Source organism: Nocardia sp. PLKS1-43 (assembly GCF_059510335.1).
On sequence record NZ_JCAJZQ010000004.1, the window covers coordinates 452,457 to 509,037 of the forward strand.

The window sequence follows — 56,581 nt, forward strand, 5'->3', positions numbered from 1 at the left end:
GTCAGGTGTTGCGGCCGCCGTTGACACCGAGGATCTGGCCGGTGATGTACCCGGCGTCCTCGGAGATCAGGAACGAACAGGCCGCGGCGATGTCGGCGGGTCTGCCGACGCGGCGTACGGGGGTGCGCCCGATGTGCTCGTCGATGGTGCCGCCCAGCAGCCCCTTCTCCTCCGAGCGGCGCAGCATGGGGGTGTCGATGAAGCCCGGCGGGACGGCGTTGACCGTGATCCCGTACGGACCCAGTTCCAGCGCAAGGGATTTGGTCAGGCCGTTGAGGCCCGATTTGGCGGCGACGTAGGCCGACATGAACGGCTGTCCGGAGTGGGTGCTCGAGGAGGAGATGTTCACCACCCGGCCCCAGTTCGCGGACATCATGTCCGGCAGCACGGCCTGCACGGTGTGGAAGACCCCGTGCAGGTTGACGTCGATGATCTTCTTCCATTCCTCGAAGTCGAGGTTCTGGAACCGCCGGTACTTCTCCACGCCTGCCGCGTTCACCAGCACGGTCACCGGGCCCAGTTTCTCCCGGACGTCGGTCAGGGCGGCGCCGATCTGTTCCGGATCGGTGACGTCGGCCTGGTAGGCGAAATCGTCGTCGGCGGCGGGGTTCAGGTCGAGGGTGGCGACGTGCAGGCCGTCGGCGCGCAGGCGCTCGGCGATACCGAGACCGATACCGGACGCGCCGCCGGTGACTACGGCGGTTTTCACGAAAGAATCTCCCTTCCGAATGTTGAGAACGGTACTCTCGCGTTGAACGGGTGCGCAAGGTTTCCGCGGGGACGGAACCGAGTGCCGGCAAGGAGTTCCGGGCTGATGTGTTTGCCGAGTCACCGATTGCTGCTACGGTCCGCTGGAGAAGAATGTATCATTCTCCGTTAAAGAGAATGCAATTTTCATGCGCAGCTAGGAGACGCGATGTCAGGGCAACAGCAGGAGGCGGGTGTCACACGACGTCTGCTCATCGACGGGCGTCTGGTCGAGACCGAGCGCACGCTCGCCTCGCTCAACCCCGCGACCGGGCAGGTGTACGGGTACGCGCCCGAGGCCGGTGTCGCCGAAACCGATGCGGCCGTGGCCGCGGCGCGTCGCGCGTTCGACACCACGACCTGGGCCACCGACGCCGCGTTCCGGGCGCGGTGCCTTGATCAGCTGTACAAGGCGTTGCGGGACAACGTGGAGGAACTGCGTGAGCTGACGATCGCCGAGGTCGGCGCGACCCGGCAGCTCACCCAGGGCAATCAGCTGGAGATTCCGTTCGAGATCGTCCGGTACTACGCGGATCTGCTGCCGAAGTACTCCTTCAGCGAGGATCTCGGCCCCATCGAGTTCCGCGGCCGCCCGCATCGGCGCTGGGTGGAGAAGGAGGCCGCGGGCGTCGTCTCGGCCATCGCGGCCTACAACTATCCGCATCAGCTCGCGCTGGCCAAACTCTCGCCCGCGCTCGCGGCCGGATGCACCGTCGTGCTCAAGGGCGGGCCGGACACTCCGCTGGCCACCCTCGCCCTGGGCGAGATCATCGCGCAGCACACCGATATTCCCGCCGGCGTGGTGAATGTGCTTGCCTCCTCGGATGTTTCGGTGGGCGAGCGGATGACCACCCACCCCGACGTGGATGTGGTCACCTTCACCGGGTCGACGCCCGTCGGGCGCAAGATCATGGCCGCCGCCGCGGGCTCGCTCAAGCGGGTGTTCCTCGAACTCGGCGGCAAATCGGCGATGGTCCTGCTGGACGACGCCGACTACAACACCAGCGCGATGTTCGCGGCGTTCAGCATCGTCAGTCACGCGGGCCAGGGTTGTGCGCTCACCTCGCGGCTGCTGGTGCCGCGCAAGGATCACGACGCGGTCGTGGAGCAGGTGGCCAACTTCCTGGGCATGGTGAAGTACGGCGACCCGTCCGATCCGCAGACCTATATGGGACCGCTGATCAGCGAGCGTCAGCGGGAGAAGGTCGACGGCCTGGTGCAGCGCGCGGTGGCGGCCGGGGCCAAGCTGGTCACCGGCGGGGAGAAGGTCGATCCGGGCTACTTCTACAAGCCCACCCTGCTGGCCGGGGTCGATCCGGACAGCGAGATCGCCCAGGAGGAGGTCTTCGGGCCGGTCCTGGCGGTGATCCCGTACGAGGACGACGACGATGCGGTGCGCATCGCCAACAACTCGATCTACGGCCTGTCCGGCGGCGTATTCAGCGCCGACGAGGACCGGGCGATCGCGGTGGCGCGCCGCATCCGCACCGGAACCATGAGTATCAACGGCGGCAACTACTTCGCCGCCGACGCGCCCTTCGGCGGGTACAAGCAGTCCGGCATCGGCCGTGAGATGGGAGTGGCGGGTATGGAGGAGTTCCTGGAGATCAAGACCTTCGCGGCGGCGTCATGAGCGAGCGAACGATGAACACAGCCGGGCTCCCGCTCGTGACGGCGCCGAGCGTCAGCGAGGTGGCGGCATGAGCGGGCCGCTCGAAGGGATCCGGGTACTCGAGGTCGCGATGTACGGCTTCGTGCCCTCGGCGGGTGCGGTGCTGTCCGACTGGGGCGCGGACGTGATCAAGGTGGAGCACGCGGTCACCGGCGATCCGCAGCGCGGACTGCGGCAGATCGGGACGTTCAAGGTCGAGGGCGATCCGAATCCCAATGTGGAGCATGCCAATCGGGGCAAGCGCAGCATAGGGGTGGACATGTCGGTGCCGGAGGGGCGGGAGCTGATCCACGAACTGGCCAAGACCGCCGATGTGTTCCTGACCAGTTTCCTGCCGCAGCACCGGCGCAAGTTCGGCATCGACGTGGACGATATCCGCGCGGTGAATCCGGATATCGTCTACGCCCGCGGCAGCGGCCTCGGCCCGCGCGGTGCGGAGGCGGACAAGGGCGGCTACGACATGACCGCCTACTGGTGCCGCGGCAGTGTCGCCGCGACCATCACCCCGCCCGATGTGGACGGGCTGATCGGCCCGCCCGGACCGGCGTTCGGGGACACCATCTCCGGCACCAATCTGGCCGGCGGCATCGCCGCGGCGCTGTTCAAGCGCGAGCGCACGGGGGAGACCTCGGTGGTGGACGTCTCGCTGCTCAGCAGCGGTCTGTGGTCGATGGGCCACACCATCGCGCTGTCGTCGTACGTGGGCGAGGCGCTGCAGGCCGGGCCGACCGGCGCGCACGGATCGCCGTCGAACCCGCTCTCGGGGCTGTACGCCACCAAGGACGGCCGGTATCTGTCGCTGGTGATGTTGCAGCCGGGCAAGTTCTGGGCCGATGTGTGCCGCCACATCGACCGGCCCGAACTGGCCGAGGACCCGCGGTTCGCGGACGCGGCCTCGATCGCGGCCAATACCGCTGCGGCGGTGGAGATTCTGCGCGAGGTCATCGCTACCCGGACGCTCGCGGAGTGGACCGAGCGCTTCGGCACGCTGTCCGGCCCGTGGGCTCCGGTGCAGGACGCCTTGCAGGTGCTCGCCGACCCGCAGGTGCGGGCCAACGAGTACATTCGCGAAGCCGGTGAGCTGCAACTGGTTTCGAGTCCGGTGCAATTCGACCTGACCCCGCCGGAGCTGCGGCCCGGCCCGGAGTTCGCCGCGCAGACCGATGAGGTGCTGCAGGATCTGGGCCTGGACTGGGACCGCATCATCGCGCTCAAAGCCGCGGGCGCGGTCACGTAATTCGCTGGAGTACCAATGCCGTTCATCGCATCGCTGGGAACGTACCTGCCGTGCTGGGGCGCCCCGCGGCACCGGGTGCCCGGATCGGACGAGGACGCGGTGACCCTCGCCGTGGAGGCGGGGCGCGCGGCGCTGTACGACGCCGGACCGGTGGAACGGGTCGTGGTGGTCAGCCGGGATCTGCCCCTGGTCGGCAGCAGCAATGCCGCGGTGCTGCTGGCGGGCCTGGGCCTGGATCCGGAACTGGAGGTGATCGAGCGGCTCGGCGGGGCCCCCGCCACCCTCGACGCCCTCAGTTCGGCGCGTTCGCGCACCCTGATCATCGGGGTGGACCTGGATCCGGCCGGTGCGGCGGCGGTGCTGGTCTCCGATCACGGCCTGCAGATCCGCATCGCCGCCCGGGTGGCGCGGAGTCTGCCGGTGCGCACCCGCAACGCGATCGGCACGGTGCACGACTACGGCGATCCGCGGCTGCTGCACGAGCGCGGGCTGGTGGCCTCGCTGGCCGCGGCCTGGCTGGACACCCCCGCGGCGGTGGCCGGCGTCGGCGACAAGCAGGCCGCGGACCTGTGCCGCTCGGTCCCGCCCTCGCTGCCGACCCTGGGGGCGAGCGCGAGCCTGTTCGCGCTGGCGGCCATGGCCGATTGGGGCACAACGGGTTTGCTGGTCGGCGTGGAACAGGCCGGGCTGTCCGGGCTGACGGTCGTCGGCGGGCAGGCGGCGGTGCACCGCCGCGAACCGGCGGCGCGCGATCTGCCGCCCAGCGATCTGGTGCCCGGCTCGGAGATTCCCATCTCGCTGGCGGCCTACGAGCGGGCGTTCGAGGCGAAGGTGCGCTGGGAGGCCGGAAAGCATTCCGGCAGTGACGAACTGGACTTCCCGCCGCGCTACCGGGTCGGCGAGGACGGCACGCTGAGCACCGAGTACACCCTCGTGCCGCTGCCGCGCACCGGGACCGTCTACACCGAATGCACTGTGGCGGTGCCGGTTCCGGGCCTGCCCACGCCCTACACGCTGGTCATCGTGGAACTCGACGACGTCGGCGTGCGGGCGCTGGCCAAGGTCACCGGCACCGATCCGGGGACGGTGGCGATCGGCGATCGAGGGCGGATGGTGCTGCGGCGGGTTGCGGTGCGGTCCGGGGTGCCCGACTACGGCTACGCCTTCGACCCGGAGGGCACGGCATGAGCGGTGGGAGCACCGCCCGCGGCGTGCGCAATCAGCAGACAACCGGGAAGCGCCGCCAGCCGACCCGGCAGCGCGGCGCCGGCGCTCGGTCCACCGGTCGCCGCGGAGAGGAAACGGTATGAGACGGGTGGCCATCGTGGGCGCGGGGATGACCCCGTTCGCCGAGCATTTCGCCCTGGGCATCAAGGATCTGGTGCCGATGGCGTTCGCCGAATGCCTCGGCGGCGTGGACCGGGGGATGGCCAAGGCCGATGTGCAGGCCGCCTGGTTCGGCGCGATGGGCAATACCGACGGCTTCCCCGCGGGCATCCTGGCCGATGCGCTCGGCATGCCCGATCTGCCGGTGACGCGCGTCGAGAACTCTTGTGCCACAGGGAACGACGCCGTGCGCAACGCCCTGTTCGGCATCGCCTCGGGCGCCTGCGACGTGGCCCTGGTGGTCGGAGCGGACAAACTGCGCGAGACCGCCCAGAAGGACATGCTCTGGGAATGGGAGGCGATGGCCCGCGACATGGCGTGGGATTATCCGCTGGGCCTGATCGCGCCCGCCGGATTCGCCCTGCACGTCTCGCGCTATCTGCACGAATCACCGGCCACCCGTGAGCATCTGGCCATGGTGGCGGTGAAGAACCACCGGCATGGCGTGCGTAATCCCAAGGCGCGCTTGCGGTTCGAGATCACCATGCAGCAGGTGCTGGAGGCGCCGACGGTGGCGGGGCCGTTCGGGGTGTACGACTGCGCACCGCAGAGCGACGGCGCTGCCGCGCTGCTGCTGGCCGCCGAGGACGTGGTGGACCGCTACACCTCGCGGCCGGTGTGGATCCGGGGCGTCGGGCTGGGGCTGGATTCGGTGATGCACCAGCACAAGCGCGATATGACCACGTTCCCCGCGACGGTGCGCGCGGCCCGCGCGGCCTTCACCATGGCCGGGCTGTCCCCGCGCGACGTGGACGTCGCCGAGGTACACGACTTCTTCACCGGCATCGAGCTGATCAGTTACGAGGACCTCGGCTTCGCCGAACGTTTCGAGGGGTACAAACTGCTGGAGACCGGCGCGACCAGCGTGGGCGGTGCGCTGCCGGTGAATCCGAGCGGCGGGCTCAAGACCAAGGGGCATCCCCCGGGCGCGACCGGTGTGGCGCAATGCGTCGAATTGTTCGAGCAGTTGCGCGGCGAGGCGGCCAACCAGGTGGACGGCGCGCGAATCGGGTTGGCGCACAACCTCGGCGGGCCGACAGCGGTGTCGGCGGTGACCCTGCTGGAGGGACCCGGAGTCTGAGATGACCACAGCACCGGGGCCCGAGGTGGTCGCCCTGATCTCCGGCAGGCCGTCGGTGCGCCGGATCATTCTCGAATGGGCCGCACGGTACGTCGGGCGCACCGGCACCGTGCACGTGGTCTGCGACGGCATGCCCGACCCGCTGCTGAGCGGTTCGATCGCGATGACCGGTTTCGTGGTGAACGACGCAGGCCGCGAACACGCCGATTTCCACTGCGCCGCAACCACTCTGGCCCCGCACGGGTGCGGCTGGACCTGGCAGTACGTCGCCCTGGGCGCGGCCGGCCAGGCGCTGCGCCGGGCGAAGCTGGCGGGGGTGGTCGCTGTGCTGCCCCGCCGCTCCTGGATGCTGCGCCCGTCCTCGATCCGGGTGGTGCATCCCGAATCACTCTGAGCGGCAGCCTAATCCGCTGCCACTCCGTCCTCGTGTGCCATCCAGTGCACGAAGCGGTGCAGCGGATACATCGCGTCGTGCGGGTTGCCGATCGTGCTCGGCCCGGCCTCGCCCAATCGGACGACGCGCTGCACCCCGGCGCTGGCGAGTCGATCACGATAGCCGGGCATGCGATCGAACGGGTAGCAGCCGACGGTCTGGGTGGCCACCGTGACGTAGCGGATCGCATCGTCGAGTGAATCGACGCGAACCACGTTGGCGGTCTTGCCGATCGGGTGGAAATCCACCGGTTCGTCCGAACGCACCACCACGCCGGTGCCGTCGGGGCGGCCCCACACCCGGTAGTCCTCGTCCAGCAGCGACAGGGTGTCGATCTGCTCGCGCAGCTCGGGCTCGAGCGGGCGTGCGTCGCCCGAGGCCGCGGCCTTGGCGGCGATCCGGGCGTACAGCCGTTCGCAGAAGCGGTCGGCCTCGGCCGTATCCGCCTCCAGATACAGGAAACGGCTTGCCACACAGGCTTCCTGGTTGAGCACCATGACATCCGAGGCGGCCAGTTCGGCGGTCGCGTCGAGGGTGCGCTCGTCGGTGAACGCCTCGCGCCCGATCATCGAGATCGAGGTCTTCGGATCGAAGGAGACCAGCTGGAATCCCGGACCCAGGTATTTGACCACGTTGTCGATCGCCTCGCCGCCGCCCCACGCCACGATCTTGTCGAAGTACTGCGGCCGGTACAGCGCCCCCTCGACGGTCGCGTCCCCGCCGCGCCAGTACACCGCCGACATCGATCGCACCACCGGATGGTCCGGATCGATCTCGGCCATGGTGCGCAGGATCGCCACGGTGGTGAACGGATCGCTGGAGGACATCTTGAACAGGTTCACCGCCTTGACCATCGCGCCCTGGGCGATGGATTTGATCGCGACGCCGGGGGAGTTGCCGGGCAGCACGTGGATCAGGCGTGGCGCGAACGCGCGCACGAAACTCTTGCGACCGGTGAAGTCTCGCTTGGGAATCCACTCGTCCAGCGCCCGGGGATCCGGGAAGTTCTGTTCCACCATCGTCCACAGCAGCCGCTTGTCCAGGTAGGCGGCCGCGCCCGCGACCTGCGCGGCCAGCACCGGGCGTGGCAGTACGTGGGTGGCGGCCATACGGTCGATGCAGTCCTGTACGAACGGATTTCGCTGGTCGCGGATCCGCTCGCCGGTCTCCACCAGGAAATCGATGATCTCCGCGAGCGGGACATTCAGCAGCGGCGGGACCTCGGTGCGTGGATGCACCGTGCGGTCGAGATCGATACGGGGCGTGGTGAATCCGGTGCCGCGATCACGGGATCGATGGATGACCGCGTCGCCCTCGACCACCGCGCCGCGCAGGAAGAACGGTGCGGATACCAGGGTGCTCTCGGATGCGGTGGACTCGGCGGGCAGTGTGGTCACGACAGCCCCCGCACGTACGCGTCGACGGTGCCGGCGCAGCCGATCTTGTCGTCCACGCCGTCGGGACCGGCCAGGTCGGCATAGCGGACGATATCGTCGGCGATGCTCGGACCCGCGCATCCGCAGGTGCACGGATCGAGGTCGAGGGTGATCCGGTCACCGGTGATCACCCCGCCCCAGCGTCCATCCAGGGACAGGTCGAAGAACCCCGCGCGGCCCTGGACCTGGCCGGATTCGTGCGGCAGCAACGTCTCTCCGGCCTCGTCCAGCACGAACGGCACTACCCAGGGCGGTATGTGGTAGCGATTACCCTTGCGGCACTTGGGCATTCCGGAGTTGAGCTCCTGCATGGAGTAGTTCTGGAAGTCGTGTTCCGGTGGGATGCCGAAGGTTTCGTGCACGAACTGCCGATAGTCCGCGGGCAGCTGGGCCCGTTTCAGCCCGCCGCCGACGTACAGGCAGTTGTCGGGATGGAAGTCCTTGCCCGAGTAGCCTCGCTCGCGCACCCGCACGGCCACCTGGTACAGCGCGTTCCACTGGCCCGAGACATACAGCTTGTCGGCGCGATGCTCGATCAGCCGCTCGGCGGCGGTGTCCATCGCCTCGTCCAGTGCTCGCTGCCGTTCGGCGGAGGTGCGTTCGAAGGCCGCGAGTTCCTCGGGCGCGGCGGTGCCGTCGGCGATCTTCTTGCGCAGCACCACCATCGAGGTCAGCGAGCCGATGGTGATCGGCGGGATGGGCAGGGAGAAGCGATCTTTGGCCGGATCGCCGAAGGCCGCGCGCTGGGCCTCGCCGATCACCCGGTTCTTCGGGACCGCGGCGGTGGCCGCGATGCCGAACATGCGGCGGTCCTGCGCCGGTCGCACCCCCGAGCCCCAGGAGAAGACGTTCACCGTGTCGAGGCGCGACCAGTCCATATCCTGTTCGGAGGCCGGCAGCATCGCCGACTTTCCCGTGGTGCCGCTCGAGCAGGACACGTAGTGGCCCACCGCGCCGAGGCGGTCGACCCAGTCGTCGATTCCGGTGATGTCCGAGGTGTCGATCGGCGTGATCGGATACGGCGAGACCGTGCCGAGCCATTTGCCCAGCCGATCCCACTTCTGTTCGCTCAGAAAGCTTTCCGGGTAGCTCTTGTACACCGAATGCGGAAACAGCAGCGGGACGGCGTCGGCCAGGCCGCGGATCTGTTCGACCCCGGCCTCGCGCGCCCGATATCCCAGCAGTTTGATCCGGTCGCGACGATCGGTGAACTGCTCCTGCAGCGCTTCGATCTGAGTGTCGAGCAGATCGGCACGGGAGTGGGCGAAACGGTCGGGCGCGGCGCTCTGGGCGGTCAGTTTTTCGACGGCGGAACTCACGATTGCGGCCTTTCCGTTGTCGCCGCCCGCTGACAATAATGGCGACTCATACGTTTCATTATGGCTCGACGGCAGAATGGCGGCAAGAGGCGAGAGCGAGGAGGACCGGATGAGCGAGGACGCACCCGTGCGCCGCGGGGCGGGCCGGCCCACCCGTGAGCAGGCGGCGGCGCGCCAGCAGGAGCTGCTCGACACGGCGCTGGATCTGTTCCTGGAGAACGGGTTCGAGATGGCCACCGTGGAGATGATCGCGTCCCGGGTGAATATGACCAAGCGCACCATCTATGCCCGCTACCGGGACAAGTCCGCGTTGTTCCTGGCCGCGGTGCGGCGCGCGATCGAGCGCCAGATCGTGCCGAGCGAGACGCTCGAGGGTTTCGACACCGGAGATCTCGCGGGCACGCTGGAATCGGTGGCGCGGCTGCGGATCGCTCAGGTGATGACGCCCAACGGCCTACGGCTGCAACGGATCATCAATACCGAGGGGTACCGGTTCCCGGAGATCTACGCGGCGCACTACGAGCTGAGCGCCCGACCGGTGATCGACTTCGTGGCCGGCGTGCTCGACCGCGCGATCGCGGACGGGACGGTCGCCCCGATCGATACCGACCAGGCCGCCCGCGCCTTCATGAGCATGGTGGTCGGCGGGCAGGTGCGCAGTGTCGTGGCGGGGCGCCCGCCCAGCGCCGCACAGCTCGAGGAGCGGGTGGAGTTCACCGTTCGCCTGCTGCTGGACGGGCTGCGCCCGCGCTGAACCGCTGGGTCAGATCGGTTCCCAGACCGTCATCCTGGTGTGCTCGGGATCGCCCAGGGTGCTCGCCGACATGCGGCCGTCCTTCAATCGCGCGCCGATCTCCTTGCGCACGGTGTCGATATCGCCGTCGATCTCGTAGATCGCGAGGAATTCGACGGGCCCGTCCGCGCCGGTCCGGAGCCGGTGGCGCGAACAGGAACTCACGCCGTCGATGGCGAGCATCTCCGGGACGTGCACCGTGGCGTACCAGGTGTTGTACTCCTCGTCCTTGCCCGCGATCGCGCGCGAGTTCACCAGCATCTTCATCGAGTCCTCCGTTCGTGTGACCGCGCGGTCGCGGGCATGCGCCGACGGTCTTGTCCCTGTGTCGAAACATCATTATCGTATTTAGAGAATTGCATTTCCACCCCGGTTCGCACCGTGCTGCGATCGACGATGCGGGAGGCGCCGTGAACGATCACGCCGAGGCTGCCCGCGATGCCGGGCGGCCGCGGACTCGATGGCCGAGGACATCTCGATCGAGGGCGGGTACGGGGTGTGCCGATGCACGGCGCGCGCCGCGGCCGGGGAATCGGCCGGAGTTGTTGTACCGCAGGTGATCACGAAGAAGGGAGCGGCGCGATGGCACGTCCGCACGGGAGGGTCGACTCGGGGGAGCATCGGCGGGTGGCGCTGGTGACCGGCGCGGCACGGGGGATCGGCGCGGCCACTGTACTGGAACTCGCCGATCGTGGTTGGTCGGTGCTCGCGGTGGACGTCGCGAGCGACGATCCGGCGCTGCGCTACCCGATGGGCAGCAAGAGCGAACTGATCGCGGTGGCGACCGAGGCGAGCAGCCGGGTCAGTCGGGTCGGCGCGGTGCGGCCCTACGTGGCCGACGTGCGCGATCCGGAGGCATTGCGCGCCGCGGTGGCCGAGGCGGTCGAGGCCTGGGGCGGATTGGACGCGGCGATCGCCGTGGCGGGGGTCATCGCGGGCGGAGAACCCTTGTGGGAGATGCCGATCGAGCGGGAGCGCGCCGTCGTGGACACCTGCCTGGGCGGGGTGATGAATCTGGCCCGCGCCGCGATTCCGGCGCTGCTGGCGCGTCCGGAGCCGCGCAGCGGACGTTTCCTGGCCGTCGCCTCGGCCGCGGCCACCAAGGGCGTGCCCCGGCTGGCAGCGTACTGCGCCGCGAAAGCCGGTGTGGCCGGGCTGATCCGGGCGCTGGGCGCGGAACTGGGCGGTACCGGCGTCAGCGCCAACGCGGTGAGCCCGGGGTCCACCGACACCGAGGTGCTGGCCGAGACCGCACGGATCTACGGCCTGCCCGATGCCGCGCGGCTGGGCGGGCAGCAGCCGCTCGGGCGAGTGCTGGATCCGGCCGAGATCGCCTCGGTCCTGGCCTTTCTCGCCGGTCCGGACAGTAGTGCGATGACCGGCGCGGTGGTACCCGTGGACGGTGGTCTGGCCCTGTGAGGAAGGGGAGTTCCGGTGCCTGAGTGGTTCGTTTTCCTGCCGCAGATCCGCCTGGGCATGGCGGATATCGTCGAGCGCGCCCAGGCGGCCGAAGCCGCGGGATTCGACGGTATGGCGTTCATCGATCATCTGCTCGCGCCCGGGGCCGAACATCAGCCGCTGTGGGAGGCGATGACGGTGGCGACCTGGGTGGCCGCGCGGACCCAGCGGTTGCGAGTCGGCCACTTGGTGCTGTGCGATGCCTTCCGGCATCCGGCGGTACTGGCCAAACAGGCGGTCACCCTGCAGGAGGCCTCGGGTGGCCGTTTCGAACTCGGGCTGGGCGCCGGTTCGGTGCCGGCGGAGCTGGCCGGATTCGACATCACCCGGGACCGGGCCGCGGCCCGGCGGCAGCGGCTCGGTCGCACACTCGAACTGCTGCAGCGATATTGGGGTGACTCCGACGGCGAGCCGGTGCAGCCGCCGCGCCCGAGCACGCCGATCCCGATCGTCGTCGGCGGGTCGAGCGCGCCGGTGCTCGAGCTGGCGCGTCGCCACGCCGCGTGGTGGAATCTGCCCGTCTCGCACCTGGATCGGCTGGATGCGCTGAGATCCGAGGTCGGATCGGTGCGGGTGTCCGTGCAGCAGATGGTCGGATTCGTCGGGCGCGAAGGCGACGCCGATCAGGTGCGCGCGCGGAGTGAGCGCCGATTCGGTTATCTCGGTGCGGGTTTGGTCGTCGGCGATGCCGCACGGCTCACCGAGCACTTCGCGGGGCTGTCCGAGCGCGGGGTCGAGCGGTTCTACGTGTGGTTCGCCGATTTCGCCGCGCCGCGGACACTCGCCGAATTCGGCCGGGCGGTCATCGGCGAACTCACCGCAACTGGTCCTTGACCACCTTGCCCGTGGCGTTCATGGGCAGCGAGGTACGGAACTCCAGTGACCGCGGCACCTTGAACCCGGCCATCCGATCCCTGCTCCAGCGCAGCAATTCTTCCTCTGTCACAGGGCTTTTCGGCACGACGAACGCCTTGCCGACCTGGCCGAGCCGCTCATCGGGCACCCCGATCACCGCGACCTGCGCCACGGCCGGATGCTCCAGCAGAAACCCCTCGATCTCGGCCGGATAGGCATTGAAACCGCCGACGATGAACATGTCCTTCTTGCGGCCCACGATGCGCAGCCGCCCGTCCGGATCGAGTTCACCCAGATCGCCGGTGTGCAGCCAGCCGTCGGGGTCGACGGCCGCGGCCGTGGCCTCGGGATCGTCGAGATACCCCTGCATCACCGAATATCCGCGCACCAGCACCTCGCCGTCGTCGCCGATGCCCACCTCGATGCCGTCGCAGGCCGCTCCCGCGGTGGTGGCGATCTGCTCGAAGGTATCGCCCGGCCGCGAGGCGGTGACGGTACCGGCCTCGGTGAGTCCGTAACCGGTCATGATCGAGCGGAACGGCAGTTCCTCGCGGACGCGGCGGACCAGTTCGACCGGGATATCGGCCGCACCGGTGACCGCCGCGCGCAGCGAGGACAGGTCGTGCCCGCCGCCCTGGGCCTGCAGCAGCGAGTGGTACAGGGTGGGCGGGCCGGGCAGCATGCTCACGCGTTCGCGTTCGATGAGGTCCAGCACCGCGGGCATATCGAGCACCCGCACCGGCAGCATGGTCGCGCCGCGGGTCAGCGAGGCGACCAGTCCCGCCTTGTAGCCGAAGGTGTGGAAGAACGGATTGACCATCAGATACCGGTCGCCCTCCCGCAGATCGGCCAGATCGCACCATTCGGCGTACAGGCGCAACGTCTGACGGTGATTCATCATGACGCCCTTGGGCTTTCCGGTCGTACCCGAGGTGTAGATCACATCCGCCACATCGGTGCCCGACATCTGGGCCTCGAAAGGTTTTGCGCCGGAGAGGAATTCCGAGGCCAGATCGATCACCGGTACATCCGCGGCGTACCGCCGGCCCAGAAATCCCTGTTCCGCCAGCACCATTCGGGCCCCGCTGCGCCGAATCACATCGGCGGCCTCGGCGGCGGTGAAGCGGGTGTTCACGGGAACCAGCACCGCACCCGCGGTCAGCACGCCGAAGGCCGCCGCGATCCAGTGCGCCGAATTGGGCGCCCAGATCGCGATGCGCTCACCCTTCGCGATCCCCGCCGCCGCGAAGGCGCCCGCGGCGCGGCGCACCCGGTCGGCGAGTTCCGCGAAACTCCAGCGCAGCGGGCCGTCGACGACCGCTTCGGCCGAACCGAAGCGGTCGCCGGCGCTGAGCACCAGCTCTGCGAGGGTGTCGCAATCATTCGTCATACGCCCGACCGCTCATCCGCTGTGCCGATCATGCGCATGGGCGGGGCCCTGCGTGGTTACGCTCCGCGGCCACCTTCGGGCCCGACCGCTCATACGCCGAGCAGCCGTGCCAGGTTGCCGCCCATGATCTTCGCCTGGTCGGCCTCGGGCAGGTGACCGAGCATATCGGCGAAATGGGTCGGCTCGGCCAGGCCCTCCGGATGCGGGTAGTCCGAGCCGAACAGCACCCGGTCCACGCCGATCAGGTCGATCAGGTCGGTGACGCCCTCCTCGTAGAAGGGGCTCACGTGGATGCTCTTCTTGATCGCGGCGACCGGATCCTGCATGCCGAAGCCCTCGGGGGCCTTCTTGTAGACGTCGGCGAGGGTTTCCAGCAGCGGCTTGAGCCACGCCGAGCCGTTCTCGATGACGGCGATCTTCAGATCGGGGAAGCGGAACAGCGCGCCGTGGCAGACCCAGGAGGCGACGGTGTCCTGCACCGGCCGCCACTCGTTGACCATCCGGAAGGTATTGGTCACGAACGGCAGCATCTCGCTGTTGGTGCCCTCCCATTCGGCGTCGAAGCGGGAGTAGCCGCTGTCCGAGGAGTGCATCGCGACCAGGATGTCGTGCTCCACCACGCGCTGCCAGAACGGGTCGAACTCCGGCAGGGCGAACGAGCGCGGGCCCTCCAGTCCGGGCACCGGCGCGGGACGGACCAGAATCGCCTTGGCGCCGTTGGCGACAACCCAGTCCAGCTCCTCGATCGCCTTGTCCACGAACGGCAGGGTGATCACCGGCGTGGTGAAGATGCGGTCCTCGTAGTTGAACTTCCAGACGTCCAGCAGCCATTCGTTGAGCGCGTGCACGACCGCGACGATCAGCTTCGGGTCGTCGCGCATGCGCTCCTCGACCAGGCTGGCCAGCGTCGGGAACATCAGCGAGCGCTGCACGCCGAGCTCGTCCATCAGCTTCAGGCGGGCCGCGGGCTCCCGGAACGCCGGGATCGACTTCATCGGCTCGCCGAAGATCTCCCGGCGGCTCTTGCCCTCGGGGTTGCCGTTCTTGAAGTACTCCTCCATCGCGCCGGGCCGCGCGACCACCTCGAAGGTGGGGTTGGGGATGTAGTCGCTGATCTGACCGCGTACGGCAATCTTGGTGCGCCCGTTGACATTCACGTACTGGATCGCGTTCTTGTACCGATCGGGCAGGTACTTGGTCAGCGACTCTTCGGTTTCGTAGAGATGGTTGTCGGCGTCGAACAGCGGGTACGGCAAGGTCCGCACTGGCATGAGATCCTCCTTCGCTTGTTAGGAGAATCTTATTCTCACAAGCGATGCATGGCAATCGCTCGGTGCGGACCTGTGTGCGGTGAGCGGCGTTCAGTCGACGCCGACGGTGACCTCCGGTTCGGCGGCCGCGGCGGCCGTGCGCGCTTTGCGGCCGGGAGCCCACGCGCCCAGGAGCACCGCGACCACCACGGTGGCCGTACCCAGCACGGTTGTGGCCTGGTGCAATCCGTGCACGAAGGCCGCCTCGGCCATATCGGCGAGCGGCTGCGCCTGCGGGCCGATCCGGTCGGTGACCTCCAACGCCCCCGCGAGCGAGCCGGAAACCGGCCCGCGGATCGGTTCCGGAATGAGCGGAATCACATTCGCGATGCGGTGGCTGTATCCCGCGGCCAGGATGCTGCCCGCCAGGGCGATCCCGATCGCCGCGCCCACCTCCCGGGCCGCGTCGTTCACCGCCGCGGCGACGCCGTGCTTGTCGGGCGGCGCGTCGTTGACGATGGCGGCCGTGGCCGGGGCCGCCGACAGGCCGAGCCCGGTGCTCATGATCAGCAGCGGCCACAGCAGATCGACGAACGTGCTGTGCACGCCCAGATGTCCGAGCGTGAGCAGGCCGATGCCGACGATCGCCAGGCCGCTGGCGGTGGGCAGTCGCAGCCCGAAGCGCTCGGCGAGCCACGGCGAGATCAACGCCAGCGTGACCATGGGCACGATCATCGGGGCCATCGCCACCGCCGACATCAGCGGCTGGTAACCCAGGATCAGCTGCATGTACTGCACGATCAGCATGAACAGGCCGAACGACACCATGAATTGCATTGCGACCGAAGCGGTTCCGGTGCCGAAACCGCGACGGGCCAGCAGGCGCACGTCCAGCAGCGGATGCGCGACGCGCAGTTCGATCACCACGAATCCCGCGCCCACCACCACCGCGCCGATCGCCGCGCCGATGACGATCGGCGAGGCCCAACCCTGTTGTGGCGCTTCGAGTGCGGCGATCACGGCCAGGGCCACCGTGCCCGCGCCGGACACCGCGCCCCAGGGGTCGAAGGCCGGGCGGGAGGTGTCGCGCGATTCCGGGACGGTGCCGGTGGCGATCGTCAGCACGCCGCCGACGGCGGCCATCGCGATCATGATCGATTCCCACGAGAAGCGCGTCAGCAGCAGACCCGAACCGAGAATGCCCACGATCGCCCCGACGCCCACCGTGCCGGCCCAGATGCCCACCGCGATATTGCGTTGTTCGCGCGGCAGCCCGGAGGTGAGGATCGAGAGCGTGGAGGGCATCACGAACGCGGCCCCGGCTCCGGCCACCGCCCGCGCCGCGATCAGCCAGATCGGCCCGTGCGCGACCAGCGGCACGATCGAGGCGACGGTGAATACCGCCAATCCGCCCAGCAGCATCAGCCGTCGGCCGAAGCGGTCGCCGAGAGCTCCGGCGGGCAGTACCAGACACGCCAGAGCCAGGGTGTACCCGTCGATGATCCAGGTGAGTTGCCCTTGTGTCGCACCGGTTTCGGTGGCGATGTGCGGCAGCGCGGTGTACAGCGCGGCCATCGCCGCGACGACCAGCGCCACGGCCAGACAGGACAGCGACACGACCCATCGCATTCTTGCGGACATCTGCGCCACCGGGTGGTTCATCGTTGCCTCCCAAGAAACGAAACTATGAGTATCGCTACGCAACTAGCAGTATCATAATGCGGCCGACAGCAACAGACGTCCCCGAGGAGCGTTCGTCGTCCATGACCAGGAGCAGCGCCGACGCCCGGCCGGAGCGCGATGACAACGGTGATCCACGCAAGGTGCGGTCGCGCGCCCGCCTGCTCGACGCCGCCACAGCGCTGCTGGAGTCCGGCGGGCTCGAGGCGGTGACCATCGACGGCGTCACCAAGATGTCGCACGTCGCCCGCACCACCCTGTACCGGCACTTCGACAATGTGGTGCAGCTGCGCGCGGCCACCCTCGAACGCATGCTGCCACCGGTGGTGCGGGCTCCGGTCGAGGGCACCCTGCGCGAACGGCTGATCGAACTGGTCGCCCGTCAGGCCGACGCGATCAACGACGCACCCATGTACCTGGCCACCCTGGCCTGGCTGGCCACCGCCGAACGGACCGACGACAGCCCCGGCGCCCGCGTCGGTTCCCTGCGGCACCGCCTGATCGAGCAGTACCGCAAGCCATTCGACGAACTGTTCGAAGCCCCCGAGGCGCGCGCCCTGCTCGCGGGACGCGAATCGGCCACGGTACTGGCCCAGCTCATCGGCCCCATCATCTTCCCCCGCCTCACCGGCATCGGCTACGCCACCCGAGCCGACTGCACCCGCATAGTCGACGACTTCCTCGCCGCCGCAGCGATTTCCAGCGGCGATTCCTCGGCCACGGCCTGAACGGTCGTCGTCGGCTCAGCGGTGCCGGAATGGGACCGTTCGCAGTGGCTTCGGGCGACCGAGTTCTCGGCTATGGTGTGATCGGTCGTCGGAGGCTGAGCGTCGTCGGAATGGGCTTGTGCCGCCGTTGTTTCCGGTGGTGAGTCGTGTGTGATGGCCCGATCGGCCCTTGTCGGCTGAGCGTCGTCGGAATGCTCCTGTGTCGCAGTGGCTTCGGGCGGTGAGTCGTCGGCGATGGTCTGTTCGGCCGTCGTCGGCTCAGCGGCGTCGGGATGGGCCTTTGTCGCGGTGGTTTCCGGTGGGGGTGGGCTCGACCGTTCGTCGCTCGTGTGTGGTGTCGAAAACGACGCGCTGTTACATGATTTCGAACGGTTGCGGCGCTTCGCCGAATCGTTCGCTCGGCAGCGGGCTCGCGAATCAGTCGTCCAGGCGATGATTGGTGGCGCTCAGCTGACGATCGGTCGTGGCGGACAGGCGTTCGACCTGGCCGGTGTCGAGGCGGCCGCAGGGATGGTCCCAGTGCAGTGCGATGTGGTCGCCGATCGCGATATCGCTCACGGATTCCGCTGCCGGGGTGGTCATCTCGATCGTGCGCGGGATCTCCTCGGACAGGAACAGTTGACCGCCGTCCCAGCGCAGGCGGCGGGCGCGGACGGTGAGGGTCGAACCGTTCCGCTCGCAGACCCGCGCCGGGGTGATCCGGCAGTTGTCCAGGATGCGCAGCGGTAGCTCGTCCGGGCCGCGTCCCAGCAACCGGGTCCACGGGTAGATGCCGAAGACGTGGAAGCTGTGGTCGGCGGCGGCCTCGTTCGACAGGTCCGCGGACAGGTGCTGCCAATAGCCTCCGGCGATCGGGCCGATGAGCGTGAGCAGATTCGACAGGAAGGCCGCGGGATCGACATCCGCGCCGACTCCGCCACCGAGCCAATAGGATTCGACCAGCCGAGGATCCAGCGGATCGGCGATGCCGGTCATCCTCGACAGCACTCGCAGATACGGCCACACGCCGGAGAACCGGTGGGCCAGCGCGCGGATCTCGGCATCGGTCCCCCCGACCATGGCCGCCGCGTCCGGGGGACCGCAGTAGCCGAGGGCATTCGGCGCGTAGGCGTAGCGGGCGAACAGTTGCGGCCCGCTCAGCACGGTCACGACGGGGGCCCGGCGATCAGCTCGCCGCGAGGCCGGCCCAGCGCGGTGAACCGCCACAGGGCCAGGGCCAGCAGCCACGTCCCGAGGAACAGCGCCACCAGAACCGCGCCCATCGACCCCAGATCCAGATTGCCGATCCAGGCCAACGGCCCGGAGGTGATGTCGAGCCGGTCGGCCAGGATGGAGATGATCTCCTGCGCGCCGATGAGCAGCGCGACGGTGACCGAGAGTCCGGTCATCACCAGGTTGTAGTAGATCTTGCGGACCGGTTCGGCGAAGGCCCAGCCGTAGGCGTAGTTCATGTACGCGCCGTCGAGTGAGTCGAACAGCGTCATGCCCGCCGAGAACAACAGGGGCAGAACGACGATCGCGTACCAGGGCACGCCGGTGGTGGCCGCGCCACCGGCCAGCACCAGCAGGCTCACCTCGGTGACGGTGTCGAATCCCAGGCCGAACAGCAGTCCGACCGGATACATCTGCCCCGGCGCGCGGACCGCGCGCAACAGCGGCGCGAGCACCCGGTTGACCGCGCTCCGCGATCGCAGCCGACGTTCGAGTTCGCGCTCGTCGTACCGGCCGCGCCGGGCCGTGCCGAACACCCGGCCGATGCCGATCAGCGACACCAGGTTCAGCAGGCCCAGCAGGATCAGGAAGGTGCCCGAGACCCCGGTGCCGACGACGCCGGTCCACCGTTGCAGACCGGAATTCCGGTCCTCGATACCGTGCGCCAGCGCCCGCACGCCGAGTCCGAGCGCGAGCACCATGACGAAGACCACCGTGGAATGCCCGAGCGAGAACCAGAATCCGACCGACAGCGGTTTCCGGTTGTCGGACACCAGTTTCCGGGTGACGTTGTCGATGGCGGCGATATGGTCGGCGTCGAAGGCGTGCCGGATGCCCAGCGTATAAGCGGTGACGCCCAGGCCGATTCCGAAGACCGTCGTACCGGCCGTGTAGTGACCGGGAGCGACGAGGGTGAGCAGCACGCCCCAGCCCGCCAGATGCAGGGCCAGCACGACGCCGGTCATCAGCGTCACGCTACGTCGTTGCGCCCGAGTGGTTTTCGACCACAACCGGGTGAGCGCCGCCGGGATCGCCGACCGCGTCCCCACTGCTGCCTGTCGCATCGCCTCGCCGGTGCTCGCTCAGCAGATCCGCGGTAGCTGTTCACCGGCGGGAAGGTCCACCACGCGCGTCCCGCCCAACGCGGTCCGTGCGACAACCATACCCGGATGGTCCTCGACGCAGACCCCGATAGCCTGTGCCCGCGCGCCGAGCGGATGCGCGCGCATCGCCTCGAGCGCGCGATCCGCGTCCTGCGGCGCGAGGAAGGCGACCAGCTTTCCCTCGTTCGCGACGTACAGCGGATCGAGGCCGAGCAGACCGCAGGCGTCGCGCACCGGAGCGGGAATCGGCAATGCGCGTTCGTCCAGTCGCACACCGACTTTCGCCAGTGCGGCGATCTCGTTGAGCGCCGCTGCCACCCCGCCGCGGGTCGGGTCGCGCATCACGTGCACATCCGCGCCGGTGGCCAGTAGGTCGGCGACCAGACCGTTCAGGGGTGCGGTGTCGCTGCGCACGGTGGTGCCGAATTCCAGACCCTCGCGGCAGCTCATCACCGCGACCCCGTGCACGCCGATATCGCCGCTGATCAGCACGACGTCGCCGGGGCGCGCCCGATGCGGGCCGATGTCCACACCCTCGGGGACCAGGCCGATCCCGGCGGTGTTGACAAATATCCCGTCACCGTGTCCGGCGTCCACGACCTTCGTGTCGCCGGTGACCAGCTTCACCTCGGCCGTGGTGGCCGCCGCGCCGAGAGATTCCGCGACACGGGCGATTTCGGCCAGTTCGGTGCCCTCTTCGAGGATGAATGCGGTGGACAGGACCAGTGGGCGCGCGCCCATCATGGCCAGATCGTTGACGGTGCCGTTGACCGCCAGTTCGCCGATCGTTCCCCCCGGGAACGTCAGCGGTTTGACCACGAACGAATCGGTCGAGAACGCCAGGCGCACATCGCCGACCTCGATCACCGCCGCATCGCCGAGACCGGCGTCGGCGGCCGCGCCGAACGCGGGCAGGAACAGGTGCTCGATCAACTCGCCCGACATCGCGCCACCGCCGCCGTGCGCCATCACGATCGTCGGCGAATCCCGCAGCGGCAGCGGGCAAACCCAGCTTCCGGCGTCGAATTGCGGTGGCGAGGCCGAGATTCCGTTCCGGTCAAGCATGTGCCACCTCCGCGGGCTGATCCAGCCGCCGGTAGAGGTAGTAGGCGGCGCACGCGCCCTCGGAGGACACCATGGTGGCGCCCAGCGGATTACGCGGCGTGCATTTCGTGCCGAAGGCAGCGCAGTCGGTCGGTTTGATCAGACCCTGCAGCACCTCGCCGGACCGGCAGATCGAGGACTCGTCGGTGTGCACGTCGGTGACGCTGAACCGGTGTTCGGCGTCGTAGTCGCGGTACCGCTCGGACAGCCGCCAGCCGCTGCGCGGAATCACGCCGATACCGCGCCAGCCTCGATCGGTGACCTCGAATACGTCTTCGAGCATCGCCTTCGCGGCCGGATTGCCCTGTGCCGGAACCGCGCGCGGGTAGGCGTTCTCCACCTCGTGCCTGCCCTCCTCCAGCTGGATCACCGTGCGGCGGATGCCTTCGAGGATGTCCAGCGGCTCGAATCCGGTGACTACCATGGGAACTCGGTACTTCTGCGCCAGGGGCGGATACTCCGCTGTGCCCATCACCGCGCAGACGTGCCCGGCCGCCAGGAACGCCTGTACCCGGCAGTCGGGTGAATCCATGATGGCGGCGATCGCGGGCGGGACCAGCACGTGCGAGACCAGCAGCGAGAAGTTCTCGATACCCAGGCGCTGGGCCTGATACACCGTCATCGCGTTGGCCGGTGCGGTGGTCTCGAATCCGATGCCGAAGAACACCACCTGCCGGTCGGGATTCTCCTTGGCGATGGTGAGCGCGTCCAGCGGCGAATACACCACGCGCACATCCCCGCCCTCGCTCTTGACCCGGAACAGGTCCTTCGAACTGCCCGGCACGCGCAGCATGTCACCGAAGGAGCAGAAGATCACGTTCGGGCGCGCGGCGATCTCGAGCGCCTTGTCGATGATCTCCAGCGGAGTGACACAGACCGGGCAGCCGGGGCCGTGGATCATCTCGATCTGGTCCGGGAGCAACTGGTCGATGCCGTGCCGGATGATCGAATGCGTCTGCCCGCCACAGACTTCCATGATCGCCCAGCGGCGAGTGGTGGTGGCGCGGATGCTCATCAGCAGGCGTTGGGCCAGCTCGGGATTGCTGAATTCGTCCAGGTATTTCATGGCTTCACCTCGTTGTCGCGGGCGGGCTGGGGCGGTGCGGTCGGGTCGGGCAGGCCGGACTGGCGGGCCGCGTTGGCGAACCCGTCGCCGAATTCCTCCTTCAGCACGCCCAGATGCTGGAATTCGGCCAGGGTCTTCAGGGCCGACTCCTCGTCGAGGCGCTGGATGGCGAATCCGACGTGTACGACGACGTAGTCGCCGACCGACGCGTCCGGGATGTACTGCAGGCAGACGTCCTTGTGGACCCCACCGAAGTCGACCACCGACATCAGGGTTTCGTCGCGCTCGTAGAGTTCGAGCACCTTCCCCGGGACTGCCAGGCACATGATCGGTTCCTACCTTTCGCTCATCGGGCTCCGGCAGCGAGCAACTGCCCGAAGGCCAGGCCGCCGTCGTTGGGTGGCACCCGGTGGTGGGTGATGACGTGAAAGCCGCTCTCCCGCAGGCGATGCCGCGCGAGCGACAACAGCAGCGCGTTCTGGAAGACTCCGCCGGACAGGGCGACCGGGACGCCCGGTTCGCCGAATCGCCGCGCCGCGTCCACGATCAGCTCCGCCACCGCCGCATGGAATCTCGCGCCGATCAGCCCGGCTGCCACACCGGCGAGCGCGTCGGCGACCACGGCGGCCAGGACGGGCGCGGGGGATATGCGGGCGAGCCCGTCGGCGTCGGGTTCGGTGATCTCGAAGCGGTAGGGGTGCTCGGGTGCGATATCGCGGGACAGGCCCTCGAGTTCGATGGCGGCCTGGGCCTCGTAGTCGACGCGGTGCCGCACACCGGCCAGCGAGGACACCGCGTCGAACAGCCGGCCCATACTCGACGTCGGCACGCAGCCCAGTCCGGTTGTCAACTGGTGCAACAGGATCCGGCGTTCGCCCGGCGGGCACGCGGCGACCGACGCAATCGCCTCGGACCAGTCGATCCCGGCGGTATACAGGTGCGCCAATGCCATTCGGTAGGGCCGGTGCACACTGGCGTCACCGCCCGGCAGCGGGACGTAGGCCAGGTGCGCGAGGCGGCGGAAACCCTTGTACCCCGCCGCGAGTATCTCCCCGCCCCAGATCGCCCCGTCCGTGCCGAAACCCGTGCCGTCGAAGGCGATTCCGGTGACCGTCGCGGAATCGGGCAGTCCGTGTTCGCCCATCACCGCCGCGATGTGCGCGTGATGGTGCTGCACCGAATGCACCGGCCGCCCGTTCGCGCGGCGGTGCGCCCACGCACTGGACCGATAGCCGGGATGTGCGTCGGCGGCGAGGTGCCGCGGGCGGACCCCGGTCAGTTCCTCGAGCTGCGCTTCGGCGGCCTCGAACGCGCGCAGGGTGGCCAGATCGTCCATATCGCCGATGTGCTGGCTCAGCCACGCGTACCGCCCGTCGGCGACCGCGCAGGTGTTCTTCACGTCCGCGCCGACCGCGACGGTGGGGGCGAGGGGCATCGGCAGTGCCAGCGGCAGTGGCGCGTATCCGCGCGACCGGCGGATCGGCAATTCCTCGCCGTCGACGAGCCGGACCACCGAATCGTCGCAGGGCACCAGAATGCGCCGGTTGTGCCCGAGGACCGCGTCGGCGAGGTCGGGGAGCCTTTGCGCGGCATCGTCATCGGTGTAGCAGATCGGCTCGCCGCCGAGATTGGCCGAGGTCATCACCAGTACGTCCGGGCCGGGCGGATCACCGGGCAGCCCGAACAGCAGCAGATGCAGCGGCGTGTAGGCCAGCATGACGCCCAGGTCGCGGTTGCCGGGAGCCACCGACGCGGCGACGGGCCGGGTTCCGCGCGGCAGCAACAGAATCGGACGTTGCGGTGCGGTCAGGATCGCGGCGGCGTCGCGGTCGAGGTCGGCTATCGCGCCCGCGCCGCCCGGATCGGCGACCATGACGGCGAATGGCTTGTCGCCGCGGCGTTTGCGGGTCCGTAGCCGGGCCACGGCGTCCTCGTTGCCGGCGTCGCAGGCCAGGTGATACCCGCCGATTCCCTTGACCGCCAGAATGCCGCCCTCCCGCAGCACCTTTCGCGCCGCGACGAGCGGATCACCGCTGCCCGCACCGGAATAGGCGAGGCTGGGCCCGCAGTCCGGGCAGGCGATCGGCTGGGCATGGAAGCGGCGGTCGGCGGGATCGTGATATTCGCGAGCGCACCGCTCGCACATCGCGAAATCGACCATCGAGGTCCGGTCGCGGTCGTACGGCAGGCTCGCGATGATGGTGAACCGCGGGCCGCAATTGGTGCAGTTGATGAACGGGTGCCGGTACCGGCGATCGCCCGGATCGGTCAGCTCCCGCGCGCAGTCCGCGCAGATGGCCACATCGGGGGACGCGAGGGTGCGGCCGCCGCCCCGGGTGGTTCCGGCGATGTGGAAGCCGGTTCCGCCGCGCACCGGTAGTTCGGTGCGCTCGATCGAGTCGATGACCGCCAGCGGCGGCGGCCGGTGCCGCAAGCGTTCGGTGAACTCGCACAGGGCGCTGGGCGCGCCCTCGATATCGATGATCACTCCGGCGCTGTCGTTCGCGACGCTCCCGGTCAACGCGAGTTCCGCGGCCGCACTGTAGACGAACGGCCGGAATCCCACGCCCTGGACGACGCCCCGCACCAGCAACCGGCAGCGGCCGCGCTCGCCGTTCACGGCACCTCACCCCGGCCCATCAGCTCCAGGCCCGCCAGCGCCCGGCGCGCACCCGCCTCGTCGGTCCGCTCGACCGCGAGCCCCATGTGGATGATCACCCACTCTCCGGCTTCTACCGGATCATCCTGGAGCAGGCCGATATTCACCTTCCGCTGCTCGCCGGAGACGTCGACCAGGGCCAGTTGCCGGTTGTAACCCTCGACGATCCGCACGACGCGTCCGGGAATCCCGAGACACATGCTCACACCTCCGCTCGCTGGTCACACAGCTCCGCCACGACCCGCCGCACGGTCTCGACCGCCGAATCCACCGCGGCGGCAACGGGTTCGGACAACCCGATCCCTTCCTCGGTGCAGCGCGCCTGACAGCCGACCACCACCGTGGGCGGCACCGCGCCGCCCAGCGCGCGCACACCGGCGAATACCGCGGCCGGATCCATGCCGTGCGCGTCGAGATCGGCCGGGCGGTCCCGATCGGGTTCGGCGCGGATCACCTCGAGCCGGCCCGGCTCGCCACGGTTCGGCACCGCGTCCACGAGCACCAGCGCATCCCAGCCGTCGAGCAGGTCGTAGGCCAGGTGCACGCCGCGGATGCCGTAATCGACGATCCGCGCGGATTCCCCTGCGGCGGAAGGCATTCGGCGCACCACCTCGGGGCCGAAGCCGTCGTCGCCGAGGAAGATGTTGCCGATCCCGGCAACCAGGACCCGAGTGGTCACATCCGCCGCATCCGCAGGTAACGGCGCATATCCGGGACCGACCGCAGGCCGATCGCCGCGGCCAGGAGGATCGCCACCACGATCATCACCGTCAAGATGATTCCCATGACCTCCATGGGTGCTCCTTTCCTCGTGCCCGCGTCGCGGGCAATCGTCGAGTTCAGTTGTCCGGTCGCTCCAGCGGTTCCAGCTCGTCCGGGTCGAAATACACGTAGCGGCCGTACCATTCGTGCAGGTCGGCACCGGGGTCGTCGAGGATGACCACGCCCACGTGGGTGCGGCCGTCCACGTCGGCGTGCACCGAGGCGACCCGCGCGTCACGGCCGTCGAAGAACATGTCGTGGATGTCCGCGCGGCGCGCGGGATGCAACCGCACCCGGCTGCCCCGCCGCACCAGCACACCCGCGATGGGCACTGCGTCCGACTCCGGCCGGACCGCGCCGTCGGCGGCCGGATCCCACCAGTCCACACCGGGCGGGATCTCCGGGATCGGGCGGACGTCGGCGGCATGCGGGTCACGCAGGACGCCGTGCAGCCCGGCGAGATCCTGCGCGGTCATCGCATCGCAGCGATCCACGATCCGCGCCGCGCGCGGATCGGTCGCCCGCGCGGCGGCCTTCTCCTCGTCGGTCATCGTCATCACGCGCAGCGTCAGGATCTCGTCGATCTCGGTGGCGTCGAACAGCGGTTCCGGGCTCTGCTCGGCGATCTCGGGGTGGTCGTAGAGGATGATCGGTGAGAGCAGCAGCAGGCTGTGGTCGCCGGGCGGTCCGGCCAGCACGGGGAAACAGCGGTGATGCGCGCAGCGGCGCGCGGCCGCTTCGGCCTCCGGCGGCGGTTCGAGCAGCGAAACGAACCGCGCGCCTTCGACTTCGGCGATGACGTGGGCGCCGATCAACGATCGGGTGATGGCGTCGCGCTGATCGGTGGCGGGCTCCGCGACGTTGCGCACCGTCATGGTGAGGCGCAGATATCCGTCGTCCGGTTCGACGGCCAGTTCGAACTGTCCGTCCAGCGCGCACCGGGTGCGCACGACCGAACCCTCCGGATCGCCCGCCGGATCGCCGAGCCGCTCGACGTCGACGCCGCCGGGGATCTCGATCGGCGCGGTGAACGCCACGGGCGCACCGGGTTCCAGGAAGATCTCCCGTTCGACCGCCTCGTCCCAGTCCAGCCAGGTTCGCCCGGCGGCGGTCAGCTCCGCGACCGGCTCGTCGTCGGCGTCGCGGATGCCGCGATGTTGAATTTGCAGGAACCGCACGGTGATTCGCAGCGAGCACGCACCGGCGGCAGCCAGCAGCGCCTGCCCGCTGATTTCGCTGTCCTCGCCGTAGCCGTCCGCGGCCGCCCCGGCCGGGCCCAGCACTCCGAACTGCCACCGGGAGCGGTTCTTTCGCGCGTCGGCCCGATACGGGTACAGCAGGTATCCCTCGTAGAGCACCGCATCGGCGACCGCGCGGGCACGCTCCCAGCCGGACCGCGCTGCGGCCGCCGGCCCCGTTGCCGCGTCCGGCCCTGGCCGGCTCATGCCGTGTTCGCCGGGCATGAGCGGGGGTCCTGCGGGGTGACGCTCGGCTGCCGGCTTCGGCTCTGGCCCGCTCATGCCGACTCCCCGGCCGTGGTGAGCAGTCGCTCGACGGTGTCGTCGAAGCCGAGCAGGCCGTGCTGCGCCTTGAACGCGGCCAGTGCGGTCATGGTGTCCTCGCGCAGGCGGACCCAGCCCGCGTTCGGGAAGTGCGCCGCCATCAGCTCGCGCCAAACCGCGATCGGCATCTCGTATCGGTCCTCGCGGTCCCAGGGGATCTGCTGGACCGCGAAACCCGAACTGCCCCGGATGAACACCGTGCCGCTGAACAGGAACTGCAACGGGACCGTGCCCTCTCGAAGGGCGTGCAGATATTTCGATCCGGCGACCTCGAAGTCGTAGGTGCACGACATCGGCAGGTCCACCTCCGAGCCGCCGCTGAACCCCGGAATCGTTGTCGCGCAGTGCATCCAGAGAAACGACCGCTGCGTCTGCGCCCAGCGTTCGCGGGGTCCGAACAGATCCAGCAGCCCGGCGCTCTCGTCGTCGGAGTAACCGCGCCGGCCCGGCTCGATCCGCACCTGGGCGCGCAGCGCGATGGCGTGCACGGGTTCGTCCCCGACCGAGGCGATGCCGACCCGCGCGGACAGGATCGGGGTCACCGCAAACGGTTCGGGGCGGATGTCCAGCACCGCGAACGTGGTGGAGTAGGCCGGGCTCACGACGCCTCCCCGGATCCGGCCACGTCCGCCGGGCGAGCCTTGGCCGACATCGTGGCGAAGAACTGGTCCACGTAGCGGTGCACCGCGGATCCGCCGTCGAAACCGTGCCACAGCAGGCGGATTCGCCCGACGAACTCGTAGCACGCGTCGATCGGCAACAGCAGGCACCGCGCCGCCGCGGCATCGCGATCGGGCACCCTGATCAACAGCGCCTCCACATCGTCGGCGAGATCGGCGAATTCGGCGTGCCGGTCGACAAGTCGCTGCCAATCACGCAGTGGCAGTTCGGATTCGGTCGCCCCGGCCGGTCCGGGATACAGCGCGACGGTGCGGTCCGCGGCCGAGTTGCGGAAGAAGAAGGCCAGGCCCACCGGGATCTCGAGGGCGTCCCATTCCGGCAGGCTCAAGCTGAAGTCCGGGAACGACAGAACCCGCTGCGGCACGGCCCGGAAGCGCAGCGCCGCGTGGCGGTCGGTGAACAGCAGATAGCAGGCGCGGCATACGCACATCAGTTGCCGCGCTTCGACATCGACGACATGCTGATGTTCCTCGGCGATGGCCTCGGCGCACATCTCGCACCGCTCGCCGGGGGCCGGGGCGGGTGGCCGATCGGCCGCGATCCGGCGCAGGGCCCGTACCGTCGGATTCATCCGCCCACCCCCGCGGGCACCGCGACCGACAGTTCTCCCGAGCGCACCAGCACCGGGAACGGCTCCAGGTGGCCGTCGCCGTCGAGCCGGTTCCCGGCGTGCACGACGTCGAAGTGGGCCCGGCAGCTCGGACAACGCAACACCGGATCACCGGACCCGAGTCCGCGATGCAGCGCCGCGCCGGCCAGCGACCGCCCGCAGACCGCACACGAGTCGCGGTAGGCGTAGACCTCCTCGCCGACGCGGCAGGCCAGCAGCGCGGTGCCGCCCAGTTCGAACCCGCCCACCTCGCCGGACGCCAGCTCGGCCAATTCCGGTGCGGCGAGCCAGTTTCCGCCGGATCGCACATGGGAGAACAATGTGTCCGGCGCGATCACCGCGGCCGCGCCGGACGGTTCGGCCGCGACCACCTCGATCGCGGTGATCTCCGGCGCGGCCGCACGCACCGCATCCTCCACCGCCAGCTCCAATGTCACCGCCGAGGACGGGCAACTGCGACAGCTCCCGGTCAGCTCGAGTTGGACCACGCCCTCGGCGGTGATGTCGAGCAGGCGCACATCGCCGCCGTGCGAACCCAGGTACGGGCGCACACTGTCGAGCCCGGCGGCGACCCGGGTCCGCACGTCGTGCGGATGCAGGCCGTGGACCAGCAGCAGACTCGCCACGAGATCGTCCTGGGCCAGGCGAGCGAGCGTGACGTCGTCGAGTCCCTCGACGATGCGCCGCAGCCCGGCGCCGTACAGGTCCACCACCTCGCCGACGAGCGCCTCGGCTCGTTCGCGGGCCACCGTGCCGTGCGCCGACGCGGCGTCGAGCAGGCTCTCGATCCGATCGCCCACACCGCGCCACCGGTCGTCGCCGACCGCTGCGTCGGGGTCGTTGTCCTCGGAGCGCGTGAGCATCGCCTCCTCCACCGTGGCCCGGCCGGTGCGACCGGGCCGGGCGTTATTCGCCGGTCAGCGTCTGGGTCGGGGAGTGCACGGTGTCCAGTGACTTGCCCTTGCCCAGATACATGTGCACGCCGCAAGGCAGGCAGGGATCGAAACTGCGCACCGTGCGCATGATGTCGATGCCCTTGAAGTGCTCCCGGTCGTTCTCCTCGAAGATCGGCTGCCCCTGCACCGCGTCCTCGTAGGGGCCCGGGGTGCCGAAACTGTCGCGCGGGTTGGCGTTCCACGGCGTCGGCGGATACGGGTGGTAGTTGGCTATCTTGCCGTCCCGGATCACCATGTGGTGCGAGAGCACGCCGCGCACGGCCTCGGTGAACCCGCAGCCGATGCTTTCGTCGGGTACCTCGAACTTCTCCCAGGTCTTGGTGTGGCCCGCGCGGATCTCCGCGAGCGCCTGCTCGGCGAAGTGCAGTGCGCAGGCCGCCGCGTACGCCTGGAAGTAGGTGCGCGCGCGGTCGCGCTCGATGGTGTTGCTCCCGTACGCCGGGATCTTCCACTCGAGTTCCACCGGCCCCTTCAACGCGGTCTTGGGCAGGTTGATCTGCACGCTGTGCCCGGTCGAACGCACATAGCCGATATCGACCAGTCCGGCCAGCGCGGTCGACCACAGCCGCGCCAGCGGACCGCCGCCGGTGTCCAGGGCCAGGTGGTCCTTGCCGTCGAACCAGCGGGGTGACATCACCCAGCTGTACTTGTCGTCCAGATCGCGTTTCTGCGGTTTGGGGTTGGTGTGCTGGTTCCAGGGGTGCCGCCGGTCCACCGGATTGCCCAGCGGATCGGTCTTCACGAACATCTCCTGATCGGTCCAGTCGTCGTAATACGAACTGCCCAAAAGGATCCGGATGCCGAGGTTGATGTCGAGCAGCGACGTGGTGATCAGTTTGCCGTCCACCACGATGCCGGGGGTCACGAACATCTTCCGGCCCCAGTCCTCCATGTCCCGGTAGGCGAAGTTGCAGACCTCCGGATCCTGGAACGAACCCCAGCAGCCCAGCAGCGTGCGTCGCAGCCCGACCTTCTCGTAGCCGGGAATCGCGGTGTAGAAGAAGTCGAACAGGTCGTCGTGCATCGGCACGACCTTCTTCATGAATTCCACGTACCGCATCAGCCGCGACATGTAATCGGTCATCAGCTGGACGGTCGCCACCGTCCCGACGCCGCCGGGATACAGCGTGGAGGGATGCACGTGCCGGCCTTCCATGAGGCAGAACATCTCTCGCGTATAGCGGCTGACCTGTAGCGCCTCCCGGTAGAACTCGCCGGTGAACGGATTGAGCGCTGCCATGATCTCGCCGATGGTGCGGTAGCCGTGCATCGCGGCGTGCGGCGCCTCGGCCTTGCGAGCGGCGTCCAGGACGCCGGGATTGGTCTCGGCCACCATCTTCTCGCAGAAGTCCACCCCGACCAGATTCTCCTGGAAGATGTTGTGGTCGAACATGTATTCCGCGGCTTCGCCGAGATTCACGATCCACTCGCCCAGCGCCGGCGGCTTCACTCCGTAGGCCATGTTCTGGCAGTAGCAGGAACAGGTCGCGTGGTTGTCACCGCAGATGCCGCAGATGCGGCTGGTGATGAAATGCGCGTCGCGGGGATCCTTGCCGCGCATGAATATCGAGTAGCCGCGGAAGATGGACGAGGTGCTGTGACATTCGACCACTTCCCGGTTCTCGAAGTCGATTTTCGTATAGATGCCGAGGCTGCCCACGATGCGGGTGATCGGGTCCCACGCCATTTCGACGAGCGAATCCGGCTCGATCTTCTTGTGTGAAGCCTCCGGGATGATCTGTGTCATCTCCGAAATCCTCCTACCAGGTGCGAGTGGCCCCTGTTTCCAACTTCTGGCCCCGATGCCGCCAGTGCGGCTCCTTGTCGACCGTGCGGCCGGTGATGTGCCGCAGGCTGCGGATCACCGATCCGTACAGCCCCGATGCCGTGGACGAGAGTTTCCCGCCCGGCGGTTCGTCCATGAACGGCATGAACATGTCCGGGAAGCCCGGCATCGTGCAGCCGATGCAGATACCGCCGACATTCGGGCACCCGCCCACGCCGTTGAGCCAACCCCGTTTGGGCACATTGCATTTCACGACCGGCCCCCAGCATCCCAATTTCACGATGCATTTCGGTGAGCCGTACTCGCCGGCGAAATCGCCCTCCTCGTAGTATCCGGCGCGGTCGCAGCCCTCGTGCACCGTGGCGCCGAAGAGCCATTTCGGCCGAAGCGCCTCGTCGAGCGGAATCATCGGGGCCTGACCGGTGGCCATGTAGAGCAGGTAGGTCAGCGTCTCGGACAGATTGTCCGGTTGGATCGGGCAGCCGGGCACGCAGACGATCGGAATTCCGGCCTTGGACTTCCAGTCCCAGCCGAGATAGTCCGGAACGCCCATCGCGCCGGTCGGGTTACCGGCCATCGCGTGAATTCCGCCGTAGGTCGCGCAGGTGCCGGCCGCGACCACGGCAGTGGCTTTCGGCGTCAGGCGATCGAGCCATTCACTGGTCGTCATCGGCTGATTCGTCTCGGGATTGTTCCCGAAGCCGCACCAATAGCCTTCACTCTTGATCTGTTCGTTCGGAATGGATCCCTCGACGACGAGTACGAACGGTTCGAGTTCACCGCGATCGGCCTTGAAGAACCATTCGAGGAAATCGTCGGCTCCGCCGTTCGGACCGCATTCGAAATCGATCAGCGGCCAATGTACGGCGATCTTCGGCAAGCCGGGAAGCGCTCCGAGAGCGATCTCCTCGACGCTGGGCTGGGTGGCGGCAGTCAACGCCACCGAATCGCCGTCGCAACTCAGGCCCGCGTTGATCCACAGCACATGTATCAGCGTTTGCTCGGCCTCGACTGCTTCCTGTGTGGGCATCAGCGCCACCTTCCCGAGCCTGCGGGGGCTGGCCGGTCCGGCTCGAAGCGTCTCGAATCTTCCGTATGTCAACCTGTGATTCAGGTCACGTCAATTTTAAGCTTGCTGGAAAGTAACCTCAATGGGTTGCGTGGGTATGGAACGCCGTCCGGCGTCGAGCCGGTCGTACCATTCGCCGAGTCCTTGGCCCGTCTTCGCCGACAGCGCCAGCACCTCGACGCCCGGATTCGTCGCGCGGGCGTAGTGCGCGCACTCGTCGAGGTCGAAGTCGACGTACGGCAGCAGGTCGATCTTGTTGATCAGCACCAGCCCGGCCGCGGCGAACATGTGCGGATACTTCAGCGGTTTGTCCGTCCCCTCGGTAACCGAGACGATGACGACCTTGGCCTGCTCGCCGAGGTCGAACAGCGCGGGGCACACCAGGTTCCCGACGTTCTCGATGAAGACGACGCCGTGCTCGGGCGGGTTCAGCACGTCCAGTGCCTTGCGGGTCATCGCCGCGTCCAGATGGCAGCCCGCGCCGGTGTTGATCTGCACCACCCGGCAGCCCGTGGACGCGATGCGTCGGGAGTCGAGCACGGTCTCCTGGTCGCCCTCGACGACTCCGATCGGCAGGTGCGGGCATTCGCGGATGGTTCGCTCGAGCAACGTGGTCTTACCCGCGCCGGGCGAACTGGTCAGGTTCAGTGCCAGGATCCCGCGCTCGGCGAACCACTGCCGATTGCGCTGTGCCAGTTCGTCGTTCTTGGCGAGCACCCGCTGTTCCAGGATCACGGTGTCGGTGGCCGGATGATCGTGATCATGGTGGTGTGGATGGTCGTGCTCGTGATCGTGGCCGGACGGTTCGGTGATCACCGCCGTGTCGTCGCGGCCGCATCCGCAGGTAGCGCACATGGATCGCTCACCTCCATCGAACGGATTCGCAGGTCTCTGCCCGCGCTGATAACGACGTCGGCACTTCCGCAGTCGCACAGGGGAATCGGCTCGCGCAGGGTGAAATCACGCCCGCACCGATGGCAGTGTCCCCGGGCGGGAACCTCCTCGATGACCAGCTCGGCGCCCTCGGCGAGGGTGCCCTCGGCCGCCAGCTCGAAACAGAAGTGCAGAGCGTCCGGCACCACCGCGCACAGCGCTCCGACCGCGATCGTCACGCGATGGATTCGCCGGCCCGTCGCATGGTCACAGGCGCCACCGATGATTCCCTGTGCAATTGCCAGCTCATGCATGAGATATCTCGATTCCTCGGATACTCATCGATTTCCGAACGCCGACGCACCGAGCATACTCCGGCGGCATCGACACGGAACAGGCATGAAGATGTCGCCGGTGGTCCGCCGATGCTGGACGGGCGTCATCGGCCGGACCGGGATGCGGTGATTGCTCCGATATTGCGAACTGCGGACAGCGGTTCTCCGCCGACGCGCCGGGAAGCCGCTCTCGGCGTCCGAGTCGGGCCCGGGACCCGAGGACCGTGTATTCGAAGCCGGGCAACACTCGGCGGTACGGGCCCGAAGGCGCACTACCCTCTAGATCCGGTGAGGCCCGAAACCCTCAGCGCGGCCGTATCTTTCGATCGGCCACCTCCGCCGGCGGCGCCCACGCGCCGAATCGCCGTGCGATGCGGCGTGTGTCACGGGTTTCGGCGAACCGGACCGGGCACGCGGGCGACCGGCGAGCCGCTTCTGTTGCTGCCCGCCGGGCCGGAAATATCGCGAGGCCAGAGATATTCGTCATGACCGTCACGAATACCTCTGGCCGGAGCGTGAATCCGCGAACCGATCAGTCGAAGGTGCAGCCGGACAGCGGCTTTCCGGCCAGTCGATCGACCAGGTAGCCGAAGGCGTTGTTGGTGCCGTAGCCGTCGATCAGTTCGGGGCCGAAGTGGTTGGGCAGCACCGCGCCGGGCAGGATCGGCGGCAGGTCGTTGGTGCGGAAGGTGACCGCGGCCCCCTTCGCGCACCAATCGGCGGCGAGTTGGCGGGCCTGGCCGTAGGGCACGGTGTCGTCGTTGCGGCCGCTGGTGATCAGCACCGGGGAACTCGGCCGCAGGGCGCCGATGCGCTGGTCGTCCAGCATCCGCGCTGCCTCGGGAATGGCGCTGAGATTGTCCAGCATCGAGCGATGGTCGACGGTGAGCGCACTGGTGTGCATGAACGGCTGCCGCACGATGACGTCGCCGATGCATTCGGTGGCCAGGGTGTCGAGCACCGCGCGTCCCTGCGGCGTGGCCGTGGTGTCCAGCGCCCGGCGCAACTGTGGGTAGCGCGCGACGAATCCGTTGATCGCGAAGCCGATCACCCCGCTGATCAGCGTGCCGTCGACCTGGCCGAGCACCTTGGCCAGATCGGCGGGCGGCGCGCCCGCCCAGGTGCCCTTCAGATTCAGCTCGGGCGCGTAGCTCGGCTGCGACTCCGCCGCCGCCGCGGTCGCCCCGCCGCCCTGGGAGTAACCCCACAGGACCAGGGGAGTGCTCTCGGGGGCGCCGCCGAGACGGTTCGCCGCCCGTGCGCCGTCCAGGACCGCGTGCGCCTCCTCGACCCGATTCACATAGGTGTGAATTCCGGGTGTGCCGAGGCCGATGTAATCGGTGACCAGGACGCGGGCGCCCATCGAACTCCACGCGGCCGCGGCGATCGCCTCCTGATTCGGCGACATCGACAGCGGGTCGGTGCTGACGACGAACCCGGTGGAGAACGCGATCGAGGGTGCGCACTGGGTGCCCTGCCCGACCGTGCCGGGCGCGATCACCACGGTCGGGCGTGGACCGGGCCCCTGCCACGGCCGCGTCGGCTCGATGTAGGTGCCGCTGACCGCGGTCGCCGTTCCGTCCTGGGTGCGCGAGGTGTACATCACGCGTTGCGCGGCGACCGGCCACTGCCCACCGCCGCCCGGAAGCGTCGCGAAGATCGGCATCGGCTCGGATTTGACGACCGCGCCCGCCTGCCCGGGCAGCTGGGCGGGCGGGGTGTAGAAGGCGGCGATCGGCGCGGCGGCAGCGGTGCCGCCGGCCCCGACGCAGGACCCGGCCGCCACGGCCAGGGCGGTGACTGTGCACGCGGCGAACCGCCGTAGTCGCGAATCGATTTGTCGCACTGGATGTTTCCCCTCTGTTGATGCCCGGAACCGGGCGAGCGCGGATTCGGCTGGTCGCGGAGAAGTCAGATGACGCCGCCCACGTCCTGGCGCACGAGGCGGTCCATGGCGTGTTCGGCGACGGCCGCGATGGTCATCGAGGGGTTGCACGCCCCGCAGTTGCCCGGGATCAGCGCACCGTCGAGCACATAGAGTCCGCGCTGCCCGTGCACCCGGCCGTCGACATCGCACACCGGGCCCATACTCGCCCCGCCGAGCGGATGCCAGGTCGAGGGAAACTCGAGATTGGTATCGGTCAGGATGGCGTTCGGCCCCGCGATCTTGTGCGCCAGCGGTCCGATCCGGCCGTTCTGGATGGCGGTATCGCCCTCCAGCGGCCAGCGCAGCACGGCGTTGTCGTCCGCGGAGGTGTAGTCGAAGTGACCGCGTGTCTTGCTCACGCCGTAGCCGACCATCATCGTGCTGTGCATGTCCATTCCCATCGGCGGAATGGACGCCTGGATGATCGTCGCCGCGGTGGCCGGATCACTCCAGTTCAGGCTGCCGAAGACGACCGGGCCGCCCTGCGGTTGGCCGAATGCCTCGTCGGGCTGGGCCCAGACGTAGATGCGGTCGGCGTTGGTGCCCCAGTTTCCGCCCAGGCCCTCGGGCATATCGGGGATGTGGCCCTTGCCCGCCGCGCGCACGAGCAGTTTGGTGGTGTTGAGGCTGCCCGCGGCCATGATCAGCGCCGGGGTGGTGAGGATCAGGTTCTCCAAGACCTTGCCGGAGGTGTCGATCCGGTTCACCGAGACCGTCCAGCGGCCGTCCTTCGCCCGCTGGATGTCGGTGACCTCGTGCAGCGTGCGGACCTCGACCTTGCCGGTGGCCTCGCCCGCGGCGATGTAGGTGACGTCCACCGAATGCTTGCCGCCGTTGTTGACCCCCATCGCGCCGGCGCCGTTGGTGTAGGAGGGGGTCATCTTGCCGCGCAACTCGTCCAGCGCGTAGTTCCAGTCGATCGGCATCGGGATCTTCGACACCGGCAGCCCGGCCTTGCGGGCGTGTTCGGCGAAGACCCGGGCGGCCCTGTAGTTCGGGCTGTCGACCAGCGCGTCGGGGGCGGTCCGCAGTTGCAGCATGCGCGCCACGCGCGGGTAGTGCACCCGGTGCATCGTGTTCCAGTCCAGCTCCGCCGGAAACAGCGAGTTGAACACGGCCTCGGTCGGCTCGAGTGACATCCCTTGGTAGACAAGCGATCCGCCGCCGACGCCAGCCGCGCACAGCGCGGTCATATTGTCCCCGGCCACCGCCTCGACCAGACCGGTGTAGGGCTCGAAGATCAACGGAGTGCCGAAGACGTTCGGATTCGACCGGTACCAGAGCATGCGCTTGTCCGGCTTGGTGGCCAGCGGGAACGTGGTCGCGTTCGGGCCGGTCTGCCAGCGCCGGCCGCGCTCGAGCACCAGAACCGGAACCCCCGCCTGTGCCAATCGCAGTGACGCGACGCCGCCGCCGAAGCCCGAGCCGATCACGATGACGCGGTGTTCCTCGCGGGTGAGGCGAACGCGTGCGGCCGGATTCCGTTCCGCGCGTGCGATTCCCGGGCTCGCCAGCGCGAATCCGGTGGCAGCGGTCGCGCCCAGGAAGGAACGACGCGAGAGTGCGGACATGAATGACCTCCAGAACGCCGACGGACATTTCCGCACGCCGCGCGAGGCCGAGCATCCCGACCGTCCGCCGCACCGCGGAAGTTTGCCCGAATCGGCGTGTTCGGGCCCGCTAAAACTAGACAGTCCTGAGTGAAAGTGTCAACAATTACCGTCGTGCCCGAAGATCAACGCGGTGTGAGCGACAACGCGGGCAACAGCCATCGCGTCACCAGGCGCCGCAGATCATCGTCGGATTCGATATCGGGATCGTCGAACAGGACCACCGACAATCCCAGCCGGATCGTGATCCGGGTCAGCTCCTCCAGTTCCGGCTCGATCGCCGGATCCAGCTTCGTCAGCGGCCGGAGCAATTCGTGGGCAATGGGTTTCGCGCGGGCGATCATATCGGCGTCGAAGATCGGGTTACCGGGCTCGATGCGGATCAAGCGCGACAGGATCGGGTCGTCCCGGACCACCGCTCGTCCGACGACGAACAGTTCCACGATGTATTCGGCCGCGGTATCGATCTCGGCGAGCCGGCTGCGCAGTCCGGTCGTGGCGCGCAGCAGCAGGTCGGCCATCGCCTGGGAGACCAGATCCTCGCGGGAGCCGAAATTGGAGTACACGGTCTGGCGGGTCACCCCGGCCGCGTGCGCGGCGGCGGCGATGTTCACGCCGCCGAAGCCCTCGCTCGCGATCAGTTCGAGCGTGGCGTCCAAAATCTTCCTGCGCGACCGCATCTCACCAGTATCTGCGATGGCGGCGGCAGCGGCGGTCTCCGGCGGTGAGGGTGAGTGCGGCGGTCAGCTCGCGTCCGGGTGGCGGGCGGCGTCGCGATCCTCGTGCGGGGCGCCCGAGGCCACCTCCATACCGCGATTGAAGGCGGCGATGACGGTCGGATCCAGGCGGAGCGGCTGGGTGGGGTCCTGCATCGCGGGGCGGTCGCGGGCGCGGCGGGCGGCCGGTTCGTTGTTCGCGGTCAACCGGCGCATCACCCGCTCCAGAATGGGCAGGACCTCGGTGATCTCCAGCGTCTTGTCCGCGACCCGGCCCATCAGGGCATAGGCCATATTGGCCAGGACCAGGCCGACGTCCTCGATGTATTCCGGGTCCGCGCCGCCGAAGATCTGCCCGGCCACCGGGAGCACCGCGTCCAGGCCCTGGGCGTCCAATCGTGTCCCGCCCGGACCCGACCGGGCCCGGTGGAACGCCTCGAGCATCTTCGGGCTGCGTTCCCACGGCTGAAAGACGCTGTGCAGCACGCGCATCAGGCCGTCGTGCAGCGTCTCCTCCGGTGCGGGCGGCGCGAGGTCCGGGTACGCGTGATCGGCCATCCACCGCTCGATCGCGGTGACGATCAGTTCGTCCCGGGTGTGGAACAGCTTGTAGACCGTGGCCAGCGAGACGCGGGCACGACGAGCCACCTCCCGCAGCTGCACCGCGTCGTAACCTTCGGTTTGCAGCAACGTGAGCACCACGTCGATGATCTGCTCCGACGCGTCGCGTCCAGGGGCCCGGCTCACTCCAGTACTGTAACACCGTTACTACGGTAACTTTGTTACTTGGGAAGCTCGGGCCGTCTTCGGCGGAAAATCGGCGCATTCGCCGATCAGGTGCGGAGCGTTTGCGGCACAACGGTATTGACGCCCCGGTCGTGCTGTCGAACGGGATGAGAGTACGCGCCGCGCCGATCGCGGGCCACGGCGGGAGCGGTGCTCAGTCACGAATCATGCTTTGACGCACCTTGTATTTCTGGATCTTGCCGCTCGGTGTGCGCGGGAAGTCCTCGACGATGTGGATCTCCTCGGGCCACTTCTGCTTGGCCAGGCCCACCTCGGCGAAATGCGCGCGCAGATCCTCGAGCGAGGGTGCGGGTGCACCCGCGGTCAGGCGCAGCACCGCCGCGACATGCTCACCGAGGCGGGCATCGGGAGCGGCGACGGCGACGGCCTCGGCGATGTGCGGCATGCCCAGCAGCACCTCCTCGACCTCGAGCGCGCTGATGTTCTCCCCGCCGCGGATGATCAGGTCGGTGGTGCGGTCGGTGATGGTCAGATAACCGTCCGCGTCCAGGACGCCGATATCGCCGGTGTGGTACCAGCCCTGCTCGTCGAATGCCTTCGCGGTGAGGGCGTCGTCGGTGTAGCCCAGGCACAGATCCGGTCCGCGACTGAGGATTTCGCCGTCCTCGGTGAGCATGATCTCGACGCCGGGTTGCGGATCGCCATCGGTGTAGAGGCGTTTGGGGCGGGGGTCGGTGGCGTCCGAGGCGGTGATCGAGGGATGTTCGGTACTGCCGTAGGAGCGGTAGACCGTCAGGCCCAGGTCGGTCAGGCGTTCGGTGACCGAGGCCGGGACCGACGCGCCGCCCATTCCGGCGTACTTCATTCGCGCCAGGTGGTCCGGGCCGAAGCTCGGATGTTCGATGAGGCTGGTCAGGTAGTACGGCACCCCGCCGCCGACGGTGACGTCGTAGGTGGTCATCAGGTTCAGGATCAGTTCCGGATTCCAGACGTCCACCAGATCGACCGAGATGCCGTCACGGATCGGGATGAGGAATGCGTTGAGCATGCCGATGAAGTGCCCGACCGGTGCGGCGGTGATCTGCGGGCCCAGGTCGTCGGGATAGTGCTCGGCGAGCTGGCGGGTCTCGCAGCCGAGGGTCTGGTGGCTGTGTATCACGCCCTTGGGCGCGCGGGTGGTTCCGGAGGTGAAGGCGATCAGTGCGGGGCCGCTGGGATCCACCGCGGTCACCCCCTCGAACGGCTCGGCCGCGAGCAGGTCCTCGAAGGTGCTGCCGACGATTCCGGTGATCGGCACCCGCTCGTACACGGCCGGGTCGTAGACGATCGATCCGAAGCGGTCGGTGGTCACGAAAGCCTTGGGCCGCACCGCGTCCAGGATGTACCGCACTTCGCGAGGCCCGTAGATGTGCACGATCGGGACCACCATGGCCCCGAGAAACGTTGTGGCCCAGAAGGTCGCCGCGGCCTCCATCCAGTTGGGCAGCTGGAACGCGACAGCGTCGCCCGGTCCCACGCCGCGCTCGCGCAGACCCCGGGCCAGGCGCCGCGCGACCAGTTCGACCTCGCCGAATGTGCCGGTGTAGGGCCGGATCTCGGAGTGCACGCGCAGGGTGGCGTCCGGCGCCGAGGCCAGGCCGCGCGCCAGGAGGTCGCCCAGGGTGTCGCGCGTCCACCACCCCTCGTCTTCGTAGCGTTCGACCAGTTCGGTGGGGATGGTGCGCATGGTGGACTCCAAGTCCGGATGCGCGGGCGTGACGGCCACACCCGCGGGCTGCCGGGTGGTTGCAGGGATCATCGAAACGGGGGCTGTCCGTGGCGGATATACTATTCTCCGAATATAAGAATTCCAATATCTCGATTGGAGAACCGGTCGTGGTCGACCTCGAGTTGGACGATGGGCTGGCAGTGGTCACCATCGACCGCCCCCAGGCGCGCAACGCCATCGCGCCCGAGACGATGGATCAGCTCGACGAGGCGCTGGACGCCGCCAAGGGCGCTCGCGCGTTGGTGATCCGGGGCGCCGGGGACAAGGCGTTCGTCTCCGGCGGTGATCTCAAACAGCTCGCCGCGATCCGCACCCTCGACGGTGCGGCGGAGATGGCCTGGCGCATGCGCGGCATCTGCGATCGGCTCGCGGAATTCCCGGCCCCGGTGATCGCCGCTCTGAACGGGCACGCCTTCGGCGGCGGTGCGGAGGTCGCCGTCGCCGCGGACATCCGGATCGCCGCAGACGACGTCCGGATCGGATTCAATCAGGTCGCCCTCGGCATCATGCCCGCTTGGGGCGGCGCGGAACGCCTGGCCGGGTTGGTCGGCCGCAGCCGCGCCCTGCTTCTCGCGGGCGCGGGCACCGTCCTGGAAGCCGCCGAGGCCGAACGCCTCGGGTTGATCGACCGCGTGCTGCCGCGCGAGTCCTTCGAGGACGGCTGGCGCGCGCTGGCCCGCTCCCTTGCCAACGTCCCGGCCGGCCGCGTCAAACACGTCCTGTCCGGCGTGACCCCCGCCGAGGCCGTGGATGCCTTTGCGCACCTGTGGATTTCCGATGAGCACTGGGCCGCGGCGGACCGGGCGCTGCACAAGGGAAAGAAGTAGCGCGCCGCGCCGCTTCCTGCGGGCCCCGGGATCGGCCAACTAGCCTGAACCCGTGCCGAAACTGCTGATCATCCACCACACCCCGTCCCCGTTCATGCAGGCGATGTTCGAATCGGTGGTGTCCGGCGCGACCGATCCGGAGATCGAGGGCGTGGAAGTCGTCCGCCGGGCCGCGCTGGCGGTATCACCGGCCGACGTGCTGGAGGCCGACGGATATCTGCTGGGCACCCCGGCCAACCTCGGCTACATGAGCGGCGCCCTCAAACACGCCTTCGACGTCATCTACTATCCCTGCCTCGATTCCACCCGAGGCCGCCCCTTCGGCCTCTACCTGCACGGCAACGAGGGCACCGAGGGCGCGGAAAAGGGCGTCACGTCGATCACCACCGGACTGGGCTGGGTGAAAGCCGCTGAGTACGTGGCGGTTTCGAGCAAGCCGTCCAAGGACGACCTCGAAGCGTGCTGGGAACTCGGCGCGACCGTCGCAGCCGGGCTCATGGTGGAGTAGTTCCTGGATGTCCCGCTCCGACGCGTTCATCGATCGCCTTTCCGAGCATGCCCAGCGGCGGTGAGCCGCCGCCATTCCGCCCACCGCGCCCGGACGTTGCGCAGTGCCGCAACGAGATCGGGGAGCGCGAGGGTGGCGTCACACAACCCTCGGCGGCGGGTGCAAGCCACCGGGACAACGACAGCAGGGGGACGTGATGCGGCCGAAAGGCTTCGGATGGATCGACTTCGAGACGAGCACCGCACCGGAGTGGGATCGTCCGCGGATGTGCAGGCTGGCCAGGCGGCTCGGTTATCGGATGGCGTGGCCGGACGAGCGCTCCCTGTTGTCAGTGGCCGATCAGGCTCGCGCCGGTGCCTATTGCGTGATTTGCCCGGACCACGCCATCTCGGTGCGATGGAACTGAACGGGTGATGAACGTCGCCGACGTCGAAACGGTGCTACCTCGGTTGTCCTTCGGTCGATGGCGGGCGACCGGTGCGGTGATCGCCCTCGGGGTGCTGGTGGTGATCGGCCTGCCACTGGTCGTCACCGCTGCCGCGGTCTACTGGCCGGAACATATCTCGACCGAGCGGACATAAGACGGTGCCCAGGCGAGTACTCAGCGGCGAGGTGCCAACCCTGAGCGGCATACCGAGACCTACGAAACATATGCGGGCCGGTCGAGCGTTGTGCGGCCTGGTCTTTGAAAGCGGAGTGCGGATGGTGCGCGGAGGCGGCGCAACGCTCGCCGTTGGGCTCGCGTCCTGAGCGGACGCATCCGGCTTCCCCCTGAAATCAACGGCTCACGTCCGGGCGGCGGCCCCGGCATACTCAATCCGATACGTTCCGGGATCGGTCGGTGTGCGTGCCGGCCGGTGGGGCGAGGTGTCGTTCCCGGCAGACGGGATCTGGGAAAGGTGAGAGCGCTGTGGAGCCGACAAATCAGGGGGTGGGCCGGCCGCGACGGATCGGGCTGGTCGAGGATCACGAGTCCGTGGCGCTCGGGCTGGCCAGCATGCTGGCTCCCGAGCCGGATCTGGAGCTGATCATCACCGCCGGAACGGTAGCCGAACTGCTTTCCGCCGCAACGGAATTGGATCTCGTGGTACTCGATCTGCGGCTCGCCGACGGGTCCGCGCCGGAGGACAACGTGCGCACCTTGCGCGAGAGCGGGCACGAGGTGCTCGTCTTCACCGGTGCGGACAATCCGTTCCTGGTCCGCGCGGCCGCCCGGGCAGGGGTGCTCGGGGTGGTCCGCAAATCCGAGGACGTGCAGACGGTGGTGTCGGCGGTGCGCGCGGCCGCGTCGGGTGAACAGGTGGTCACCACCGATTGGGCCGCGGCCATCGACGGAGATCCGCAACTGCCCGACGTCGGGCTCAGCCCGCGTCAGCAGGAGGTGCTCACCCTGTATGCCTCGGGGGAGAAGGCTTCGCGGGTGGCGCGGATGACGGGGCTGTCCGAGCAGACGGTCAACGACTACCTCGGCCGGATCCGGCAGAAGTACGCCGACGCCGGGCGTCCCGCACCCACCAAGACGGACCTGTACAAGCGGGCGGTGGAGGACGGGTGGCTGCCGGTGCCCGAACGCAACCCACGGACATGACCGTGTCCGCGGCGCGGGCCGTCCCGCGTGCGGGTTCCGGTGCACGGGCGGCGGAGGGTATCCGCCGAACCGGGAGATATGTCGTGTCGCAATATGTCTCGCCGACCGCGTCGGAGGGGATCATGCGACGGCTGGGCCTGTCGATGGGCCTGGGCGGGGTGATCATGGGCCTGGTGACCGTGCCGGAGATCCTCCAGCAGGGCCGGGCGGGGCCGGGGTGGTGGAGTCCGGTCGCGGCATTGCTCACCTTCGGCGGATTCCCGGTGCTGGCGGCGGTGTCGGTCCGGTCGCGTCCCGCGGTGATCCGCGCGGTGTCGGGTCTGACTGCGCTGAGTTTCCTTGTCGCACTGGCGATCACGCCGATCGCGGTGCGTCCGCACACGATCGACGCGTCCTCGGTGTGGCTGTATCGAATGCTGCCGCTGGGCATGCTCGCGGCCGCGTTGGCCTGGCGGCTGCTGTACTCGGCGGCGTACCTGCTGGTCGGGTCGACCGCGGTGGCGTTCGTCAACGTGTACCTGGTCGAGCAGTTCAGCGCGATGTCGGCGCTGAGCGGTCTGCTGCGGGCCTCCGGTCTGGCCAGCCTGTTCCTGTGGTGCGTGACGTGTGCGGAGGGCGCGGCGGCCCGGGTCGATCGGGAGACCGCCGTGGCCGGTCGGCGCGCGGCCGCGACGGCCGCGTCCACCGCCCGCGACCACGAACGCGCCCGGTTCGCCGCGCTCATCCACGACGCCGTGTTGTCCACGCTGCTGGACGCCTCCCGTGGCGCCGAGGACGCGCCCGCGGGGCCGCCCGCGGGTGCCCCCAAACCCTGTCCCGGCGGCGGGCCCGGCGAGGTGTCGGTGCTGCGCCGCCAAGCGCAGTCGACGCTGGATCAGCTCGACGAGATCCGGGTCGACGTGCGCGAACCCGATGTGCTGGACGCGCGCTCGGCGGTGATCTTCCTGCGTTCGGCGGTGCACGAGATCAATCCGGGTATTCGGTTCGCCACTCGCACCTGGCCCGGATTCGACGACCTGCGCATGCCGGTCGCCGTCGCCGGGACACTGGCCGCGGCGCTGGGCGAGGCGGTCCGCAACAGCCTGCGCCACGCCGCGATCCCCGGCCGTCCGGTGCATCGCACGGTCACCTGCACCATCAGCGCGGGCAGTATCCGGCTGGTATTCAATGACGACGGCGCGGGTTTCGATGTGGCGCAGGTGCCAGTCGACCGGCTGGGCATCTCGGTCAGCATTCTGGGACGGATGCGCCAGTTGGCCGGGGGCGCGGGTTTCGTCGAATCGCAACCGGGTGAGGGCACCACCGTGACCCTGGTCTGGGGTGGCGATGGCGCAGCGTGACGCGGGCGGCGGCGATTCGGATCCCCGGTTGGTACTCCAGGATCTGCTGGGGCTGCGCGGCGGTATGGCGTGGCTGTTCGTGCTGATCCTGGAACTGATCATCGTGCTGTACATGCTCGGTAATCTGCAGGCCGCGTCCGTGACGCAGACCCTGGTCGCGCTCGCGATCATGGCCGTTGCCGGGGGGCTGGTCCTGCTGGTGCCGGTCGATCCGCTGCCGTGGCCCGCGACCGTGTTCGTCGCCGCCGCGGGGCCGGTGGCGACCGCGCTGACGGCGGTGGGGCTGGGATCCGCGCCCGCGCATCACGTCGTGTGGACGGCCTTCGCCTGCTCCTATGTCCTGGCCGCGCTGGTAGTGCGCGGCCGGATCGCGGCGGCGTGGGTGAGCGTCGCCTTCTCGGCGGCGGTCCTGGTGACCGCGGGCCTGCGGATCGATGTGCGGTTCGACGCGATCGTCTCGGCGTCGATAGTCCCGATCGGCACGGTCGCGGCGGTCTCGGCATTCGCGGCGATCATCCGGCCGACCCAGCGTTCGCTGCGAATGTTGCGCGAGGAGGCCACGATTCGCGCCGCGGCCGAGGCCACGATGGCCGCCGCGGACGGTGAGCGGATCCGGCAGCTGGCCCGGCTGGACCGGGTGGCCCGGCCGATTCTGGAGCGGATCGCCGACGGCGCCGCCCTGAGCGCCGCCGAGCGTGAACAGTGCCGCCTGCTCGAGGCCGAACTGCGCGACGGTCTGCGCGCGCCGCAGTTGGTGACCGAGGAACTCAGCGGCGCGGCCCGGGGCGCGCGGTCGCGTGGGGTCGAGGTGGTGCTCCTGGACGACGGCGGTTTCGAAGGGGTGCCGCAGTGGGTGCGTCAGCGCGTGATCGATTCCGCGGTGCAGCAGTTGGACGCCGCGAACTCGGGATCGGTGACGGTGCGGGTGCTGCCGCTGGGGCGGCGAGTGCTGGCCACCGTCCTGGCGCACGCCGCCGACGACGACCGGCGCACCGAGATCGATACCGACGGCAACGTCGCGGTGAGTACGTGAGGGAGAACCTGCGGCGGGCAGCGACCTGTTCGAGTGCGGGCGGCCGGTGTGTGTGGGAGTCGCCCGGATGCCGGACGAGCATCTGGAGATGCCGCACGACAGCGGGCAACGACATGGTGAGCGGCCGGGGCCGCCCGACCGCGGCATTGACGCCACGGTGACGTCATATTGGGGGGCAGGTGAAATACCTTGGGCCCGAAGGTGATTCAGTCCTCGTGCCGTTTCGGCCCGCCCCAGCGTGTCTGATCGCGCAAGGCGTCCTGAACCGTGCTGGACAGCCACGAGTTCAGCGACATGCCGTTCTGCTCGGCGGCCTGCTGCGCACGGGTCTTGATCTGGTCGACCATGCGCAGGGTGACCCGGCTGATGTCGCCGGTGATGTCCTCGAAGGTCGGCGCCTCGTCGTCGGGCGACGGCGCGTTCTTGCGCACGTCGACCTTCGCGTCCGTCCCGTTCAGCGAGACGTGCACGGTGCGATCGCCCAGCGTCTCGCTGACCTCGGCGGCCAGATCCGACAGGGCGGCCAGCAGGGTCAGCCGCGCGGCGTTCTCGGTCGCGGATGCCAGCGCCGCGGCAGTGGCCTGCGTCTTCTCGTCGCCGAGGGCCGCGGCGGCGATCAGGTCCTCGCGCAGCCGCGCGGTGTACTTATCGATATCCATGACGCCATTGTGACGTCATCGCTGACATCATTCAAGGAAAATGCCGGTGACGAGCCTTCGGGTGCGGAAACAGCCGATGCCGAGCGCGGCCGGATGCGGAGAAACATGCCGGAGCGAAGCGAAGGCAGCACACCCAGTAGCCTTTTGACCATGACGAACGGTGAATCGACGGGGACTGGGCTGCGCGCGTCCGGCACGGTCGGTGTCGCGATGGTGACTCCCTTTACTGCCGACGGCAAACTCGATGTCGATGCCGGCGTCGCACTGGCCAACCATCTGGTCGATCGGGGGGTCGATCTGCTTGCCATCTCCGGTACCACCGGCGAGTCCCCGACCACCACCGAATCGGAGAAGTTCGATCTGCTGCGGGCGGTCGTGGACGGGATCGGTGGCCGCGCGACCGTCATCGCGGGAGCGGGCACCTACGACACCGCGCACAGCATCGAGCTGGCGCGCAACGCCCAGCGCGCGGGCGCGCAGGGACTGCTGGTGGTGACCCCGTACTACTCGCGACCCACGCAGGAGGGCCTGATCGCGCACTTCACCGCGGTCGCCGACGCGACCGATCTGCCGGTGACGCTGTACGACATCCCGCCGCGCTCGGTGGTGCCGATCGCCTCGGAGACGATTCTGCGGCTGTCGGAGCATCCGCGGATCGTCGCGGTGAAGGACGCCAAGGGTGATCTGGCCGGTGGCGCGCAGCTGATCAGCGAAACCGATCTGGCCTACTACTCCGGCGACGACATCCTGAACCTGCCGTGGTTGTCGGTCGGCGCGGTGGGATTCATCAGCGTCATCGGGCATCTGGTGCCCGAACGGCTGCGCCGGCTGCGCGACGCCTACCTCGCCGGTGACGTCGCGCAGGCGCGTGAGCTGCACGTGAGCATGTTGCCGCTGTGCCGGGCGATGGCCCGCGTAGGTGGTGTGTCGATGACCAAGGCGGCGTTGCGGCTGCTCGGGGTGGAGACCGGCGAGCCGCGTCTGCCCCAGCTGATGCCCGATGCCGAACAACTCGAAGCGGTCGCCGCGGATCTGCGGGCCGCGGGGGTGCTGAAATGAGTGAAGAGAATACGGACGTGCCAGTGACCCGTCGTCCCCGGCGGGCCGCCACCCGCTCGGCCGGTGCGCCAACACCCGCACCGCCGCCGGAACCGATTGTGGCCCAGCCGGTTTCGCAGGAGCGGGAGTCGCGGGAGCCGGTTTCGCAGGAGCCGCAGAAGAGGTCCGGGCGGGCCAAATCGGCCAAGGAAGAGGCCCGCGCCGGCAAGACTCGGGCGCAGGACACGCAGCCGGAGAAGGCCGCCCGCGCCGCGAAGGGCGACTCCGGGCCGGAGCCCGCGGCCCAGGACAGACCCGATCGCGGCGGTTCCGCGCGCCGGTCGGGTCGTGGTCGGCAGCCCTCGAAACGATCCGAAACCGCTGCGCCGCAACCGGCCTCGGTCATCGCCCAGCCCGCGGGTCTGCCTCCGGCCCTGCCGCGCAACGGATTACGTGTCTTCGCACTCGGCGGTATCGGCGAAATTGGCCGCAATATGACCGTTTTCGAATTCGGCGGCAAGTTGCTGATCGTGGATTGCGGGGTGCTGTTCCCGGAAGATCAGCAGCCCGGCGTGGATCTGATCCTGCCCGATTTCCGGCCGATCGAGGACCGGATGGACGATGTGGTCGCCGTCGTGCTCACGCACGGGCACGAGGATCACATCGGCGCGGTGCCGTTCCTGCTGCGGCAGCGCCGGGACATCCCGGTGATCGGTTCGAAGTTCACCCTCGCGCTGGTCGCGGCGAAATGCCGGGAGCACCGGCTGCAGCCGAAACTGACCGAGGTCACCGAGGGGGAGAAGACCACCCACGGTCCGTTCGAATGCGAGTACTTCGCGGTCAACCACTCGATTCCGGACGCCATCGCGGTCGCCATCCGCACCCCTGCGGGCCTGGCGCTGCACACCGGTGACATCAAACTCGACCAGCTGCCGCTGGACGGCCGCTTGACCGACCTGGCCGGCTTCTCCCGGCTCGGTGACGAGGGAGTGGACCTGTTCCTGGTCGACTCCACCAACGCCGAGGTGCCCGGATTCGTCACCCCCGAGCGGGAGATCGGGCCGGTGCTGGACAACGTCATCGGCAAGGCCAAGGGGCGGGTGATCGTGGCCTCCTTCGCCAGTCACGTGCACCGCATCCAGCAGGTCGTCGAGGTCGCCCAGCGCTACGACCGGCGAGTCTGCTTCGTCGGCCGCTCGATGGTGCGCAATATGCAGATCGCGCAGGATCTGGGCTATCTGGACATTCCCGACGGCGTCGTGGTCGACCTGGATCAGGCCGCCAACCTGCCGGTGCACAAGCTGGTGCTGATCTCCACCGGCTCGCAGGGCGAGCCGCTCTCGGCGCTGTCCCGGATGGCGCGCGGCGATCACCGGCAGATCAACATCCGTGCCGACGATCTGGTCGTACTGGCCTCCTCGCTCATCCCGGGCAACGAGAACGCCGTGTTCGGCGTGGTCAACGGCCTGGCCCGGCTGGGCGCGACCGTGGTCACCCAGCAGAGCGCCAAGGTGCACGTGTCCGGGCACGCCTCGGCCGGTGAGCTGCTGTATCTCTACAACGCGGTGCGGCCGACGAATGCCATGCCGGTACACGGCGAATGGCGTCACCTGCGGGCCAACGGCGCGCTGGCCGCGGCGACCGGCGTCCCGGTCGACCGGGTGATCCTGGCCGAGGACGGCGTGGTGGTCGACCTGGTCGACGGCATCGCCTCGATCGTGGGCCGGGTGCCGGTCGGGCAGGTCTACGTCGACGGTCTGTCGGTCGGTGATGTCGGCGAGTCGACGCTGTCCGATCGCCTGGTGCTGGGCGAGGGCGGCTTCATCTCGATCACCGTCGCGGTGGACGCGACCACCGGCAAGGCGGTCAGCTCCCCGGAACTCAGCGGCCGCGGCTTCTCCGACGATCCCGACGCCCTGAGCGAGGCGCACTCCCTGGTCGAAGCGGAGCTGGTGCGCCTGGCCGGCGAGGGTGTCACCGACACCCACCGCATCGCCCAGAGCGTCCGTCGCGTCGTCGGCCGCTGGGTCGCCGAAACCTACCGCCGCCGCCCGATGATCGTGCCGACAGTACTGGGCGTCTGAGCTGTGCTGTGTTTTTGGCCTTCGCTTCGCTCCGGCGGGTTTTCGGCGCTTTGAGGCTCGTCGTTCAGCCCTCGAGACTCGGCTGTGTCTTTGGCCTCCGCTTCGCTGCGGCTGTTTTCGGCGCGCTTCAGGGCTCGTCGTTCAGCCCTCGAGACTCGGCCTTCGGCCATGCGCTTCGAGGGCTGAACGACGAGCCCGCGCCGAAAACCCTTGGAGCTGGTGTTGCTGAACCTATCGCTTCGCGGGCGACTACCAGCGGACAGAGACGCTTCGCCGCTGGGCGCGTCAGCCTTTCGCCTCGCTTCGCTTCGGCGGGCATCGGGTGCGGTGCGCGCCGAAAATGCTGGGGTTGATGTTGTTTTTTCGCTTCGCTGGTGACTTCCACTGGGACGGAGACGCTTTACCGCTGGGTGTGTCTGGCTTTTGCCTGGCTTCGCTTCGGCGGGTATCGGGTGCGGTTCGTGCCGGAAATGCTGGGGTTGATGTTGTTTTTTCGCTTCGCTGGTGACTTCCAGTGGGACGGAGACGCTTCGCCGCTGGGCACGTCAGCATCTCGCATCGCTTCGCCTCGGCCGCGGTCTTCAATGTACGAAGAGGGCTCGTTGTGCCCGCGCTGTCCAGCGCTGGGCAACTGCCGATACGAAGTGTGGCGCGGCCGGAGTCCAACCCCGGCGAAGCGTCTCCGTACGCCGGAACTGTCAGGCCGGTAAGGCCAACTCCGAGGTTTTCGGGGTGGCTTTGTCGTTGCGCGGTCGAAGTGCATGGGCGAAGGCCGAGTCGCGAGCGTGCGACGACAAGCGTTGAAGCGCTCGAACCCGCCTGAGCGGAGCGGAGGCAAAAAACACAGCGAAGCGGGGGTCGAAAATCCGGCTAGGGTTGGGTCATGACTATGGCTCAGGATGAGCGGCGGGCGTTGGTTGGGACGATGACCGCCGCGGGGCCGGACGCGCCGACATTGTGCGGGAGCTGGACGGTGCGGGATCTGGCCGCGCATCTGGTGGTGCGTGAGCGGCGGCCCGATGCGGCGCCCGGGATTCTCCTCGAACCCTTTGCTGGATATCTGGATTCGGTGCAGGCCAAGGCGTCGCGGCGGCCGTTCGACGTACTGCTGGAGCAGATTCGTACCGGGCCGCCGTGGTGGTCGCCGCTGCGGCCGGTCGACGCGGTGGCCAATCTCACCGAGATGTTCGTCCACCACGAGGATGTGCGTCGCGGCGAACCGGGTTGGGAGCCCAGGGAATTGACCGCCGAGCAGGAGCGCGATCTCTGGAAAGCGCTGCGCCGCATGGCTCGTATGGCCTACCGCAAGGCGCCGGTGACGGTGGTGCTGGCCACGCCGGACGGAGAGCGGGTCACCGCGCACAGTGCCGAGGGCCCCGAGGTGGTGCTCACCGGCCCGCCCTCGGAGTTGCTGCTGCACGCCTTCGGCCGCAAGGAGGTTCGGCTCACCGCCACCGGCAGCGACGAGGACGTCCGCGCGGTGCACGACTGCGACCGCAGCATCTGATCCGGCGCGATCAACCCGTCCCGCGGCGGCTCCCGGCCGCATCGGGATCGGCCGCCCATCGCAATGTCGCGGGGCGTGTCGACCAGCGTCACCGGAGATCTGCCGATATCCTGTGATGCAGCTCTCGTCGCGAGGTCCGTCGGCATCGGTTCGCCGGACGGTCGCCCAGATTTCCCTTGCTGATATCGGTGGGGTGGGTGTTGCGGATGGTCTGGATGGGGCTGTTGCGGCTAGCCTGAGAGCATGGCAGGCAAGTCCCGCAGCACCACGGCGTCTCGTTCGCGGGCGGGATCGGCGCGGGGGCGGGCTCCGGCACGGTCCCGTTCGGCCGGTTCGCGCTCCGGATCATCCTCGGCCAACTCTCGCAGGAATCCCACGCCGCGGGCGCGCAAGGCCCCGGCTCGCCGTCCGGCGCCGCGGGCACGGTCCAATACCGCGCCGCTGGCGGTTTTCCGGCGCGGGGTCGGCAACGGCTGGACCATGCTCGCCCGCGGGATGGGCGCGACCACTCGGACGCTGAGCCGGGCCGGGGAGATCGAGCACGGGCATCGCCGTGATGGAGTCGCCTTGGCGCTGGTGGCATTCAGTGTGGTCATCGCGGCGGCGGTCTGGCTGTCCGCGGGTGGCCCGGTCGGCCACGCCATCGATACCGCTGTCCGGCTGTTCACCGGGTCAGGTTCGGCCGCAATACCTTTCGTGGCCTGTGCGATCGCGGTCGTGCTGATGCGCACCGAACCGCGCCCGGAGATCCGGCCCCGCCTGGTGCTCGGCGGGCTGCTGGTAGCCCTTCCGGCCCTGGGGGTCTGGCATATCGCCGCCGGTTCGCCCACCGACGCGCACGGCCGCGCGCACGCCGCCGGCTTCGTCGGATATGTGATGGGCGGCCCGTTGCGCAACGGCCTGACCGCCTGGCTGGCCACGCCATTGTTGTTGCTGGCCATCGCATTCGGTGTACTGCTGCTGACCGGCACGACGGTGCGCGAGGTGCCCGACCGGCTGCGCTGGCTGTTCGGCACCCAGGCCCGCGACGAATACGATTCGTACGACGACCGATACGGGCGCTACGACGGGGAAGAGTACGACGCGGACGGCTTTCCGGTGCACCAGTCGCGCTCGCGTCGCCGGCGCGGCCGCACACCCGAGGAGAACTATCCGACCGACGAATTCGGCGGATCCGGTTCGGCCACCGAGATCATGGGCGAGCCTCCGCTGCAGGACGCCAAGCCCATCGCCGCGGAGAAGTCCGAGCCCGCACCCGAGCCGAAGCCGAAGCGCAAGCCCGCCAAGGTCGTCGACCAGACTCCACCGCCCCCGGAACCGCAGCAACTGGAATTCGTCACCGAACGCGAGGTCGACGGCGACTACCAGCTCCCGCCGCTGTCCCTGCTGATCGACGGCGAACCGCCCAAGAAACGCAGCGCCGCAAACGAATCGATGATCGAGGCGATCACCGAGGTGCTGGTGCAGTTCAAGATCGATGCCGCGGTCACCGGATTCGTGCGCGGCCCGACGGTAACCCGGTACGAAGTGGAACTCGGCCCCGGTGTGAAGGTCGAGAAGATCACCGCGCTGGCGCGCAATATCGCCTACGCCGTCGCGACGGAGAACGTCCGGTTGCTCGCCCCGATCCCGGGCAAATCGGCCGTCGGCATCGAGGTGCCCAACGCCGATCGCGAACTCGTGCGGCTGGCCGACGTGCTCAAGGCGCCCTCCACCCGCAACGACCACCACCCGCTGGTGATCGGCCTCGGCAAGAACATCGAGGGGGAGTACCTCGCGGCGAACCTGGCCAAGATGCCGCATCTGCTGGTCGCCGGTTCCACCGGTTCCGGTAAGTCGAGCTTCGTGAACTCGATGCTGGTCTCGCTGCTGCACCGCGCCACCCCCGAGGAGGTGCGGATGATCCTGATCGACCCGAAGATGGTGGAACTCACGCCGTACGAGGGCATTCCGCATCTGATCACGCCCATCATCACCCAGCCCAAGAAGGCCGCCGCCGCGCTGGCCTGGCTGGTGGAGGAGATGGAACAGCGCTATCAGGACATGCAGGCCACCAAGGTCCGCCACATCGACGACTTCAACAAGAAGGTCAAATCGGGTCAGATCACCACGCCGCTGGGCAGTGAGCGCGTCTACCGGCCGTATCCGTACATCCTGGCCATCGTCGACGAACTCGCGGACCTGATGATGACCGCGCCGCGCGATGTCGAGGATGCGATCGTGCGCATCACCCAGAAGGCGCGTGCGGCGGGCATTCACCTGGTGCTGGCCACTCAGCGTCCCTCGGTGGACGTGGTCACCGGTCTGATCAAGACCAACGTCCCCTCGCGCCTGGCGTTCGCCACCTCCTCGCTGACCGATTCGCGCGTCATCCTCGATCAACCCGGTGCGGAGAAGCTGATCGGCATGGGCGATGGCCTGTTCCTGCCGATGGGCGCGTCCAAGCCGACGCGTCTGCAGGGTGCGTTCATCTCCGACGAGGAGATCCAGGGCGTCGTCGACTTCGCCAAGAACCAGGCCGAACCCGATTACACCGAGGGCGTCACCGCCGCCAAGGCCGGGGAGAAGAAGGACGTCGATCCGGATATCGGCGATGATCTGGATCTGTTCGTGCAGGCGGTGGAACTGGTCGTCACCTCGCAGTTCGGGTCCACCTCGATGTTGCAGCGCAAACTGCGCGTCGGTTTCGCCAAGGCCGGGCGGCTGATGGATCTGATGGAGACCCGCGGGGTCGTCGGCCCCAGCGAGGGATCCAAGGCGCGTGACGTGCTGATCAAACCCGACGAGCTGGACGGTCTGCTGTACACGATTCGTGGGGGAGACCCGGCCGACGTGTCCGGCGACGCCGTATCCGAGGGCGCGGAGTAGCCCCGGGTAATCCGGGCGGATTCGGATGGCGGCGAGACCTGCGGCGCGGTGGTGATCGCCGACTTCAGCCGCGGATCATCGACTCCGAGCCTGCTCACGCGTTGCCCGCCGCCGCGGCCGCATCGCCCATCCGGAATCCAGTAGCGCACACCGGATCTCGGCGCACACGTCCGTGGGAACTCGCCGCGCGAGGAGAGTTGCCGGTGCGCTCGCACAGTTCGGGCGTCGCCGATGACGGTCATTGGTGGCGTCGCCGCGCGCGAACGCATGCGCGGTATTCCGGCGGTCTCGGGCGACATGCTCGATCAGCCGGTGTAGGCCCAGCCCGCGATCGTGTGCACAGCGATCCGGACGACCGGTCCTTGTGGCGGATTGTCTTGATACTGAGTGTATTTCGCGGTGAGCCAGGCGATCGGCGCGGTGCGGTCCGGTGATTCGGAAAGGATGCGCGCGCTCCCGTCGAGGCGGACCCACCACAGGCGGGACCAGTCCTCGGAGTATTCGTCGGCCAGCAGCGAAATCCGGCCTGTGGCAGCGATATTCCGCAGCCGCCGCAGATTCGTCGTGGACTTCGGTTTGTGATCGATCGCGAATGCGGCCACCGGCTCGGGCGAATCGGGGGCCATGGCGAAGGTCACCGGGACCAGGTGCGGTTGCCCGTCCTCGCTCACCGTGGCGAGGCGGGCGACCCGTGCGTCACGGAACCTTTCCAGCGCATCCTGCTCGGTCAATCGCACCTGACCAGGGTATCCGGTGAGTGGATTCCGGCTCAGGCATCGGCGGTTCCGCGCTGGATCTGCTCGGCCGCCTCGCGTTGGATCTGCTCGAACTGCGCGCCCATCGCCTCTGCCAGCGCCGTGGCGGCCGAAAGCGGGCGGACCATGACGGTCAGCTCGTCGACCTTGCCTTGCTCGTTCAAGTGGACGAAATCGCAACCGTTGACCCGTTTTCCGCCGACGGTCGCCTCGAAGACCAGCGCCGCGTCCCGGCCGTTCGCATCGATGATCTCCCGGACATAGCGGAAGTCCTCGAACACCCGCAGTACCCCGCGCAGAATCGCCGCCGTGATCGCCTTGCCCGGATACGGTTTGAACGCCACCGGGCTGGTGAACACCACGTCGTCCGCCAACGTCGCCTCGATCGCCGCCGCATCGTGCGTCTCGACCGCCTGCCGGAATGTATGCATCGCCACCTCACCTATGCAACTGGTTGTATAGGTGAACTGTACCGAATCATGCCCGGCTCGGGTAACGCCCTGTGGCCGAGTGTCTCTGAGCAGGAGCTGACGCGCCAGGGCTCGAACCTGGATTTGCGGAACCAAACTCCGCCGTGCTGCCTTTACACCACGCGTCATCGGTCGCCCGGGGTGGTCTGCGGTTGATACCGGCCGCGTGCGGATCGCTGACGCGCCAGGATTCGAACCTGGACCTGCGAATTCAGAGTCCGCCGTGCTGCCGGTTGCACTACGCGTCATGGAATACGCTGCGCCCCAGCGGTTCTGGGGTGTGGCGCGCTCGGGGAGATTCGAACCCCAACCTCCTGGGCCGTAACCAGGCACTCTGTCCCTCGGGCTACGAGCGCATTTCGCCCGCGCGGTATCGGTCTGGACACCTCGGCGGCACTGCCGATGCGCGGGAAGTTCCCTCGGCGAGATTCGAACTCGCACAACACAGGGTCTGAGCCTGCGGCCTCTGCCAATTGGGCTACGAGGGAGCGCGGACGGAGGGATTCGAACCCCCAGCCGACGACTTTTCCAGATCGCTGCTCTGCCGATTGAGCTACGTCCGCAGTGGGAAGGCTCGATGAAAAAGGGCCGCTCCGTGGCGAATTGCCCGGCGAGCGGCCCTGGAGGACGTCGTGAGAGGTCTCAGAAACCGCGTCGGGCGGACAGTCGCACATCTGCCGGAAGTAGGGCGCGCCATTGTCGAGTACGATGCGTACGGCGCTGTCGCCGCAGGCTCATCGTCTGCTCGATCATCGCGTCTCCTTTCCCTGTCCCGCAGTGTGCTTCGACACCAGCACCGCGAATCGGCCGGCGAAACGGATTAATTCGCGCACGCGCGAGTGTCGCAAGTGACGCTGAAACTGCTTGTAGCGGTGGGCATTTCGACGAATTCTGGTTTGCTCGCGTGGAGGGTGAACGGCATACGGTCGCGTCGCTCGGTCAGCCGCCGCTCGCCGTCGTTCCCGCATGCCATGCGGCCGGGCAGCGCCTGCCACGGCGCTGCTTCCACGCACACGACGACGTCAATCCGCGAACGCGCCCATGGTCGGCTTCCACTCCACGATGCGAGCGTCGTGCAGCAGGCTGTGCTTGGCGAAGGGGTCGTCGGCGAACAGCGTCTGCGCGGCGGACAGGTCCTCGGCGCGGACCAGGATCAGGGCTCCCGAGCCGTCCGGGTAGGGGCCGCTGGTCAGGACGGTGCCCTTGTCGACCAGGTCGTTGAGCCAGGCGCGGTGCGCGGGCCGGTGTTCGTCACGGCCCGCGGCCTGGGCCTCGGCGTAGGTGTAGTGGACGGCGAAGATGGCCATGGGGACTCCCGGGACGTTCGGAGCGGACAAGATCAGAGGTTCAGCAGCATACGGGTATTGCCGAGGGTGTTCGGCTTGACGTAGCTCAGGTCCAGGAACTCCGCGACGCCGGTGTCGTAGGAACGGCACATCTCGGCGAACACCTCCGCGGTCACCGGCGTCCCGTCGATCTCGGCGAAACCGTGCCGCTCGAAGAAGGGCACCTCGAAGGTCAGCACGAACAGCCGGCGCAGCTGCAATTCCCGCGCGGTGGCGATGAGCTGATCGACGATCAGGCGGCCGACGCCCTTGCCCTTGACGCTCGGATGCACCGCCACCGTGCGGACCTCGCCCAGATCGGCCCACAGCACGTGCAATGCGCCACATCCGATCAGCTCGCCATCCAGTTCGGCGACCCAGAATTCCTGGACCGACTCGTAGAGCGTGACCAGGTTCTTCTCCAGCAGGATCCGTCCGGCGTACACGTCCACCAGGGACTTGATCGCGGGCACGTCCGAGGTACGGGCGCGGCGCACGATCGGGGCGTCGGCCACCGTCCCGTCGCTCGAACCGCTGTGTGTCGCCCGTGTCGTCATGTGGTGCACAG

The 56,581-nt window shown here is 68.5% G+C and carries 53 protein-coding genes and 5 tRNA genes; 19 read left to right on the forward strand and 39 right to left on the reverse strand.

From position 1 onward, the window contains the following. Position 1: 1 nt before the first annotated feature. Positions 2–709 (reverse strand): SDR family NAD(P)-dependent oxidoreductase, encoded by a 708-nt coding sequence (locus AC5WS7_RS17690; protein ID WP_495955586.1) that lies wholly within the window; start codon positions 707–709, stop codon positions 2–4. Between the two features lie 207 nt (positions 710–916). Here AC5WS7_RS17690 and AC5WS7_RS17695 point away from each other — a divergent pair, with 207 nt between their 5' ends. The 5 genes from AC5WS7_RS17695 (at position 917) to AC5WS7_RS17715 (ending at position 6,517) form a co-directional block, all read left to right on the forward strand. After that, positions 917–2,380, forward strand: coding sequence for an aldehyde dehydrogenase family protein (locus AC5WS7_RS17695; RefSeq protein ID WP_495955587.1), 1,464 nt, complete (start codon positions 917–919; stop codon positions 2,378–2,380). Positions 2,381–2,447: 67 nt separating this feature from the next. Beyond that, positions 2,448–3,656, forward strand: coding sequence for a CaiB/BaiF CoA transferase family protein (locus tag AC5WS7_RS17700; RefSeq protein WP_495955588.1), 1,209 nt, complete (start codon positions 2,448–2,450; stop codon positions 3,654–3,656). Positions 3,657–3,671: 15 nt separating this feature from the next. Then, complete coding sequence (locus AC5WS7_RS17705) at positions 3,672–4,844, forward strand: Zn-ribbon domain-containing OB-fold protein (RefSeq protein ID WP_495955589.1); 1,173 nt, start codon at positions 3,672–3,674, stop codon at positions 4,842–4,844. 118 nt (positions 4,845–4,962) lie between these two features. Next, entirely contained in the window at positions 4,963–6,123 is a 1,161-nt protein-coding gene (locus tag AC5WS7_RS17710; RefSeq protein WP_495955590.1) for a thiolase C-terminal domain-containing protein, read from the forward strand. A gap of 1 nt (position 6,124) precedes the next feature. Then, on the forward strand, positions 6,125–6,517 hold the full coding sequence (locus AC5WS7_RS17715) for a hypothetical protein (RefSeq protein WP_495955591.1): 393 nt from the start codon (positions 6,125–6,127) through the stop codon (positions 6,515–6,517). A gap of 8 nt (positions 6,518–6,525) precedes the next feature. Here the strand turns inward: AC5WS7_RS17715 and AC5WS7_RS17720 are convergent, their stop codons facing one another. Together AC5WS7_RS17720 and AC5WS7_RS17725 are read right to left on the reverse strand one after the other, a co-directional pair. Then, complete coding sequence (locus tag AC5WS7_RS17720) at positions 6,526–7,953, reverse strand: acyl-CoA reductase (protein WP_495955592.1); 1,428 nt, start codon at positions 7,951–7,953, stop codon at positions 6,526–6,528. Next, a complete protein-coding gene (locus AC5WS7_RS17725; protein WP_495955593.1) occupies positions 7,950–9,311 on the reverse strand; it encodes a hypothetical protein in 1,362 nt (453 codons plus the stop codon). The genes AC5WS7_RS17720 and AC5WS7_RS17725 overlap by 4 nt, the downstream gene beginning before the upstream one ends. A gap of 109 nt (positions 9,312–9,420) precedes the next feature. On the opposite strand from AC5WS7_RS17725, the gene AC5WS7_RS17730 reads away from it, so the two are divergent. Then, complete coding sequence (locus AC5WS7_RS17730; protein WP_495955594.1) at positions 9,421–10,065, forward strand: TetR/AcrR family transcriptional regulator; 645 nt, start codon at positions 9,421–9,423, stop codon at positions 10,063–10,065. Between the two features lie 9 nt (positions 10,066–10,074). On the opposite strand, the gene AC5WS7_RS17735 is transcribed toward AC5WS7_RS17730, so the two are convergent. Continuing rightward, complete coding sequence (locus AC5WS7_RS17735) at positions 10,075–10,371, reverse strand: hypothetical protein (protein ID WP_495955595.1); 297 nt, start codon at positions 10,369–10,371, stop codon at positions 10,075–10,077. A gap of 315 nt (positions 10,372–10,686) precedes the next feature. Between AC5WS7_RS17735 and AC5WS7_RS17740 the strand changes: the two genes are divergently transcribed. Both AC5WS7_RS17740 and AC5WS7_RS17745 read left to right on the forward strand, forming a co-directional pair. Continuing rightward, positions 10,687–11,523 (forward strand): mycofactocin-coupled SDR family oxidoreductase, encoded by an 837-nt coding sequence (locus AC5WS7_RS17740; protein WP_495955596.1) that lies wholly within the window; start codon positions 10,687–10,689, stop codon positions 11,521–11,523. Positions 11,524–11,538: 15 nt separating this feature from the next. After that, on the forward strand, positions 11,539–12,396 hold the full coding sequence (locus tag AC5WS7_RS17745) for an LLM class flavin-dependent oxidoreductase (protein ID WP_495955597.1): 858 nt from the start codon (positions 11,539–11,541) through the stop codon (positions 12,394–12,396). On the opposite strand, the gene AC5WS7_RS17750 is transcribed toward AC5WS7_RS17745, so the two are convergent. The 3 genes from AC5WS7_RS17750 to AC5WS7_RS17760 all read right to left on the reverse strand — a co-directional run bounded on the left by AC5WS7_RS17750 (position 12,377) and on the right by AC5WS7_RS17760 (position 16,719). Continuing rightward, positions 12,377–13,807, reverse strand: a complete 1,431-nt coding sequence (locus AC5WS7_RS17750; protein ID WP_495955598.1) for a FadD3 family acyl-CoA ligase — start codon at positions 13,805–13,807, stop codon at positions 12,377–12,379. The two genes, AC5WS7_RS17745 and AC5WS7_RS17750, sit on opposite strands and share 20 nt — an antisense overlap. A gap of 89 nt (positions 13,808–13,896) precedes the next feature. Further along, a complete protein-coding gene (locus AC5WS7_RS17755) occupies positions 13,897–15,078 on the reverse strand; it encodes an amidohydrolase family protein (RefSeq protein ID WP_495955599.1) in 1,182 nt (393 codons plus the stop codon). A 90-nt stretch (positions 15,079–15,168) separates the two neighbouring features. Then, positions 15,169–16,719 (reverse strand): MFS transporter, encoded by a 1,551-nt coding sequence (locus AC5WS7_RS17760; RefSeq protein WP_495955600.1) that lies wholly within the window; start codon positions 16,717–16,719, stop codon positions 15,169–15,171. A 101-nt stretch (positions 16,720–16,820) separates the two neighbouring features. Here AC5WS7_RS17760 and AC5WS7_RS17765 point away from each other — a divergent pair, with 101 nt between their 5' ends. After that, on the forward strand, positions 16,821–17,465 hold the full coding sequence (locus tag AC5WS7_RS17765) for a TetR/AcrR family transcriptional regulator (protein WP_495955601.1): 645 nt from the start codon (positions 16,821–16,823) through the stop codon (positions 17,463–17,465). 417 nt (positions 17,466–17,882) lie between these two features. On the opposite strand, the gene AC5WS7_RS17770 is transcribed toward AC5WS7_RS17765, so the two are convergent. The 22 genes from AC5WS7_RS17770 to AC5WS7_RS17875 form a co-directional block, all read right to left on the reverse strand. Beyond that, a complete protein-coding gene (locus AC5WS7_RS17770; protein WP_495955602.1) occupies positions 17,883–18,614 on the reverse strand; it encodes a DUF6390 family protein in 732 nt (243 codons plus the stop codon). Beyond that, positions 18,611–19,741 carry a Nickel transporter NicT gene (nicT, locus tag AC5WS7_RS17775; RefSeq protein ID WP_495955603.1) on the reverse strand — a complete coding sequence of 377 codons (1,131 nt, stop codon included), beginning with the start codon at positions 19,739–19,741 and terminating at the stop codon, positions 18,611–18,613. Before nicT ends, AC5WS7_RS17770 begins: the two co-directional genes overlap by 4 nt. Positions 19,742–19,759: 18 nt before the next feature. Continuing rightward, a complete protein-coding gene (gene hypE, locus AC5WS7_RS17780; protein ID WP_495955604.1) occupies positions 19,760–20,845 on the reverse strand; it encodes a hydrogenase expression/formation protein HypE in 1,086 nt (361 codons plus the stop codon). After that, a complete protein-coding gene (gene hypD / locus AC5WS7_RS17785; RefSeq protein WP_495955605.1) occupies positions 20,838–21,950 on the reverse strand; it encodes a hydrogenase formation protein HypD in 1,113 nt (370 codons plus the stop codon). Before hypD ends, hypE begins: the two co-directional genes overlap by 8 nt. Further along, positions 21,947–22,276, reverse strand: coding sequence for a HypC/HybG/HupF family hydrogenase formation chaperone (locus AC5WS7_RS17790; protein ID WP_495955606.1), 330 nt, complete (start codon positions 22,274–22,276; stop codon positions 21,947–21,949). The genes hypD and AC5WS7_RS17790 overlap by 4 nt, the downstream gene beginning before the upstream one ends. A 20-nt stretch (positions 22,277–22,296) precedes the next feature. Beyond that, on the reverse strand, positions 22,297–24,570 hold the full coding sequence (gene hypF, locus AC5WS7_RS17795) for a carbamoyltransferase HypF (RefSeq protein ID WP_495955607.1): 2,274 nt from the start codon (positions 24,568–24,570) through the stop codon (positions 22,297–22,299). Next, positions 24,567–24,809, reverse strand: coding sequence for a HypC/HybG/HupF family hydrogenase formation chaperone (locus AC5WS7_RS17800; protein WP_495955608.1), 243 nt, complete (start codon positions 24,807–24,809; stop codon positions 24,567–24,569). The genes hypF and AC5WS7_RS17800 overlap by 4 nt, the downstream gene beginning before the upstream one ends. 2 nt (positions 24,810–24,811) lie before the next feature. Then, entirely contained in the window at positions 24,812–25,288 is a 477-nt protein-coding gene (locus tag AC5WS7_RS17805; protein ID WP_495955609.1) for a hydrogenase maturation protease, read from the reverse strand. Then, a complete protein-coding gene (locus tag AC5WS7_RS17810; protein WP_495955610.1) occupies positions 25,285–25,404 on the reverse strand; it encodes a DUF6893 family small protein in 120 nt (39 codons plus the stop codon). Before AC5WS7_RS17810 ends, AC5WS7_RS17805 begins: the two co-directional genes overlap by 4 nt. 44 nt (positions 25,405–25,448) lie before the next feature. After that, positions 25,449–26,816, reverse strand: coding sequence for a hypothetical protein (locus AC5WS7_RS17815; RefSeq protein ID WP_495955940.1), 1,368 nt, complete (start codon positions 26,814–26,816; stop codon positions 25,449–25,451). Positions 26,817–26,887: 71 nt separating this feature from the next. Next, a complete protein-coding gene (locus AC5WS7_RS17820; protein ID WP_495955611.1) occupies positions 26,888–27,535 on the reverse strand; it encodes a DUF6084 family protein in 648 nt (215 codons plus the stop codon). After that, positions 27,532–28,185 carry a DUF5947 family protein gene (locus tag AC5WS7_RS17825; RefSeq protein ID WP_495955612.1) on the reverse strand — a complete coding sequence of 218 codons (654 nt, stop codon included), beginning with the start codon at positions 28,183–28,185 and terminating at the stop codon, positions 27,532–27,534. Before AC5WS7_RS17825 ends, AC5WS7_RS17820 begins: the two co-directional genes overlap by 4 nt. Next, positions 28,182–29,087, reverse strand: coding sequence for a NifU family protein (locus tag AC5WS7_RS17830; RefSeq protein WP_495955613.1), 906 nt, complete (start codon positions 29,085–29,087; stop codon positions 28,182–28,184). The genes AC5WS7_RS17825 and AC5WS7_RS17830 overlap by 4 nt, the downstream gene beginning before the upstream one ends. A gap of 43 nt (positions 29,088–29,130) precedes the next feature. Beyond that, positions 29,131–30,927: a nickel-dependent hydrogenase large subunit gene (locus AC5WS7_RS17835; protein WP_495955614.1), complete on the reverse strand. Its 1,797-nt coding sequence runs from the start codon at positions 30,925–30,927 to the stop codon at positions 29,131–29,133. Between the two features lie 13 nt (positions 30,928–30,940). After that, positions 30,941–31,996, reverse strand: coding sequence for an NADH-quinone oxidoreductase subunit B family protein (locus AC5WS7_RS17840; protein ID WP_495955615.1), 1,056 nt, complete (start codon positions 31,994–31,996; stop codon positions 30,941–30,943). A 96-nt stretch (positions 31,997–32,092) separates the two neighbouring features. Further along, the gene (hypB, locus tag AC5WS7_RS17845; protein WP_495955616.1) at positions 32,093–32,890 is read right to left on the reverse strand and encodes a hydrogenase nickel incorporation protein HypB; all 798 of its coding nucleotides are present in this window, start codon (positions 32,888–32,890) and stop codon (positions 32,093–32,095) included. Then, a complete protein-coding gene (locus tag AC5WS7_RS17850) occupies positions 32,848–33,222 on the reverse strand; it encodes a hydrogenase maturation nickel metallochaperone HypA/HybF (RefSeq protein ID WP_495955617.1) in 375 nt (124 codons plus the stop codon). Before AC5WS7_RS17850 ends, hypB begins: the two co-directional genes overlap by 43 nt. A gap of 553 nt (positions 33,223–33,775) precedes the next feature. Beyond that, positions 33,776–35,089 (reverse strand): lipase family protein, encoded by a 1,314-nt coding sequence (locus AC5WS7_RS17855; RefSeq protein ID WP_495955618.1) that lies wholly within the window; start codon positions 35,087–35,089, stop codon positions 33,776–33,778. A 65-nt stretch (positions 35,090–35,154) separates the two neighbouring features. Continuing rightward, positions 35,155–36,741, reverse strand: coding sequence for a GMC oxidoreductase (locus tag AC5WS7_RS17860; RefSeq protein WP_495955619.1), 1,587 nt, complete (start codon positions 36,739–36,741; stop codon positions 35,155–35,157). 164 nt (positions 36,742–36,905) lie between these two features. After that, positions 36,906–37,460, reverse strand: coding sequence for a TetR/AcrR family transcriptional regulator (locus AC5WS7_RS17865; protein WP_495955620.1), 555 nt, complete (start codon positions 37,458–37,460; stop codon positions 36,906–36,908). A gap of 63 nt (positions 37,461–37,523) precedes the next feature. After that, a complete protein-coding gene (locus tag AC5WS7_RS17870; protein WP_495955621.1) occupies positions 37,524–38,243 on the reverse strand; it encodes a TetR/AcrR family transcriptional regulator in 720 nt (239 codons plus the stop codon). Positions 38,244–38,436: 193 nt separating this feature from the next. Beyond that, positions 38,437–39,969, reverse strand: a complete 1,533-nt coding sequence (locus tag AC5WS7_RS17875) for an AMP-binding protein (RefSeq protein ID WP_495955941.1) — start codon at positions 39,967–39,969, stop codon at positions 38,437–38,439. A 149-nt stretch (positions 39,970–40,118) separates the two neighbouring features. Here AC5WS7_RS17875 and AC5WS7_RS17880 point away from each other — a divergent pair, with 149 nt between their 5' ends. The 6 genes from AC5WS7_RS17880 (at position 40,119) to AC5WS7_RS17905 (ending at position 45,307) form a co-directional block, all read left to right on the forward strand. Next, positions 40,119–40,838 (forward strand): enoyl-CoA hydratase/isomerase family protein, encoded by a 720-nt coding sequence (locus AC5WS7_RS17880; RefSeq protein WP_495955622.1) that lies wholly within the window; start codon positions 40,119–40,121, stop codon positions 40,836–40,838. 52 nt (positions 40,839–40,890) lie between these two features. Continuing rightward, positions 40,891–41,346: a flavodoxin family protein gene (locus AC5WS7_RS17885; RefSeq protein WP_495955623.1), complete on the forward strand. Its 456-nt coding sequence runs from the start codon at positions 40,891–40,893 to the stop codon at positions 41,344–41,346. A 413-nt stretch (positions 41,347–41,759) separates the two neighbouring features. Continuing rightward, positions 41,760–41,927, forward strand: a complete 168-nt coding sequence (locus AC5WS7_RS17890; protein ID WP_495955624.1) for a hypothetical protein — start codon at positions 41,760–41,762, stop codon at positions 41,925–41,927. Positions 41,928–42,256: 329 nt separating this feature from the next. Continuing rightward, positions 42,257–42,934, forward strand: coding sequence for a LuxR C-terminal-related transcriptional regulator (locus AC5WS7_RS17895; RefSeq protein WP_495955625.1), 678 nt, complete (start codon positions 42,257–42,259; stop codon positions 42,932–42,934). A 122-nt stretch (positions 42,935–43,056) separates the two neighbouring features. After that, positions 43,057–44,274 carry a sensor histidine kinase gene (locus tag AC5WS7_RS17900; RefSeq protein WP_495955626.1) on the forward strand — a complete coding sequence of 406 codons (1,218 nt, stop codon included), beginning with the start codon at positions 43,057–43,059 and terminating at the stop codon, positions 44,272–44,274. Beyond that, positions 44,261–45,307 carry a DUF8320 family protein gene (locus AC5WS7_RS17905; RefSeq protein ID WP_495955627.1) on the forward strand — a complete coding sequence of 349 codons (1,047 nt, stop codon included), beginning with the start codon at positions 44,261–44,263 and terminating at the stop codon, positions 45,305–45,307. The genes AC5WS7_RS17900 and AC5WS7_RS17905 overlap by 14 nt, the downstream gene beginning before the upstream one ends. A 206-nt stretch (positions 45,308–45,513) precedes the next feature. Here the strand turns inward: AC5WS7_RS17905 and AC5WS7_RS17910 are convergent, their stop codons facing one another. Beyond that, positions 45,514–45,966 (reverse strand): hypothetical protein, encoded by a 453-nt coding sequence (locus AC5WS7_RS17910; protein ID WP_495955628.1) that lies wholly within the window; start codon positions 45,964–45,966, stop codon positions 45,514–45,516. A gap of 150 nt (positions 45,967–46,116) precedes the next feature. Between AC5WS7_RS17910 and dapA the strand changes: the two genes are divergently transcribed. From dapA to AC5WS7_RS17930, 4 genes are all read left to right on the forward strand, one after another. Next, entirely contained in the window at positions 46,117–47,025 is a 909-nt protein-coding gene (dapA, locus tag AC5WS7_RS17915) for a 4-hydroxy-tetrahydrodipicolinate synthase (RefSeq protein ID WP_495955629.1), read from the forward strand. Then, positions 47,022–49,088: a ribonuclease J gene (locus AC5WS7_RS17920; protein ID WP_495955630.1), complete on the forward strand. Its 2,067-nt coding sequence runs from the start codon at positions 47,022–47,024 to the stop codon at positions 49,086–49,088. Before dapA ends, AC5WS7_RS17920 begins: the two co-directional genes overlap by 4 nt. Positions 49,089–49,971: 883 nt before the next feature. Beyond that, positions 49,972–50,595: a TIGR03085 family metal-binding protein gene (locus AC5WS7_RS17925; protein ID WP_495955631.1), complete on the forward strand. Its 624-nt coding sequence runs from the start codon at positions 49,972–49,974 to the stop codon at positions 50,593–50,595. 243 nt (positions 50,596–50,838) lie between these two features. Further along, positions 50,839–53,463 (forward strand): FtsK/SpoIIIE family DNA translocase, encoded by a 2,625-nt coding sequence (locus tag AC5WS7_RS17930; RefSeq protein WP_495955632.1) that lies wholly within the window; start codon positions 50,839–50,841, stop codon positions 53,461–53,463. Between the two features lie 305 nt (positions 53,464–53,768). Here the strand turns inward: AC5WS7_RS17930 and AC5WS7_RS17935 are convergent, their stop codons facing one another. The 9 genes from AC5WS7_RS17935 to AC5WS7_RS17975 all read right to left on the reverse strand — a co-directional run bounded on the left by AC5WS7_RS17935 (position 53,769) and on the right by AC5WS7_RS17975 (position 56,570). Beyond that, positions 53,769–54,200, reverse strand: coding sequence for a TIGR03668 family PPOX class F420-dependent oxidoreductase (locus AC5WS7_RS17935; protein WP_495955633.1), 432 nt, complete (start codon positions 54,198–54,200; stop codon positions 53,769–53,771). Positions 54,201–54,232: 32 nt separating this feature from the next. Next, positions 54,233–54,649, reverse strand: coding sequence for a nuclear transport factor 2 family protein (locus AC5WS7_RS17940; RefSeq protein WP_495955634.1), 417 nt, complete (start codon positions 54,647–54,649; stop codon positions 54,233–54,235). A 96-nt stretch (positions 54,650–54,745) separates the two neighbouring features. Then, positions 54,746–54,816 (reverse strand) — tRNA-Gln (locus tag AC5WS7_RS17945). Positions 54,817–54,864: 48 nt separating this feature from the next. Beyond that, positions 54,865–54,936 (reverse strand) — tRNA-Gln (locus tag AC5WS7_RS17950). Between the two features lie 33 nt (positions 54,937–54,969). Next, positions 54,970–55,044, reverse strand: a tRNA-Arg gene (locus tag AC5WS7_RS17955). Positions 55,045–55,102: 58 nt separating this feature from the next. Next, a tRNA-Leu gene (locus AC5WS7_RS17960) sits at positions 55,103–55,176 on the reverse strand. 1 nt (position 55,177) lies between these two features. After that, a tRNA-Ser gene (locus AC5WS7_RS17965) sits at positions 55,178–55,251 on the reverse strand. Positions 55,252–55,710: 459 nt separating this feature from the next. After that, positions 55,711–55,995 (reverse strand): YciI family protein, encoded by a 285-nt coding sequence (locus tag AC5WS7_RS17970; RefSeq protein WP_495955635.1) that lies wholly within the window; start codon positions 55,993–55,995, stop codon positions 55,711–55,713. 32 nt (positions 55,996–56,027) lie between these two features. Next, a complete protein-coding gene (locus tag AC5WS7_RS17975; RefSeq protein WP_495955636.1) occupies positions 56,028–56,570 on the reverse strand; it encodes an amino-acid N-acetyltransferase in 543 nt (180 codons plus the stop codon). Positions 56,571–56,581 lie beyond the last annotated feature (11 nt).

Excerpts from the sequence above, each read along its gene's own strand:
- AC5WS7_RS17695 (WP_495955587.1), top strand. The coding sequence starts at position 917 with ATGTCAGGGCAACAGCAGGAGGCGGGTGTCACACGACGTCTGCTCATC.
- AC5WS7_RS17700 (WP_495955588.1), top strand. The coding sequence starts at position 2,448 with ATGAGCGGGCCGCTCGAAGGGATCCGGGTACTCGAGGTCGCGATGTAC.
- AC5WS7_RS17705 (WP_495955589.1), top strand. The coding sequence starts at position 3,672 with ATGCCGTTCATCGCATCGCTGGGAACGTACCTGCCGTGCTGGGGCGCC.
- AC5WS7_RS17710 (WP_495955590.1), top strand. The coding sequence starts at position 4,963 with ATGAGACGGGTGGCCATCGTGGGCGCGGGGATGACCCCGTTCGCCGAG.
- AC5WS7_RS17715 (WP_495955591.1), top strand. The coding sequence starts at position 6,125 with ATGACCACAGCACCGGGGCCCGAGGTGGTCGCCCTGATCTCCGGCAGG.
- AC5WS7_RS17730 (WP_495955594.1), top strand. The coding sequence starts at position 9,421 with ATGAGCGAGGACGCACCCGTGCGCCGCGGGGCGGGCCGGCCCACCCGT.
- AC5WS7_RS17735 (WP_495955595.1), bottom strand. The coding sequence starts at position 10,371 with ATGAAGATGCTGGTGAACTCGCGCGCGATCGCGGGCAAGGACGAGGAG.
- AC5WS7_RS17740 (WP_495955596.1), top strand. The coding sequence starts at position 10,687 with ATGGCACGTCCGCACGGGAGGGTCGACTCGGGGGAGCATCGGCGGGTG.
- AC5WS7_RS17750 (WP_495955598.1), bottom strand. The coding sequence starts at position 13,807 with ATGACGAATGATTGCGACACCCTCGCAGAGCTGGTGCTCAGCGCCGGC.
- AC5WS7_RS17755 (WP_495955599.1), bottom strand. The coding sequence starts at position 15,078 with ATGCCAGTGCGGACCTTGCCGTACCCGCTGTTCGACGCCGACAACCAT.
- AC5WS7_RS17760 (WP_495955600.1), bottom strand. The coding sequence starts at position 16,719 with ATGAACCACCCGGTGGCGCAGATGTCCGCAAGAATGCGATGGGTCGTG.
- AC5WS7_RS17765 (WP_495955601.1), top strand. The coding sequence starts at position 16,821 with ATGACCAGGAGCAGCGCCGACGCCCGGCCGGAGCGCGATGACAACGGT.
- nicT (WP_495955603.1), bottom strand. The coding sequence starts at position 19,741 with ATGCGACAGGCAGCAGTGGGGACGCGGTCGGCGATCCCGGCGGCGCTC.
- hypE (WP_495955604.1), bottom strand. The coding sequence starts at position 20,845 with ATGCTTGACCGGAACGGAATCTCGGCCTCGCCACCGCAATTCGACGCC.
- hypD (WP_495955605.1), bottom strand. The coding sequence starts at position 21,950 with ATGAAATACCTGGACGAATTCAGCAATCCCGAGCTGGCCCAACGCCTG.
- AC5WS7_RS17790 (WP_495955606.1), bottom strand. The coding sequence starts at position 22,276 with ATGTGCCTGGCAGTCCCGGGGAAGGTGCTCGAACTCTACGAGCGCGAC.
- AC5WS7_RS17800 (WP_495955608.1), bottom strand. The coding sequence starts at position 24,809 with ATGTGTCTCGGGATTCCCGGACGCGTCGTGCGGATCGTCGAGGGTTAC.
- AC5WS7_RS17810 (WP_495955610.1), bottom strand. The coding sequence starts at position 25,404 with ATGGAGGTCATGGGAATCATCTTGACGGTGATGATCGTGGTGGCGATC.
- AC5WS7_RS17815 (WP_495955940.1), bottom strand. The coding sequence starts at position 26,816 with ATGAGCCGGCCAGGGCCGGACGCGGCAACGGGGCCGGCGGCCGCAGCG.
- AC5WS7_RS17825 (WP_495955612.1), bottom strand. The coding sequence starts at position 28,185 with ATGAATCCGACGGTACGGGCCCTGCGCCGGATCGCGGCCGATCGGCCA.
- AC5WS7_RS17830 (WP_495955613.1), bottom strand. The coding sequence starts at position 29,087 with ATGCTCACGCGCTCCGAGGACAACGACCCCGACGCAGCGGTCGGCGAC.
- AC5WS7_RS17835 (WP_495955614.1), bottom strand. The coding sequence starts at position 30,927 with ATGACACAGATCATCCCGGAGGCTTCACACAAGAAGATCGAGCCGGAT.
- AC5WS7_RS17840 (WP_495955615.1), bottom strand. The coding sequence starts at position 31,996 with ATGCCCACACAGGAAGCAGTCGAGGCCGAGCAAACGCTGATACATGTG.
- hypB (WP_495955616.1), bottom strand. The coding sequence starts at position 32,890 with ATGTGCGCTACCTGCGGATGCGGCCGCGACGACACGGCGGTGATCACC.
- AC5WS7_RS17850 (WP_495955617.1), bottom strand. The coding sequence starts at position 33,222 with ATGCATGAGCTGGCAATTGCACAGGGAATCATCGGTGGCGCCTGTGAC.
- AC5WS7_RS17860 (WP_495955619.1), bottom strand. The coding sequence starts at position 36,741 with ATGTCCGCACTCTCGCGTCGTTCCTTCCTGGGCGCGACCGCTGCCACC.
- AC5WS7_RS17865 (WP_495955620.1), bottom strand. The coding sequence starts at position 37,460 with ATGCGGTCGCGCAGGAAGATTTTGGACGCCACGCTCGAACTGATCGCG.
- AC5WS7_RS17875 (WP_495955941.1), bottom strand. The coding sequence starts at position 39,969 with ATGCGCACCATCCCCACCGAACTGGTCGAACGCTACGAAGACGAGGGG.
- AC5WS7_RS17890 (WP_495955624.1), top strand. The coding sequence starts at position 41,760 with ATGAACGTCGCCGACGTCGAAACGGTGCTACCTCGGTTGTCCTTCGGT.
- AC5WS7_RS17900 (WP_495955626.1), top strand. The coding sequence starts at position 43,057 with ATGCGACGGCTGGGCCTGTCGATGGGCCTGGGCGGGGTGATCATGGGC.
- AC5WS7_RS17905 (WP_495955627.1), top strand. The coding sequence starts at position 44,261 with ATGGCGCAGCGTGACGCGGGCGGCGGCGATTCGGATCCCCGGTTGGTA.
- AC5WS7_RS17910 (WP_495955628.1), bottom strand. The coding sequence starts at position 45,966 with ATGGATATCGATAAGTACACCGCGCGGCTGCGCGAGGACCTGATCGCC.
- dapA (WP_495955629.1), top strand. The coding sequence starts at position 46,117 with ATGACGAACGGTGAATCGACGGGGACTGGGCTGCGCGCGTCCGGCACG.
- AC5WS7_RS17920 (WP_495955630.1), top strand. The coding sequence starts at position 47,022 with ATGAGTGAAGAGAATACGGACGTGCCAGTGACCCGTCGTCCCCGGCGG.
- AC5WS7_RS17925 (WP_495955631.1), top strand. The coding sequence starts at position 49,972 with ATGACTATGGCTCAGGATGAGCGGCGGGCGTTGGTTGGGACGATGACC.
- AC5WS7_RS17930 (WP_495955632.1), top strand. The coding sequence starts at position 50,839 with ATGGCAGGCAAGTCCCGCAGCACCACGGCGTCTCGTTCGCGGGCGGGA.
- AC5WS7_RS17940 (WP_495955634.1), bottom strand. The coding sequence starts at position 54,649 with ATGCATACATTCCGGCAGGCGGTCGAGACGCACGATGCGGCGGCGATC.
- AC5WS7_RS17970 (WP_495955635.1), bottom strand. The coding sequence starts at position 55,995 with ATGGCCATCTTCGCCGTCCACTACACCTACGCCGAGGCCCAGGCCGCG.
- AC5WS7_RS17975 (WP_495955636.1), bottom strand. The coding sequence starts at position 56,570 with ATGACGACACGGGCGACACACAGCGGTTCGAGCGACGGGACGGTGGCC.